General features: G+C 59.3%; 50 protein-coding genes, 2 tRNA genes and 2 rRNA genes (2 of these 54 running past the window's edge). 22 read left to right on the top strand and 32 right to left on the bottom strand.

Annotation, left to right across the window (positions count from 1 at the left end):
• Positions 1-543: the 3' portion of an SCO family protein gene (locus tag BLU46_RS15720; protein ID WP_003214837.1), read on the top strand. It extends 93 nt beyond the left edge of the window; the window shows 543 of its 636 coding nt (coding positions 94-636); its start codon lies off the left edge, out of view; its stop codon occupies positions 541-543.
• A 144-nt stretch (positions 544-687) separates the two neighbouring features.
• Here BLU46_RS15720 and BLU46_RS15715 read toward each other — a convergent pair whose 3' ends face one another.
• Genes BLU46_RS15715 through BLU46_RS15705 form a run of 3 tightly spaced genes read right to left on the bottom strand, consistent with a single transcriptional unit; the run spans position 688 to position 3,194 of the window.
• A complete protein-coding gene (locus BLU46_RS15715) occupies positions 688-1,461 on the bottom strand; it encodes a MetQ/NlpA family ABC transporter substrate-binding protein (protein ID WP_093203273.1) in 774 nt (257 codons plus the stop codon).
• 51 nt (positions 1,462-1,512) lie between these two features.
• Positions 1,513-2,187 (bottom strand): methionine ABC transporter permease, encoded by a 675-nt coding sequence (locus BLU46_RS15710; protein ID WP_063033708.1) that lies wholly within the window; start codon positions 2,185-2,187, stop codon positions 1,513-1,515.
• Positions 2,187-3,194 carry a methionine ABC transporter ATP-binding protein gene (locus tag BLU46_RS15705; RefSeq protein ID WP_063033707.1) on the bottom strand — a complete coding sequence of 336 codons (1,008 nt, stop codon included), beginning with the start codon at positions 3,192-3,194 and terminating at the stop codon, positions 2,187-2,189. The genes BLU46_RS15710 and BLU46_RS15705 overlap by 1 nt, the downstream gene beginning before the upstream one ends.
• A 268-nt stretch (positions 3,195-3,462) precedes the next feature.
• On the opposite strand from BLU46_RS15705, the gene katE reads away from it, so the two are divergent.
• Positions 3,463-5,604 (top strand): catalase HPII, encoded by a 2,142-nt coding sequence (katE, locus tag BLU46_RS15700; protein WP_093203268.1) that lies wholly within the window; start codon positions 3,463-3,465, stop codon positions 5,602-5,604.
• 112 nt (positions 5,605-5,716) lie between these two features.
• On the opposite strand, the gene BLU46_RS15695 is transcribed toward katE, so the two are convergent.
• Genes BLU46_RS15695 through zur form a run of 4 tightly spaced genes read right to left on the bottom strand, consistent with a single transcriptional unit; the run spans position 5,717 to position 8,522 of the window.
• The gene (locus tag BLU46_RS15695) at positions 5,717-6,436 is read right to left on the bottom strand and encodes a PA5502 family lipoprotein (protein ID WP_003214825.1); all 720 of its coding nucleotides are present in this window, start codon (positions 6,434-6,436) and stop codon (positions 5,717-5,719) included.
• Positions 6,437-6,473: 37 nt separating this feature from the next.
• Positions 6,474-7,262: a zinc ABC transporter permease subunit ZnuB gene (gene znuB, locus BLU46_RS15690; protein WP_017477973.1), complete on the bottom strand. Its 789-nt coding sequence runs from the start codon at positions 7,260-7,262 to the stop codon at positions 6,474-6,476.
• Positions 7,255-8,040, bottom strand: coding sequence for a zinc ABC transporter ATP-binding protein ZnuC (gene znuC / locus BLU46_RS15685; protein ID WP_017477974.1), 786 nt, complete (start codon positions 8,038-8,040; stop codon positions 7,255-7,257). Before znuC ends, znuB begins: the two co-directional genes overlap by 8 nt.
• Complete coding sequence (gene zur, locus BLU46_RS15680) at positions 8,040-8,522, bottom strand: zinc uptake transcriptional repressor Zur (RefSeq protein ID WP_026078035.1); 483 nt, start codon at positions 8,520-8,522, stop codon at positions 8,040-8,042. Before zur ends, znuC begins: the two co-directional genes overlap by 1 nt.
• 58 nt (positions 8,523-8,580) lie before the next feature.
• On the opposite strand from zur, the gene BLU46_RS15675 reads away from it, so the two are divergent.
• Positions 8,581-9,510: a zinc ABC transporter substrate-binding protein gene (locus BLU46_RS15675; RefSeq protein ID WP_008439631.1), complete on the top strand. Its 930-nt coding sequence runs from the start codon at positions 8,581-8,583 to the stop codon at positions 9,508-9,510.
• A 127-nt stretch (positions 9,511-9,637) separates the two neighbouring features.
• On the opposite strand, the gene BLU46_RS15670 is transcribed toward BLU46_RS15675, so the two are convergent.
• Complete coding sequence (locus BLU46_RS15670) at positions 9,638-10,591, bottom strand: homoserine kinase (RefSeq protein ID WP_093203263.1); 954 nt, start codon at positions 10,589-10,591, stop codon at positions 9,638-9,640.
• Positions 10,592-10,647: 56 nt separating this feature from the next.
• Positions 10,648-10,938, bottom strand: coding sequence for a DUF2782 domain-containing protein (locus BLU46_RS15665; protein WP_017477978.1), 291 nt, complete (start codon positions 10,936-10,938; stop codon positions 10,648-10,650).
• Between the two features lie 74 nt (positions 10,939-11,012).
• Here BLU46_RS15665 and polA point away from each other — a divergent pair, with 74 nt between their 5' ends.
• On the top strand, positions 11,013-13,805 hold the full coding sequence (gene polA / locus BLU46_RS15660; RefSeq protein WP_093203260.1) for a DNA polymerase I: 2,793 nt from the start codon (positions 11,013-11,015) through the stop codon (positions 13,803-13,805).
• 266 nt (positions 13,806-14,071) lie between these two features.
• On the opposite strand, the gene yihA is transcribed toward polA, so the two are convergent.
• Positions 14,072-14,713 carry a ribosome biogenesis GTP-binding protein YihA/YsxC gene (gene yihA, locus BLU46_RS15655; RefSeq protein ID WP_003214811.1) on the bottom strand — a complete coding sequence of 214 codons (642 nt, stop codon included), beginning with the start codon at positions 14,711-14,713 and terminating at the stop codon, positions 14,072-14,074.
• A gap of 192 nt (positions 14,714-14,905) precedes the next feature.
• Between yihA and BLU46_RS15650 the strand changes: the two genes are divergently transcribed.
• From BLU46_RS15650 to BLU46_RS15625, 6 genes are all read left to right on the top strand, one after another.
• Positions 14,906-15,208, top strand: a complete 303-nt coding sequence (locus BLU46_RS15650) for a c-type cytochrome (protein ID WP_063033701.1) — start codon at positions 14,906-14,908, stop codon at positions 15,206-15,208.
• Between the two features lie 33 nt (positions 15,209-15,241).
• Complete coding sequence (locus tag BLU46_RS15645; RefSeq protein ID WP_010168648.1) at positions 15,242-15,847, top strand: c-type cytochrome; 606 nt, start codon at positions 15,242-15,244, stop codon at positions 15,845-15,847.
• A 169-nt stretch (positions 15,848-16,016) separates the two neighbouring features.
• A complete protein-coding gene (locus tag BLU46_RS15640; RefSeq protein ID WP_063033700.1) occupies positions 16,017-16,655 on the top strand; it encodes a thiol:disulfide interchange protein DsbA/DsbL in 639 nt (212 codons plus the stop codon).
• Positions 16,656-16,665: 10 nt separating this feature from the next.
• Positions 16,666-17,544, top strand: coding sequence for an endonuclease/exonuclease/phosphatase family protein (locus BLU46_RS15635; protein ID WP_003214803.1), 879 nt, complete (start codon positions 16,666-16,668; stop codon positions 17,542-17,544).
• The gene (locus BLU46_RS15630; RefSeq protein ID WP_093203256.1) at positions 17,541-19,649 is read left to right on the top strand and encodes a diguanylate cyclase; all 2,109 of its coding nucleotides are present in this window, start codon (positions 17,541-17,543) and stop codon (positions 19,647-19,649) included. The genes BLU46_RS15635 and BLU46_RS15630 overlap by 4 nt, the downstream gene beginning before the upstream one ends.
• A 98-nt stretch (positions 19,650-19,747) precedes the next feature.
• Positions 19,748-20,524 (top strand): N-acetylmuramoyl-L-alanine amidase, encoded by a 777-nt coding sequence (locus BLU46_RS15625; protein WP_093203252.1) that lies wholly within the window; start codon positions 19,748-19,750, stop codon positions 20,522-20,524.
• Positions 20,525-20,540: 16 nt separating this feature from the next.
• Here the strand turns inward: BLU46_RS15625 and BLU46_RS15620 are convergent, their stop codons facing one another.
• Both BLU46_RS15620 and algB read right to left on the bottom strand, forming a co-directional pair.
• The gene (locus BLU46_RS15620; RefSeq protein WP_063033697.1) at positions 20,541-22,328 is read right to left on the bottom strand and encodes a KinB sensor domain-containing domain; all 1,788 of its coding nucleotides are present in this window, start codon (positions 22,326-22,328) and stop codon (positions 20,541-20,543) included.
• A gap of 10 nt (positions 22,329-22,338) precedes the next feature.
• The gene (gene algB / locus BLU46_RS15615) at positions 22,339-23,685 is read right to left on the bottom strand and encodes a sigma-54-dependent response regulator transcription factor AlgB (protein ID WP_003214793.1); all 1,347 of its coding nucleotides are present in this window, start codon (positions 23,683-23,685) and stop codon (positions 22,339-22,341) included.
• A gap of 392 nt (positions 23,686-24,077) precedes the next feature.
• On the opposite strand from algB, the gene BLU46_RS15610 reads away from it, so the two are divergent.
• The 5 genes from BLU46_RS15610 to BLU46_RS15590 all read left to right on the top strand — a co-directional run bounded on the left by BLU46_RS15610 (position 24,078) and on the right by BLU46_RS15590 (position 28,462).
• A complete protein-coding gene (locus BLU46_RS15610; RefSeq protein ID WP_063033696.1) occupies positions 24,078-24,362 on the top strand; it encodes a hypothetical protein in 285 nt (94 codons plus the stop codon).
• A 77-nt stretch (positions 24,363-24,439) separates the two neighbouring features.
• Entirely contained in the window at positions 24,440-24,604 is a 165-nt protein-coding gene (locus tag BLU46_RS15605) for a DUF1328 domain-containing protein (RefSeq protein WP_003170804.1), read from the top strand.
• A 2-nt stretch (positions 24,605-24,606) separates the two neighbouring features.
• Complete coding sequence (locus BLU46_RS15600) at positions 24,607-25,074, top strand: inhibitor of vertebrate lysozyme family protein (protein ID WP_063033695.1); 468 nt, start codon at positions 24,607-24,609, stop codon at positions 25,072-25,074.
• A gap of 726 nt (positions 25,075-25,800) precedes the next feature.
• Positions 25,801-27,132: a glutamate/aspartate:proton symporter GltP gene (gene gltP / locus BLU46_RS15595; protein WP_063033694.1), complete on the top strand. Its 1,332-nt coding sequence runs from the start codon at positions 25,801-25,803 to the stop codon at positions 27,130-27,132.
• Positions 27,133-27,232: 100 nt separating this feature from the next.
• A complete protein-coding gene (locus BLU46_RS15590) occupies positions 27,233-28,462 on the top strand; it encodes a nucleoside recognition domain-containing protein (protein WP_063033693.1) in 1,230 nt (409 codons plus the stop codon).
• A gap of 92 nt (positions 28,463-28,554) precedes the next feature.
• Here the strand turns inward: BLU46_RS15590 and BLU46_RS15585 are convergent, their stop codons facing one another.
• From BLU46_RS15585 to BLU46_RS15545, 9 genes are all read right to left on the bottom strand, one after another.
• Complete coding sequence (locus BLU46_RS15585; RefSeq protein WP_093203248.1) at positions 28,555-29,166, bottom strand: ABC-type transport auxiliary lipoprotein family protein; 612 nt, start codon at positions 29,164-29,166, stop codon at positions 28,555-28,557.
• Positions 29,163-30,101 (bottom strand): MlaD family protein, encoded by a 939-nt coding sequence (locus tag BLU46_RS15580; protein ID WP_063033691.1) that lies wholly within the window; start codon positions 30,099-30,101, stop codon positions 29,163-29,165. The genes BLU46_RS15585 and BLU46_RS15580 overlap by 4 nt, the downstream gene beginning before the upstream one ends.
• A gap of 1 nt (position 30,102) precedes the next feature.
• The gene (locus BLU46_RS15575; RefSeq protein ID WP_093203243.1) at positions 30,103-30,906 is read right to left on the bottom strand and encodes an ABC transporter ATP-binding protein; all 804 of its coding nucleotides are present in this window, start codon (positions 30,904-30,906) and stop codon (positions 30,103-30,105) included.
• The gene (locus tag BLU46_RS15570; RefSeq protein ID WP_063033690.1) at positions 30,903-32,051 is read right to left on the bottom strand and encodes an ABC transporter permease; all 1,149 of its coding nucleotides are present in this window, start codon (positions 32,049-32,051) and stop codon (positions 30,903-30,905) included. The genes BLU46_RS15575 and BLU46_RS15570 overlap by 4 nt, the downstream gene beginning before the upstream one ends.
• A gap of 55 nt (positions 32,052-32,106) precedes the next feature.
• Positions 32,107-33,150, bottom strand: a complete 1,044-nt coding sequence (locus tag BLU46_RS15565; protein WP_063033689.1) for a DUF5924 family protein — start codon at positions 33,148-33,150, stop codon at positions 32,107-32,109.
• 72 nt (positions 33,151-33,222) lie between these two features.
• Positions 33,223-34,605 (bottom strand): M16 family metallopeptidase, encoded by a 1,383-nt coding sequence (locus BLU46_RS15560; RefSeq protein WP_093203239.1) that lies wholly within the window; start codon positions 34,603-34,605, stop codon positions 33,223-33,225.
• A gap of 58 nt (positions 34,606-34,663) precedes the next feature.
• Positions 34,664-36,322 (bottom strand): Na/Pi cotransporter family protein, encoded by a 1,659-nt coding sequence (locus tag BLU46_RS15555; RefSeq protein ID WP_017477995.1) that lies wholly within the window; start codon positions 36,320-36,322, stop codon positions 34,664-34,666.
• Positions 36,323-36,536: 214 nt separating this feature from the next.
• The gene (locus BLU46_RS15550) at positions 36,537-37,304 is read right to left on the bottom strand and encodes a TerC family protein (RefSeq protein ID WP_003214768.1); all 768 of its coding nucleotides are present in this window, start codon (positions 37,302-37,304) and stop codon (positions 36,537-36,539) included.
• Positions 37,305-37,369: 65 nt separating this feature from the next.
• A complete protein-coding gene (locus BLU46_RS15545) occupies positions 37,370-38,677 on the bottom strand; it encodes a CitMHS family transporter (RefSeq protein ID WP_017477996.1) in 1,308 nt (435 codons plus the stop codon).
• A 272-nt stretch (positions 38,678-38,949) separates the two neighbouring features.
• Between BLU46_RS15545 and BLU46_RS15540 the strand changes: the two genes are divergently transcribed.
• Positions 38,950-39,351: a GFA family protein gene (locus BLU46_RS15540; protein WP_093203234.1), complete on the top strand. Its 402-nt coding sequence runs from the start codon at positions 38,950-38,952 to the stop codon at positions 39,349-39,351.
• On the opposite strand, the gene BLU46_RS15535 is transcribed toward BLU46_RS15540, so the two are convergent.
• The 11 genes from BLU46_RS15535 to BLU46_RS15485 form a co-directional block, all read right to left on the bottom strand.
• Positions 39,348-41,309, bottom strand: coding sequence for a DUF7844 domain-containing protein (locus BLU46_RS15535; RefSeq protein WP_063033686.1), 1,962 nt, complete (start codon positions 41,307-41,309; stop codon positions 39,348-39,350). The two genes, BLU46_RS15540 and BLU46_RS15535, sit on opposite strands and share 4 nt — an antisense overlap.
• A complete protein-coding gene (locus BLU46_RS15530) occupies positions 41,306-41,626 on the bottom strand; it encodes a DUF2388 domain-containing protein (RefSeq protein WP_003214760.1) in 321 nt (106 codons plus the stop codon). Before BLU46_RS15530 ends, BLU46_RS15535 begins: the two co-directional genes overlap by 4 nt.
• 26 nt (positions 41,627-41,652) lie before the next feature.
• Positions 41,653-41,961, bottom strand: a complete 309-nt coding sequence (locus BLU46_RS15525) for a DUF2388 domain-containing protein (protein WP_017477999.1) — start codon at positions 41,959-41,961, stop codon at positions 41,653-41,655.
• A 107-nt stretch (positions 41,962-42,068) separates the two neighbouring features.
• On the bottom strand, positions 42,069-42,389 hold the full coding sequence (locus BLU46_RS15520; protein WP_017478000.1) for a DUF2388 domain-containing protein: 321 nt from the start codon (positions 42,387-42,389) through the stop codon (positions 42,069-42,071).
• Positions 42,390-42,543: 154 nt separating this feature from the next.
• A complete protein-coding gene (locus BLU46_RS15515; RefSeq protein ID WP_093203230.1) occupies positions 42,544-42,738 on the bottom strand; it encodes a DUF1127 domain-containing protein in 195 nt (64 codons plus the stop codon).
• Between the two features lie 264 nt (positions 42,739-43,002).
• Complete coding sequence (locus BLU46_RS15510) at positions 43,003-43,218, bottom strand: DUF1127 domain-containing protein (RefSeq protein ID WP_003214752.1); 216 nt, start codon at positions 43,216-43,218, stop codon at positions 43,003-43,005.
• Between the two features lie 318 nt (positions 43,219-43,536).
• A complete protein-coding gene (locus BLU46_RS15505) occupies positions 43,537-45,030 on the bottom strand; it encodes an acetyl-CoA hydrolase/transferase family protein (RefSeq protein ID WP_093203226.1) in 1,494 nt (497 codons plus the stop codon).
• Positions 45,031-45,210: 180 nt separating this feature from the next.
• Positions 45,211-46,647, bottom strand: coding sequence for an NAD(P)(+) transhydrogenase (Re/Si-specific) subunit beta (locus BLU46_RS15500; protein WP_093203222.1), 1,437 nt, complete (start codon positions 46,645-46,647; stop codon positions 45,211-45,213).
• Entirely contained in the window at positions 46,647-46,967 is a 321-nt protein-coding gene (locus BLU46_RS15495; RefSeq protein ID WP_003187417.1) for an NAD(P) transhydrogenase subunit alpha, read from the bottom strand. Before BLU46_RS15495 ends, BLU46_RS15500 begins: the two co-directional genes overlap by 1 nt.
• 15 nt (positions 46,968-46,982) lie before the next feature.
• Complete coding sequence (locus tag BLU46_RS15490) at positions 46,983-48,104, bottom strand: Re/Si-specific NAD(P)(+) transhydrogenase subunit alpha (protein ID WP_093203218.1); 1,122 nt, start codon at positions 48,102-48,104, stop codon at positions 46,983-46,985.
• Between the two features lie 447 nt (positions 48,105-48,551).
• A complete protein-coding gene (locus BLU46_RS15485; RefSeq protein WP_172834539.1) occupies positions 48,552-49,451 on the bottom strand; it encodes a LysR family transcriptional regulator in 900 nt (299 codons plus the stop codon).
• A 157-nt stretch (positions 49,452-49,608) separates the two neighbouring features.
• Between BLU46_RS15485 and BLU46_RS15480 the strand changes: the two genes are divergently transcribed.
• The 6 genes from BLU46_RS15480 to BLU46_RS15450 form a co-directional block, all read left to right on the top strand.
• Entirely contained in the window at positions 49,609-50,790 is a 1,182-nt protein-coding gene (locus BLU46_RS15480; protein WP_010168706.1) for an acyl-CoA dehydrogenase, read from the top strand.
• Positions 50,791-50,803: 13 nt separating this feature from the next.
• Complete coding sequence (locus tag BLU46_RS15475) at positions 50,804-52,024, top strand: CaiB/BaiF CoA transferase family protein (protein ID WP_017478005.1); 1,221 nt, start codon at positions 50,804-50,806, stop codon at positions 52,022-52,024.
• A 640-nt stretch (positions 52,025-52,664) separates the two neighbouring features.
• Positions 52,665-54,201 (top strand): 16S ribosomal RNA (locus BLU46_RS15465).
• A gap of 82 nt (positions 54,202-54,283) precedes the next feature.
• A tRNA-Ile gene (locus tag BLU46_RS15460) sits at positions 54,284-54,360 on the top strand.
• A 30-nt stretch (positions 54,361-54,390) separates the two neighbouring features.
• Positions 54,391-54,466: transfer RNA gene (locus tag BLU46_RS15455), tRNA-Ala, on the top strand.
• 236 nt (positions 54,467-54,702) lie between these two features.
• Positions 54,703-57,153: ribosomal RNA gene (locus BLU46_RS15450) — 23S ribosomal RNA — on the top strand (it continues 443 nt past the right edge of the window).
• Together the 16S and 23S rRNA genes with 2 tRNA genes alongside form the textbook arrangement of a ribosomal RNA operon.

The following is a 57,153-nucleotide window of genomic DNA, read 5'->3' as shown; positions in this document are numbered from 1 at the left end:
CAGGGCGACCCGACTGCCTTGATCGATGCGGGCATCATCCTGCTGCCGCAAAGCCGCCAGTTGCCGCCGGTGACCATGACCAACCAGGACGGCCAGCCGGTGGTGGTCAACGAGCTGAAAGGCAAGTGGAGCGTGTTGTTCTTCGGCTACACCTTCTGCCCGGATATCTGCCCCACCACCCTCGCCCAACTGCGCCAGATCAAGAGCGAGCTGCCTAAAGACGTGGTGGATAAGTTGCAGGTGATCCTGGTCAGCGTTGACCCGAACCGCGATACGCCGGCGCAGCTCAAGCAGTACCTCGGCTACTTCGATCCACAGTTTGAAGGTCTGACCGGTGCTAACGTGGACGATGTGCAGAAAGTGTCCAATGCGGTAAGCATTCCATTTATTCCGGCGGACACCAGCAAGCCCAACTACACCGTCGACCATAGCGGCAATCTGGCGCTGATCGGTCCGGACGGCACCCAGCGCGGGTTTATCCGGGCGCCGTTAAACAACCAGAAGCTAGTGGCGCAGTTCCCGGGGTTATTGCAGCGTAAATAAGCCTGCCGACCATTTCCTGAGCGACACAAATCAAATGTGGGAGCAAGCCTGCTCCCACATTGGTTTAGATCGTTCCCACGCTCTGCGTGGGAATGCCGCACTGGACGCTCTGCGTCCGCTTTCGGTCGGGGTTTCGGCCTTGGATCAGAGCGCTGGCAGGATCGCGCCTTTGTACTTCTCGAGAATGAACGCTTTCACTTCCGGTGTGTGCAGGGCTGCTACCAGCTTTTTCACCGCATCCGAATCCTTGTTGTCTTCGCGGGTCACCAGAATGTTCACGTAAGGCGAGTCGTTGCCTTCGATCACCAGTGCGTCCTTGGAGGGGTCCAGCTTGGCTTCCAGGGCGTAGTTGGTGTTGATCAGCGCCAGGTCGACCTGGGTCAGCACGCGCGGCAGGGTGGCGGCTTCCAGTTCGCGGAATTTCAGGTCTTTCGGGTTGCCGGTGATGTCCTTGATGGTCGACAGGATGTTGGTCGGGTCCTTCAGGGTGATCAGGTTGTGCTTGGCCAGCAGCAACAGCGCGCGGCCGCCATTGGTGGCGTCGTTCGGGATCACGACGTTGGCGCCGCTTGGCAGGTCTTCCAGCTTTTTGTACTTGCTGGAGTAGGCGCCCAGAGGTTCCAGGTGCACAGCGCCGACGCTTACCAGGTGAGTGCCCTTGGCTTTGTTGAACTCATCCAGGTACGGCTGGTGCTGGAAGAAGTTGGCGTCCAGGCGTTTTTCGGCAACCTGTACGTTTGGCTGGACGTAGTCGGTGAAGACTTTGACCTGCAAATCCACGCCTTCTTTAGCCAGAACCGGCTTCACGAATTCGAGGATTTCAGCGTGGGGCACCGGGGATGCGGCCACGGTCAGGGTTTCGGCGGCGTGGGCGGAGAACGCGGCAACGGCGGCGAAAGCAACCAGTAGTTTTTTCATTCAACAAGCTCCTTGTTCGGGAATTGGCCGGCTTCGCGCCGGCAATAGCCGTTATTTTCGAGAAAAGTGCACCACCAGCTTGTCGCCGACGGTTTGCAGAATTTGTACCAGGATCAACAGCAGCACCACGGTGACCACCATCACGTCGGTCTGGAAGCGTTGATAACCGAAGCGGATCGCCAGGTCACCCAGGCCACCGGCACCCACCACACCAGCCATGGCCGTGTAGGAAACCAGTGTAATCGCCGTCACCGTAATCGCCGCGAAGATGCCGGGGCGGGCTTCGGGCAGCAAGGCGTTGGTGATGATCTGCCGGGTAGTGGCGCCCATGGCCTGGGTCGCTTCGATAATCCCGCGGTCCACTTCGCGCAACGCGGTTTCCACCAGGCGCGCAAAGAACGGCGTGGCCCCCACCACCAGCGGCGGAATCGCACCGGCAACACCCAGCGAGGTGCCGGTGATCAGCACCGTGAACGGGATCATCACGATCAGCAGAATAATGAACGGCAGCGAACGCAGGATGTTCACGATCAGCGACAGCATCGCGTACAGGCCTTTTTGTTCGAAGAGCTGGCGCGGGCTGCACAGGAACAGCAGTACCCCCAGCGGCAGGCCCAGCAGCACGGTGAACAGCAGCGAGCCGAACAGCATGGTCATGGTGTCGCCGGTGGCCAACAGGATTTCGGACCAGTCGATGTTCGAGAAAAAGCTCAAGAAGATTTCCATTAGCGCAGCACCTCCATGTGGACGTCTGCGGCGGTGAAGGCGGCGAACGCGGCCTCCATGTCACCACCGGTGACGGCGAGGGTCAGTTGCCCGTAGGGAATGTCTTTGATGCGGTCGATACGACCGGCAAGGATGCTGTAGTCCACACCCGTTTCACGGGCGACGGTACCCAGCAGCGGTGCGTAGGTCGCTTCGCCCTGGAACGTCAGGCGCACGATGCGGCCCGGCACGTGAGCGAAGTCATCACGCTGCTCGCCTTCGTCAACCTGCTCGGACTCTTGCACGAAGCGCTTGGTGGTCGGGTGTTTGGGGTGCAGGAACACGTCGGCGACGGTGCCTTGCTCGACGATCACGCCGGCGTCCATCACGGCCACGTGGTCGCAGACCCGGCGGATCACGTCCATTTCATGGGTGATCAGCACGATGGTCAGCTTCAGCTCACGGTTGATCTCGGCCAGCAGTTGCAGCACCGAGGCGGTGGTCTGCGGGTCGAGGGCGCTGGTGGCTTCGTCGCACAGCAGGATCTTTGGCTTGGTGGCCAGGGCGCGGGCGATGCCGACGCGCTGCTTCTGGCCGCCGGACAGCTGCGCCGGATACTTTTTGGCATGGTCGGACAGGCCAACTCGGGCCAGCAGTTCGGCCACACGCAGGTCGATTTCCTTGCGGGAAAGTTCGCCCGCGAGGGTCAGCGGCAACGCCACGTTGTCGGCGACGGTCTTGGAGGCCAGCAGGTTGAAGTGCTGGAAGATCATCCCGACCTGTTGCCGGAAACGGCGCAGGCCGTTGGCGTCGAGGGCGGTGACTTCTTCGTCATCGACCTTGATCTGGCCACCGCTGGGTTCTTCCAGGCGATTGATCAGGCGCAGCAAAGTACTTTTTCCCGCACCGGAATGGCCGATCAGACCAAACACCTGGCCATTTTCGACGCGCAGGTTGGTGGAATGCAGTGCGGGGATATCCTTACCGGCGACCCGGTAGGTTTTATGGACGTTATGAAACTCGATCACGTAGCGAACCTTGTGGGGCGCATTAAAAAGGGATCAGCGGTTAGCCGGGCGCGCATTTTAGCCTGTCCGTATAGCGTTTCTTAGCATTTATTTCTCATCCGACCAGCGATTTGGCAATAACGCGATCAAAGGTCATAAAAAAGGAACGGTACAAAACCGTGTCAGTCACTACATAAGCAACTCGAAATTCCCAGGTGCCGTGCCTGGGGTTTTGCTCAAGAAGAGCCGGGGATCGCTCTGGCCTACGCAAACGAGGAGTTTTTGTCTGATGAGCACTAAAAAGCCAGTCACCCCGCCCAAGAGCGAACTTGCGGGTACCGACACTCTGGACCGTGGTAACACCAACGCCAAGCTGCAAAGCCTGGAAACATTTCGCTCTGACGCTACCGGCCAGGCGCTGCGTACCAACCAGGGCGTGAAGGTTTCCGACAACCAGAACAGCTTGAAGGTCGGCTCCCGGGGTCCTTCGCTGCTGGAAGACTTCATCATGCGTGAAAAAATCACGCACTTTGACCATGAGCGCATCCCGGAACGCATCGTTCATGCCCGGGGTACCGGTGCCCATGGTTATTTCCAGGCCTATGAAAACCATTCGGCGCTGACCAAGGCCGGGTTCCTGCGTAACCCCGAACACAAAACCCCGGTATTTGCGCGTTTCTCCACGGTTCAGGGCCCTCGCGGCTCGGGTGATACCGTGCGTGACGTGCGTGGTTTTGCCGTAAAGTTCTTCACCGACGAAGGTAACTTCGACCTGGTGGGCAATAACATGCCGGTGTTTTTCATTCAGGACGCGATCAAGTTTCCTGACTTCGTGCATGCGGTAAAACCTGAGCCGCATAACGAGATTCCTACAGGCGGCTCGGCCCACGATACGTTCTGGGATTTTGTTTCGCTGCAGCCAGAGTCAGCGCATATGGTGATCTGGGCCATGTCTGACCGGGCGATTCCGAAAAGCCTGCGGACCATGCAGGGTTTTGGCGTGCATACCTTCCGTTTGGTGAATGCCGAGGGGAAATCCAACTTCGTCAAATTCCACTGGCGTCCTACCGTCGGCACCTGCTCCCTGGTGTGGGACGAAGCGCAGAAGCTGGCGGGCAAAGACACGGACTTCCACCGTCGTGACCTGTGGGAATCCATTGAAAGTGGCGATTACCCGGAATGGGAATTGGGCGTACAGATCATCGCCGAAGAAGACGAGCATAAGTTCGACTTCGATATTCTCGACCCGACCAAGTTGATCCCCGAAGAGCTGGTGCCTATCACGCCGCTGGGCAAGATGGTGCTCAACCGCAACCCGGACAACTACTTTGCCGAGACCGAGCAAGTGGCGTTCTGCCCGGGGCATATCGTGCCGGGTATCGATTTCTCCAATGACCCGCTGCTGCAAGGCCGCCTGTTTTCCTACACCGACACGCAGATCAGCCGACTCGGCGGCCCGAACTTTCACGAGTTGCCGATCAACCGTCCGGTCGCGCCGTTCCATAACGGCCAGCGTGATGCCATGCACCGCACCACCATCGACAAGGGTCGCGCGTCCTACGAGCCGAACTCCATTGATGGCGGCTGGCCGAAAGAAACTCCGCCTGCGGCGCAGGACGGTGGTTTTGAGACCTATCCGGAGCGAATCGACGCCCACAAGATCCGTGAGCGCAGCGAGTCGTTCGGTGATCACTTCTCCCAGGCGCGCTTGTTTTTCCGCAGCATGAGCAAGCACGAGCAAGAGCACATCATCGCGGCTTACAGCTTCGAGCTGGGCAAGGTGGAGCGTGAATTCATCCGGGCTCGGCAGGTGAACGAGATCCTCGCCAACATCGACCTCGAACTGGCCAAGCGCGTGGCGCAGAACCTGGGCTTGCCGGCACCGAAGAAAGGCACGGTGCCAGAGCGCAAGACGTCTCCGGAACGTTCGCCAGCGCTGAGCCAGGCCAATTTGCTGTCGGGTGATATCAAGACCCGCAAGGTCGCGATCCTGGCGGCGAACGGCGTTGATGGTGCGGCGATTGATGCGTTGAAGAAAGCGCTGGAAGCGGCCGGCGCACACGCGAAGCTGCTGGGGCCTACCTCGGCACCGGTGACGACGGCGGATGGCACGAGCTTGCCGGTGGATGCATCCATGGAAGGTTTGCCGTCAGTGGCGTTCGATGCGGTGTTTGTGCCGGGTGGTGCCAAGTCGGTTCAGGCACTGAGTGGCGACGGCGTTGCGTTGCATTACCTGCTGGAGGCGTACAAGCATCTGAAGGCGATTGCCTTGGCCGGAGAGGCAAAGCAGTTGCTGGATGTGCTGAAGCTTGAGGCAGATGCGGGGCTGATAGTGGGCGGCGATGCGAAGGCGTTGAAGGCGTTTTTTGCGGCGATTGCCCAGCATCGGGTCTGGGATCGGGAGCCGAAGGCTAAAGCTGTTCCGGCTTAAGCTATTGGTTGATTGTTAGACCGCTTTCGCGAGCAAGCCCGCTCCCACATTTGACCGCATTCCAAAGTTGGAACTCGGTTAAATGTGGGAGCGGGCTTGCTCGCGAATGGCGTTATTCAGTCTTACGCGGAATCAGTACAACCTGCGCCGGAACCTTCTTCAGGATCTGCCGGTGAATCTTCAGGTCATACCCCGAATCAATGCGCTTCACCCGTTTGGTCAGCAGCGTGGCCAGCCATGGATAATCTTCGGTGCGCGGTGCCTGGATGCTCACATCGCACTGGTAATTCACCACATCGGTGGCGATCTCATCCAGTTGATGGCGCAGCGCTTCAATATCGGTGAGGTTCAGCGCAACCGTGGTGCTTGGCGCTGCAGGGTCGATGACCTTGGCGGGCGGCTTGGCCTCAGCGGCTTTCAAGGCAGCCTCGGCTTTATCCAACTCGACTTTACGGGCGTGGGCAATCGCGCTGTTGACGCCACCGGTCAGCGCCGGCGCCTTGGGCATTAAAGCCCGTGCGCGGCTCAAGGCCGTGGCAGCTGCGTTGACGTCACCTTTTTGCAGGACGATCTGACTGCGCTGCAAGTAGGCTTCGGCCAGTTGGCGCTGATAAGGCTCCAGCGCCGGGTCGTTGGGCGACTGGGCCTGCAAGGCGGCCAGCTCGTCTTCGGCGGTGGCCAGTTCACTGCTGGCGAGGTTTTGCTCCAGCTGTGCGATGGCCGCAGCGCGCGCGTCCGGCGCCTGGGGGGCGGCGGGCGGGGTGCTTTGGCAGGCGCCCAGCAGCAAGGAAAATGCGGCAAGGAGCAGATAACGGGCGTTGAACAGCTTCATTCCTGCGACTCTCTAATTGCGCAAAAAGCGAGCAAGTCTACACCCCACGACGGGGCAGGACAAAACTCAGCAGAAACAGGGCGGCCGCCGTGACCACAATCGACGGGCCGGCCGGGGTGTCCTTGAACCAGGACAGCGCCAGGCCACCGCACACCGCAAGCATCCCCAACAGGCTGGCGCCGATCGCCATTTGCTCCGGCGAGCGGGCATGACGCTGTGCCGCTGCCGCCGGGATGATCAGCAGTGATGTGATCAACAATACGCCGACAATCTTCATCGCGACAGCAATCACCACGGCGATCAGCAGCATCAGGGTCATGCGCAGCGCGGCCACGGGCAAGCCTTCGACAGTGGCGAGTTCTTCGTGGACGGTGATCGCCAGCAGCGGGCGCCACAGCGTCACCAGCAGCACCAGCACCGCCGCGCTGCCGCCGAGGATCCACGCCAGGTCGGTGGGGCTGATCGCCAGCAGGTCGCCGAACAGGTAGGCCATCAGGTCGATACGCACTTCATGCATGAAACTCAGCACCACCAGGCCCAGGGACAAGGTACTTGGGGCCAGGATGCCCAGCAGCGTATCGGAAGCCAGCGGCTGGCGCTGTTGCAGGGTCACCAGCAGCACAGCCAGTAGCAGGCAGCCGACGGTGACGGCAATGGTCGGGCTCACATCCAGCAGAAAGCCCATGGCCACGCCCAGCAGCGCAGCGTGGGACAAGGTGTCGCCAAAATAGGCCATGCGCCGCCAGACCACGAACGAGCCCAGTGGACCCGCCACCAGCGCCAGAGCCAAGCCTGCCAGCAGGGCGTAGAGCAGAAAATCAGCCATGCTTGCAGCTATCTCCATGAACGTGGGTATGGGGTGTGGCGGGGTCAGAGACAACAGCGCCATGCAGGTCATGGGCATGGTCGTGATGGTGGTGATAAATCGCCAGGCTCTGGGCGTTCTTGCCGAACAGCTCGACGAAAGCCGGGTCGCCGCTGACCTGCTCCGGGTGGCCGGAGCAGCACACGTGGCGATTTAGGCACACCACCTGGTCGGTGGTGCTCATCACCAGGTGCAGGTCGTGGGAGACCATCAGCACGCCGCAGCCATGGCGGTCCCGCAGGCGGGTGATCAGGCTGTACAACTCGGCCTGGCCGGCCACGTCGACACCTTGCACGGGTTCATCGAGTACCAGCAGTTCCGGCTCGCGCAACAGGGCACGGGCCAGCAGCACACGCTGCATTTCGCCGCCGGAGATACTTTGCACCGGGCTGTCGATCACCTGTTCGGCGCCGACTTCCTTAAGGGCGGACTGCGCGCGGGCGCGGTCTACGCCTGGCACCAGGCGCAGGAAGCGCAGCACTGACAGGGGCAAGGTCGGGTCCACATGCAGCTTTTGCGGCATGTAGCCCACTCGCAGTTTAGGCTTGCGCCATACGCTGCCGCTGTCGGGCTTGAGCAGGCCGAGCACGGCGCGCACCAGCGTGGTCTTGCCGGCGCCGTTAGGACCGATCAGCGTGACGATCTGCCCCGGCTCGACGCTCAGCGCGATGTTATCCAGAACGTTTTGCCCGGCGAACGTGACCCCGACCTGTTCCAGGCGGATTAACGCAGTGCTCATCAAGCCCCCTGGCAGCCCGAGCACACACCGACCACTTCGACGGTTTGCCCTTCGACCTTGAAGCCGACGTCGCCGGCGCTCTTGATGATGCTGTCGCTGATGCTTTTTTGCTCAAGCTCGATGGCGGCGTGGCACTCGCGGCAAATCAGGAACTGGCCCTGGTGCGCGTGTTCCGGGTGGTTGCAGCCGACAAAGGCATTGAGCGAAGAGATGCGGTGCACCAGGCCGTTGTCCAGCAGGAAGTCCAGCGCGCGGTACACCGTGGGCGGCGCGGCGCGGCGGCCATCCTGCTCGCTGAGCACGCCGAGGATGTCGTAGGCACCCAGCGGCTTATGGCTTTGCCACACCAGCTCCAGCACCCGGCGACGCAGGGCGGTCAGGCGCAGGCCTTGGCGCGCGCACAAGGCGTCGGCCTCTGACAGCGCGGTGTGCACGCAGTGAGAGTGGTCGTGGGGACGGCTGGCAAGCGGTGTTTTAGGCATGAGCGGCGACAGATATTTGTGAGAGACGTTATTATGTTACCTGTTCCTGCCTCCTTGAGTGGTCATCGTGTCCAGACTTTTTCCCGTTTTTGTCGTATTTGTCACCAGTTTGCTGCTTGCCGGTGCCGCTCAGGCGGAGGTTCGGGTGCTGACCAGCATCAAACCGTTACAGCTGATTGCCGCCGCCGTGCAGGATGGCGTGGCGATTCCCGAGGTATTGCTGCCGCCGGGCGCCTCGCCCCATAACTATGCGTTGCGTCCTTCCGACGTACGGCGCGTGCAGTCGGTGGACCTGCTGTATTGGATCGGCCCGGACATGGAAAGCTTTCTGCCACGCGTATTGAAAGGTCGCAGCTTGCCGACGGTGGCCGTGCAGGACCTGCCAGGAATGAAATTGCGCCGGTTCGCCGAAGATAGCCACTCCCATGCTGAAGATGCCGACGAGCATGATCACGATCATCGCCCAGGCAGCCTGGATGCGCATTTATGGCTGTCGACGGTCAACGCCCGAGTGATCGCCAACCGTATGGCCGCGGACCTCAGCGCTGCTGATCCGGCTAACGCCGAGCGTTACCAGAGCAACGTGAAGGCCTTTGATGGCCGTATGGATGCGTTGGATGCGCGCTTGAAAGCACGTATGGCGGATGTCGCCGGCAAGCCTTACTTCGTATTCCATGAGGCGTTCGATTACTTCGAAGATGCCTACGGCCTCAAGCACACTGGTGTGTTCAGCGTTGCCGCAGAAGTGCAGCCGGGCGCCCAGCATGTGGCGGCGATGCGCACGCGGTTGCAGGAAGTGGGCAAGACTTGTGTGTTCAGCGAGCCGCCGCTGCGCCCTCGCCTGGCGGAAACGCTGGTGGCGGGTTTGCCGGTGAAGCTGGCCGAGCTGGATGCGTTGGGCGGTTACACGCCGGCCTCCGCCCAAGGGTATGAGCAGGTGCTGGAGAAGCTGGGGAATGACCTGGCTGGGTGCCTGGAGTCGCTCTGACAGACGCCGCATAATCACTGTGGGAGCGGGCTTGCTCGCGAATGGGAGTTTCAGTCACCAGATGCGCTGACTGATCCACCGCATTCGCGAGCAAGCCCGCTCCCACATTTTTGACCGTGTACGATCTTTAGAGGGCGAACGGCAGCGGGGTCTTGACCTGCTGGCGTTGCGCCAAGCGCACTTGAAACTCTCGCGGGTCGTGAATCAGCACGTCCTGCCCGGCGAACGATTCCGCCGCAATCAGGCGTGACAGCCAGAACCGCACACAGGCCACACGCAGCATGGTCGGCCACAGCTCTGCCTCCTTGGCGGTGAACGGTCGCAAGCCCGCATAAGCCCCCAATAATGCCCGTGCCCGCTGGCCGTCGATCACGCCGTCGGCGTCCGAGCACCAGTCATTCAGGGAGATCGCCACGTCGTACAGCATCGGCCCGGAGCAGGCGTTGTAGAAGTCGATCAGCCCGGTCAGGTGCGTACCTTCGAACATCGCGTTGTCGCGGAACAGGTCGGCGTGGATATTCGCCCGGGGCAGCGCAAGGATCTGCACCTTGTGCGCCTCGATCTCATCCAGCGCAGCTTGCAGCAGGCGTTGTTGTTCCGCGTCGAGGTGTGAAATCAGTTGCGCGCCTTCGCTGAGCATCCAGTCCAGCCCGCGATCGGTCTTGCGTTCCAGTACCTTGTCGCCTTGGGTGGCCAAGTGCAGGTGACCGAGCAATTCGCCCACTTGCACGCAATGCTGGGCGTTGGCTTCCTTGATGTGCTTGCCCGCCAGGCGCGGTTGCAACAGCGCCGGTTTGCCTGCCAACTCGCGCAAGGCCACGCCGTCGGTGGTACGCAGGGCGTAAGGCACTGGCAGGTCGGCGTCGTGGAGCACGTCCAGCAGTTCGATGAAGAACGGCATTTCCTGCACGGGGCCGCGCTCGACCAGGGTCAGGACAAACTCGCCCTGTTCCAGGCTGATAAAGAAATTGGTGTTTTCACTACCAGCGGCAATCCCCTGGAAATCAAGCAGGCGGCCGAGCCCGTAAGGGGCAAGAAAGGTTTCCAGCTCGGGCCGAGCCAGGGGGGTGAACACAGACATGGTTAAAACTGCCGTTACGGGCGCTGCGGGGAGCAGCGCCGATTAAAGTTAAGAAATCATTTCCATTCGAAGATCTTCCATGACGGGATCAGCATATCCGGCTGGTCAGAGCGGATGAAGTTCGCATCGGTTCCGTCCGCGCGCACCAGGAAGTAAGGCGGAAAGCCTTTCTGAGTCACCTTGATTGCGTACAGGAAGCCATTTTGGCGGTATTCCTGGATGGTCTTGTCGCCTTCCGTGCGAATGGTGACCTCCGGATCTGCCGAAGGCGCTCCGTCGGCTGCCATGGCGGCCAGCGGAAGGAATGCAATCAAGCCGGTCAACAACAAGCGATTTACTGTACGCATGATAACCTTGTCCCTTTGTCGTCATTGGTCCGGCTATTCTAGCGCCTGACCCGCCGAAAAGGTTGATCCTGCTCATGAGCCAAGCCCCCCTCGTCCTGGTGGACGGTTCTTCTTACCTGTACCGCGCCTTTCACGCGCTGCCGCCGCTCACCACTTCCAAAGGCCTGCCTACCGGCGCGGTCAAGGGCGTGCTGAACATGCTCAAAAGCCTGCGCAAACAGTACCCGAACAGTCCGTTCGCGGTGGTGTTCGACGCCAAGGGCGGGACATTTCGCGATGAGCTGTACGCCGAATACAAGGCCAACCGCGCGAGCATGCCCGATGACATGCGCGTGCAGATCGAGCCGCTGCACCAGAGCGTGATCGCCCTGGGCTTCCCGCTGCTGTGCGTCGAAGGCGTGGAAGCGGACGACGTGATCGGCACCCTGGCCCGCAGCAGCGCGGCCGCCGACCGGGCGGTGGTGATTTCCACCGGTGACAAGGACATGGCGCAGTTGGTGGACGGGCACATTACCTTGGTCAACACCATGACCGGTAGCGCCATGGACGTTGAGGGCGTGAAGGAGAAATTCGGTGTCGCTCCCGAGCAGATCATCGATTACCTGGCGTTGATGGGCGACTCGTCCGACAACATCCCGGGCGTTCCGGGCATTGGTCCGAAGACGGCTTCCGGCCTGTTGGTAGGCGTGAACGGCGGTTTGAAAGAGCTCTACGAGCAGCTCGATATCGTGCCGACCTTGCCGATTCGTGGTGCCAAGACGTTGGTCGCCAAACTGGAAGAGCATAAGGCGAGTGCGTTCCTGTCCTACGAGTTGGCGACGATCAAGATCGATGTGCCGCTGGATGTGGGCCTGGACGACTTGCACCTGATCGAGCCGGATCGCGAGAAGCTGCTGGAGCTGTACACGCTGCTGGAGTTCAAGAGCTGGATTGACGAGATTCAGCGCGATGCCAAGCGTGTTGAGCTGAGCGCCGCCCCATCGGCCGCAGTCGTGGACGAAGCGATTGAAACAGTCGCTCCGGTTTCTGTAGAGCCGGTGTACGAAACCATCCTCACCCAGGCTCAGTTTGATGTCTGGCTGAAGAAGCTCAACGACGCCAAGCTATTCGCCTTTGATACCGAAACCACCGGGATCGACGCTCAGAAAGCGCAATTGGTGGGTGTGTCGTTTGCCGTGCAGGCCCATGAAGCAGCCTACATTCCGCTGACCCACTCCTACATCGGTGCGCCGGAACAGCTGGATCGGGACACCGTGCTACTGGCCCTGAAGCCGTTGCTCGAAGACCCGGAAAAACTCAAGGTCGGCCAGCATGCGAAGTTCGACATGAACATCCTGGCCAATTGCGCCATCGGTGGCGACCCGGCACACGGCATCACCGTGCGCGGCATCGCCTTCGACACCATGCTTGAATCCTACGTGCTGAACTCCGTGGCGACTCGCCACGACATGGACAGCCTGGCGAAGAAGTACCTGGACTACGACACCGTCAGCTTCCAGGACATCGCCGGCAAAGGCGCCAAGCAGCTGACCTTTGACCAGATTCCCCTTGAGCAGGCGGGACCTTACGCAGCGGAAGACGCCGATGTGACCCTGCGCTTGCATCAGGAACTGCACAAGCAGCTCTCTGCGATTCCTACCTTGGCCAGCGTCGTGTCCGACATCGAGATGCCGCTGGTGCCGGTCTTGGCGCGCATTGAGCGTCAGGGCGCCTTGGTGGATGCTGCCCTGCTGGGTATCCAGAGCATTGAGCTGGGCAACAAGATGGTGGACCTGGAGCGCCAGGCGTATGAAATCGCCGGCGAGGAGTTCAACCTGGGCTCGCCCAAGCAGTTGGGCGCGATCCTCTACGAGAAGCTCGGGCTGCCGGTGTTGAAGAAGACCGGCAAGGGCCAGGCCTCGACGGCCGAGGAAGTCTTGGCCAAATTGGCTGAAGACGACTACCCGCTGCCAAAAGTGCTGATGCAGTACCGCAGCATGAGCAAGCTGAAAAGCACCTATACCGACCGTCTGCCCGAACAGATTAACCCGCGTACCGGGCGGGTTCACACGTCCTATCACCAGGCCGTCGCAGCTACCGGGCGGCTGTCCTCCAGCGATCCAAACCTGCAGAACATTCCGGTGCGTACTGCCGAAGGCCGGCGTATTCGCCAGGCGTTTGTCGCGCCCAAGGGCTACAAGCTGCTGGCGGCGGACTATTCCCAGATCGAGCTGCGCATCATGGCGCATTTGTCCAAGGACGCAGGGTTGCTGAATGCGTTCCGCGACGACCTCGACGTGCACACCGCCACGGCGGCTGAGGTGTTCAAGGTTGAGTTGGCTGAGGTCACATCCAATCAGCGTCGCAGCGCCAAGGCGATCAACTTTGGCCTGATCTACGGCATGGGCGCCCAGAAGCTCGGCAAGGACATTGGCGTCGACACCAAGACCGCCAAGGCTTACATCGATGTGTACTTCGCCCGCTACCCGGGGGTTCGCGAGTACATGGAGCGCACACGTGCCCAGGCGGCTGACCAGGGCTACGTGGAAACCTTGTTCGGGCGCCGCCTGTACCTGCCGGAGATCAACTCCAACAAGCCTCAGGAACGTGCCGGCGCCGAGCGTACGGCGATCAACGCGCCGATGCAGGGTACCGCGGCCGATATCATCAAGAAGGCCATGGTCAAGGTCGACAACTGGCTGACGGCCTCGGGCCTGGACGCCAAGGTCATCCTTCAGGTGCACGATGAATTGGTGCTGGAGGTGCGTGAAGACCTGGTAGCTGAAGTCAGCGCGAAGATTCGTGAACACATGAGCGATGCGGCGAAGCTGGATGTGCCACTGGTGGTGGACGTCGGCGTGGGCGACAACTGGGACGAGGCGCACTAAGCCTGGGGCTTGGGCCGCGGCATCATGCTGCGGCAGCGCTTTAGATCGGAAAACGCGGCGGGTTATTTCCAATAGTTTTTTGAACGTGCCGGAACTTAACCCGTGAACTGCTACTCAGAGTTACTGAATGGGTGGTGAAGCCCTTCAATGCTCCTATGTTGTGTTAAGTGTTGGCAGATATCTGGACCCCGCCCTAGCGGTCCGGAACTTGGACCCCGAACTTCCCCTCCCCATACGAAGTCCGGGGTTTTTTTTGCCCCGAGTTTTTACTCGGCGGCTTCCGAACCTTTGTCAGCCAGTTCCATCCAGCCTGCCAGTACCGTATAGGCGTCTTCCAGGCCCATGCGTTTTGGCGCCGAGAACAGCTGGATAGTCACCGCGTCGCCCCAACCCTTACGGATTTCTGCCTGCACTTTGAGCAGGGTGTTCTTGGCTGCGCCGTAGGTCAGCTTGTCGGCCTTGGTCAGCAGGACGTGCATCGGCATGCCGCTGGCGACGGCCCAATCGAGCATCAACAGGTCGAAGTCGGTCATTGGATGACGGATGTCCATCATCAGAATCAAACCCTTCAAACTCTCCCGGCCACCCAGATAGGCTTCCAGGTGACGCTGCCAGTGCAGCTTCAGCGGGATAGGTACTTTTGCATAACCGTAGCCCGGAAGGTCGACCAGACGCCGATCATCGTCTAGCTTGAAGAAGTTGAGGAGCTGTGTGCGCCCCGGGGTTTTCGAGGTGCGGGCCAGGCTGGCGTGGGTCAGGGTGTTCAGCGCGCTGGATTTGCCGGCGTTGGAACGGCCGGCGAATGCGACTTCGAAGCCTTCGTCATCGGGGCATTGGTCGACTTTGGCGGCGCTGAGCATGAAGGTGGACTGTTGGCACAGGCCGAGGATGGGATTCTTGAGTTGCATGAGTTTTCCGATGTGGGCGGTGCCGGGAATAGGTGCGGCAAGCGGTGTCGTTTCCGTTTCAGTAGCGCCAGTATATAATGCCGCAGATTTTGTGTGTGCTTTGTCCCAGCGAAGGATGAAGTTCACGGGAGCGATAGACCTTTATTGCGCATTAGAACGCAAAACGCTCTCAAACCCTGAAAAGGTCGATGTATGACCAAGTGGCTGCTAGCCGTCGGTGTCTTGATGCCACTTTACAGTGCTCAGGCTACACAGGAACCGGAGGCTGTGTACAACCGCGTTTGCGGGGCCTGCCATGCCGGACAGTTGCCCAACGCCCCTAGACGGGGTGACCAGGCAGCCTGGAAGCCAAGATTGGCTCAAGGTATGGACACGCTGGTGCAACACGTGACCCAGGGTTTCAAGGCGATGCCGCCGCGTGGTTTGTGCATGGACTGCAGTACCGAGGATTACCATGCCGTCATTCAGTTGATGGTGAGTAAACCCGGTCCATAACTCTTTAACCCTTAGCCGTAGTTGGATTAGCTGATGAACAAACTGATCGTGAGTCTGCTGTTGACCTTGGGCATCACCGGTGTTGCCCATGCCGCAGGCGACGCCACTGCCGGCCAGGCGAAAGCCGCCGTATGTGGTGCTTGCCATGGACCGGACGGTAATAGCCCGGCGCCAAACTTTCCAAAACTGGCCGGCCAGGGTGAGCGTTACCTGACCAAGCAGATGCACGACATCAAGGACGGCAAGCGTACGGTCCTGGAAATGACCGGCTTGTTGACCAACCTCAGCGATCAGGACCTGGCGGATATCGCGGCGTATTTTGCCAGCCAAAAGGGCAGCGTGGGGGCTGCTGATCCGAAATTGGTGGCCCACGGTGAAGAACTGTTCCGTGGCGGCAACCTGGAAAAAGGCATGCCTTCCTGCATCGGTTGCCACTCGCCTAACGGCGCGGGCCTCGCTGCTGCTGGCTTCCCGCACTTGAGCGGCCAACATGCCCAGTACATCGGCAAACAGCTGACGGACTTCCGCGAAGGCAATCGTACCAACGACGGCGATACCAAAATCATGCAGAGCATCGCCGGGAAACTCAGCAACAAGGACATCGAAGCCGTGTCCCAATACATCCAGGGCCTGCACTAATTGCCCCGGCTACGTTAACGCTCGATTAATCCGTCGATGCAAGCATAAAAAGGGTGGCTTAGGCTGCCCTTTTTTGTGGCCGGTGCCGTTACACTAACGAACTCATGCCCGCGTAGACCTGTCACAACAAAGGTCGCGTGAGGCGACTTTATTTGTCCAGGAGTAAAGCATGCGTAATCTGATCCTCAGCGCCGCTCTCGTCACTGCCAGCCTTTTCGGCATGACCGCACAAGCTGCCGATAATGTGCCGCTTGAAGCCGGTAAAACCTACGTTGAGCTGGCCAATCCTGTGCCGGTTTCCGTACCGGGCAAGATCGAAGTGGTGGAGCTGTTCTGGTATGGCTGCCCGCATTGCTACGCTTTTGAGCCAGTCATCAATCCGTGGGTCGACAAGCTGCCTCAGGACGTGAATTTCAAACGTATTCCTGCCCTCTTCGGCGGCCCATGGGACGCCCACGGCCAGCTGTTTATTACCCTGGACACCATGGGTGTAGAACACAAGGTTCACGCGGCTGTGTTCAATGCCATCCAGAAAGAAGGCAAGCGCCTGGTGAAGCCTGAAGACATGGCCGATTTCGTCGCCACCCAAGGCGTCGACAAAACCAAGTTCCTGGAGACATTCAACTCGTTCGCTGTGAAGGGCAAGATGGCCCAATACAAGGAACTGGCCCAGAAATACGGCGTGCAAGGCGTACCGACGCTGATCGTCAACGGCAAATACCGCTTTGACATCGGCAGTGCCGGCGGCGAAGAGCAAGCGCTGAACGTGGCCGATCAGTTGATCGCCAAAGAGCGCGCAGCCAAGTAAGGGGCCCGTCATGCGTCGCTGGGGTACTGAACGTGTCGTTGGCCTGCATGACCCTAAGGTCAACGAGCACCACCTTGAATCCACGGGCCTGCCGGCAGACAGTCGGCTGCGCCTGCTCAGTTTCAATATTCAGGTGGGCATCAGTACCGAGAAATACCGGCATTACCTGACCCGTGGCTGGCAGCACCTGCTGCCCCACAACGGGCGTGCCGGTAATCTGCAAAAGATCGGCGACCTGCTGGGCGACTTCGATCTGGTAGCCCTGCAGGAGGCCGACGGTGGCAGCCTGCGTTCGGGCTACATCAACCAGGTCGAGCACCTTGCCCAGCTCGGTGCTTTTCCCTACTGGTATCAACAACTCAATCGCAACCTCGGCAAACTCGGCCAGCACAGCAATGGTGTGCTCAGCCGCCTGAAACCGTGGGCGATCGAGGATCACCCGTTGCCCGGGCCAAAAGGCCGCGGGGCGATTCTCGTGCGGTTCGGCGAAGGGCCGGAAGCGTTGGTCGTGGTGATGATGCACCTCGCGTTGGGGGCACGAACCCGCACCCTGCAGTTGGCCTACATCCGCGAGCTGATTGGCAACTACAAACACCAGGTGCTGATGGGGGACATGAACACCCACGCCAGCGACCTGCTACAGAATTCCCCGTTGCGCGACCTTGGGTTGCTGGCGCCGCAAGTCGAAGCCACCTTTCCCAGTTGGCGTCCGCAACGTTGTCTTGATCACATCCTGCTCAGCCCGACCCTGACACTCGAAAGTGTGCAGGTACTGGCGCAGCCCATCTCCGATCACCTGCCCGTCGCGGTAGAGATTCGTCTGCCGGGTTCGCTCACGGCTGATGCATTGCCCGCGTTGAGCCCCGGCCCTCGCGGACCTCTTGCATGAGCGACGACGCCCAGCGTTGGAAAGAAAAATACCTTAAAAGCGTCGAGCAACAAGAAAAGCTCGAACGTCGCTGGGCCGCCCGCCTCGACCTGCTGCGCCGGGGGCTGGTACGCAGCACCCTGGCGGCAGAAGGGACCGACCGTGCGGTTGACCAATGCATGAAGGAAATGCGCGATGTGGTGCGCACCGACGACATGGACGCTGCCCTCGCTGCATTGCTGCCGCGTCTGGAAAAGGCCGTGCTGGATTCGGAGCAACGCCGCGAAACCCGGGTTGACCAGATCGGCAGCGCGTTGACGGCTCTGGTCACTCAGTTGCAGAAACTGCCCTTGCCGCGGGAAGTCAGTCGCCCGCTGAAGGCGTTCGCCAAGCAGCTGGACGGTCGGGTCGGCCAGGCGCGGGAGATCCCGCTGTTGCTGAGTGAGCTGAGCGGCCTCCAGGGGCAGGCGTTGAGTAACCTGGAGCCGGAGGGCGAAACCAACCGTTCGGGCCCGGGGCTGTTGCAGCGACTGTTTGGCGCCAAAGATGCCGCGGCCGAAGCCCCGGAGGTCGACTCACCCACGGCACCCCGCCCGACCGCTCCTGCGCCTGCTGCGCCAAAGCCCAAGCCGGTGGATGAGCCTGAAGCGCCGGCGCAGTCGGCGGAGCTAGCCCAGGCGCTGCGGGCATTTGCACCGCAGCCGAAGGCCCCGGCCCCTGTCGAGTCGCCTCCTGAGCCCGTACCGCAAGTAAAGGCTGCTGAAGCTGTCAGCGAAGCGGCGCCAGTTGCCCCCGCCGTCGTGGCTGCGGCGCCCGTCATCGAGGCGCCCGCTGCGATTATCGAAACGCCGGAGCCCGAACAACCGATCGAAACGGAGGTTGAGCTCGAGAGTGCCCTCGCCGCCATGGTCGAAGTGCCAGAGGTGCAGGTCCGTGAGCCGGAGCGGACAGAGATCGGCAGTCTCTCCCTGCCACCGGTCCTGGCCGACGAGTCGCAAGAGGCGCCCGAGCTGGCAGAGCTGAACCCCGACGAGCTGCAAGCGGATCAGACCTACGCCCTGCCCGACACCCCCGAGCCGTCTTACAGTTCGGTGGCCAAACACATCGAAGACACCCTGCTCGGCTTGCTGGAAGACCTGTCGCTGCCCGAGCGTTATCGGCCCCAGGCCGAAGCCATGCGCGAGCGCCTGACCCATGGATTGAACTGGTACGAACTGCTGCCGATTCTCGATGACCTGGCGGTGTTGATGCTGGCGATCACCGACAGCGGCCAGCACGAGTTTGAAGCCTACCTCAAGCAACTCAACGAGCGTCTCGAGGCGTTCCAGGGGCACCTGCAGGTCGCCAGTGACGGCCACGCGGACAGCCGCTCGGCTGCCAGGGAGCTGGATACCCAGATCCGCGAACAGGTGGATGGTTTGCAAACCAGCGTGCAGGACGCGGCGGACCTGGATAGCCTCAAGCACGTGCTGGAGAGCCATCTTGAGGGTCTGCTGGGTACCATGGACGAACACCAGCACCAGCGTGACCAGCGCGAGCAGGAAGTGGCTGCACGCCTCAAAAGCCTGGCCGAACGGGTCGCCAATATGGAACATGAGGCCCAGGGCTACCGTGAGCATCTCGAGGTTCAGCGCCAGAAAGCCCTGATCGACCCGCTCACCGGTTTACCCAACCGCGCGGCCTGGAGCGAACGCCTGGAGCAAGAGGTCAACGCCTGGCACCAGCGTGGGAATAACCTGTCACTGGCGATGCTGGACCTGGATCACTTCAAGCGTATCAACGACGGCTATGGTCATCTGGCCGGCGACAAGGTGCTGAAGATCATCGCCACGGTGCTCCGAAAACGCTTGCGCCCCAACGACTTCATTGCACGCTTTGGCGGTGAAGAGTTTGTGTTGCTGATGCCCAACTCCTCACTGTCCGATGCCTTGGCCGTAGGTGAAACCCTGCGCGCCGCCATCGAAGCCTGCCCGTTTCACTTCAAGGGCGAGCCGGTGACCATCACGGTATCCATGGGCATGGCGCAATTTCAGCCGGGTGAACGCAGTGACCTGACGCTCAAACGCGCTGACGAGGCGCTGTACCGTGCCAAGGCGGCGGGACGCAATCAGGTGCAGGCGGCCTGAAAATGTTCCATTTTGTTTAAAGCTTCGCATTTGGCCGCCTGGCAGCAAATGGTACGTTACACTGTTGCATTATCGTCTTAAGCGTATTGTCTGCTGCCATGAAACTTCTGTGTTCTGCCTTTCTGCTTCTCCTGCTCGCCGGTTGCGCGAGTGGCCCTCGCCTGGACACCAGCCATCCGTCGGTGAACCACGACAATCGTGTGCAATTCGTCGTCGTGCACTACACCTCGGCGTCCCTTGAGCGTTCCTTGGCGCTGTTGACCCATGGCCAGGTCAGCAGCCATTACCTGATCGGTGATGATGCCTCGGCCACCATCTATAAGCTCGTGGATGAGAGCCAGCGCGCCTGGCATGCCGGAGAAAGCGAATGGATGGGCCGTACCTGGCTCAACTCCAGTTCGATCGGGATCGAGATTGTGAACCCGGGTTATCGCGATTTGCCGACGGGCCGCGTCTGGTACCCGTACTCCGAGGCTCAGGTGCAGTCGCTGGTGGTGCTGCTCAAGGACATCAGCAAGCGTAACGGTATCGACCCGCGAAATATCATTGGCCATAGCGACATTGCCCCGCTACGCAAGCTGGACCCGGGGCCGTTATTCCCCTGGAAGCGCCTGGCGGATGAAGGGCTGGGCATGTGGCCGGACGCCAAGGCGGTTGCCCGTTACCAGGTGCAGTACGCGGCCGATCTGCCGAGCATTACCTGGTTCCAGGAAGAGTTGGCGAAGCTGGGTTATCCGACGCCGCAGACGGGTGAGTTGGATGTGGCGACACGGCATGTGTTGGCCGCGTTCCAGATGCATTTCCGCGCGTCGCTGTTTGATGGGACGCCGGATGCCGAGAGTGCCGCGATCTTGCGGGCGTTGAATCACCAATAACGGTTGGCGCGTGATCCTACAGGGGCAGCGCCATATAGAACTGAGTTCCCTGCCCCGGCCGTGAATAAACCCCCATGCGGCCACCGTGCAATTGCACGATCTCCTTGCACAGAGCCAGGCCCAGCCCGGCGCCGCCTTTCTTGCGGCCTACCTGCACAAACGGTTCGAAGATCCGCCCTTGCTGGCCGTAGGCAATGCCTTCACCGTTGTCCTCGACGCTGACAATCACCCGTTCGCCATGGCGGCGCGCCTGCAAGCGGATCTGCCCACCGTCGGCAGTGTGCCGAAGGGCATTGCCCAGCAAATTGTCGAGTACCCTCTCCAACTGCGCCCGATCGGCATGCAACCTCGGTAGCGGGGATTGCTCCTCAACCAGCAGTTCGATGTTCTGCGCATTCGCCTGTTCCGCGAAGCGGGCGCGAGCATGTTCGAGCAGGTCGCTGATGTCGCACGGGCCGAGGGTGAGTTTCTGCAAGCCATTCTGGTAGCGCGAGAAGTTGAGCAAGTCGTTGATCAACTGCATCAGGCGCTGCATTTCCTCGTTGACCGTATCCAGCAGGTCCGCTTCGCGGGATTCCGCGGGAAACTTCGCCCGTTCCCGGAACAAGCCGAATGCCATGTGCATGCCTGTGACAGGCGTACGTAACTCATGGGACGCGCGCAACACGAACTCACTGCGCACTCGTTCAAAGGCGCGCTGTTCGGTGACGTCATGCAGCACCATTACCGCGCCCAGAATGTGCCCCTGGGTATGGCTGACCGGTGTCAGGCTATACGTCAGCAGGCGCAGCTCACCCTCAACCTCCACTTCCAGATCTTCAGGTGCACGCTCCAGGTTGCCGCCGCGCAGTACCAGGTGCAGTTGTTCATCCAGTTCCGGCCGGCCCAGGGCTTCGCCAAGGCCTTGGCCCAGGCGATTCTCGTCCCAGCCCAGTTGGCGCTGTGCCACCGGGTTAAGGTGTTCCAGTCGACCCTGGCGGTCAATCATCAGCAGGCCGTCGTCGATGCTGTCGAGAACCGCCTGCAGGCGTTGCTGCCCGGCAAGCAGTTCATCGACATTGGTTGCCTGATGTTGGCGCAACGCCTCGGCCATGATGCCGAAGCGTCGGGTCAGCAGGTTCATCTCCGCCGCCGACGAAATGGGCAGTGTGACTTCGAAGTTGCCCTGGCCGATCTTGTCGGCGGCCTTGGCCAGCGCTTCGATCGGCCCGCCAAAGCGTCGGGCAATGCCATGGGCGGTGATGAAGCCGATGATCAGCACTGCCAGCCCGACCAGACCCAGCAGGCCGGCGATCAACAACGCGCGTTCGCGGGACTTGTGTTCGGTGTCGTTGATGTTATCCAGGGCTTTCTTATGCTCGGCGATCAGGCCGTTGCGCAAGATATTGAAGCGCTCGGTCAGCTCGTTGTTGTTGCGCAGCTGCGCTGGAGCATTTTCCTTTTTATCGAATGCCTCGAGAAAACTCAGGTAGTCGGATTTGGCCTGAGTAAAACCGCTGGTTGCCGCGTCCTTTTGTTCGTGTTCGATGCCTTGCTGCAGCAGGGCGAAATAGCGTTGCTTGGAGTCTTCCAGCGCAGCAGTGTTCGGCTGTTCGTTGAGCATGATCATCAACTGGTCGCCGAGGGTCTGCCGAAGCTTGAGGCCCAGGTCCAGGGTGATGAAGTTGCTGCGAATCAGCGATTCCTGGGTCTTGGCCATTTGCATGACACTCACCAGGCCCAGCAGCAATCCCAGCAGGGCAACGGTGATCAGCGCGGAGATGCTCAGGAACAGCCGAGTGCGCAGCTTCATCGCAAGCTTCATAGGCTACAGCTCACAGGTTGTATTGTTTGCGTTTGCGGTACAGCGTTGACGCATCAATGCCAAGGGTGCGGGCTGCCTGGTCCAGGGTGTCACTGGTGGCCAGCACGGCGCCGATATGCGCCTTTTCCAATTCATCCAGGCTCAACGCCGCACCGATGCGCGGGGCGTTGTTGGTTGGCTGTTCGGCCATGCCGAGGTGGCTGATCTCAACCTTTTCCTGCGGGCAGATGATGCTGGCTCGCTCCACCACGTTGCGCAGTTCGCGGATGTTCCCCGGCCAGCGGTAGTTGAGCAGCGCCTCACGGGCTTCATCGCTGAAGCCGCGAGCCGGCCGCGCATATTCCTTAACGAAGCGCGCCAGGAAGCGGTCGGCCAGGGTCAGGATGTCTTCGCTGCGCTCGCGCAGAGGTGGCAGGTGCAAGGTGATGACATTCAGGCGGTACAGCAGGTCTTCGCGGAAACGACCGTCACGAACCATGTCTTCCAGGTTCAGGTTGGTGGCGGCAAGAATTCGCACGTCAGCACGGCGAGTCACTGGGTCACCGACGCGCTCGTATTCCTTGTCCTGGATAAAACGCAGCAACTTGGGTTGCAAAGTAAGTGGAAAGTCGCCGATCTCGTCGAGAAACAGCGTGCCGCCATCTGCCTGGTTGACCCGGCCCAGGGTACTTTCACTGGCGCCCGTAAACGCACCACGGCTATGGCCGAACAGCTCGCTTTCCATCAGCTCCGCCGTCAGCGACGGGCAATTGATGGTGACGCAGGATTTTTTCGCCCGCTTGCTCCAGCCGTGGATCGCTCGAGCCAGCTCACCTTTACCGGTGCCGGACTCGCCGAGAATCAGGATGTTGGCATCAGTGCCCGCCACCTGGCGTGCGGTTTCCAGCACTACCATCATGGCCGGGCTGTGGGAGTCCAGACCGTCCTTGGGCTGGCGCACTGCGCCTTCCAAGGCTTCCAGGCGCGCCGAGAGCTGGCGTACTTCCAACTGTTTGGCCGTGGCCAAGCGCAATTGGTCGGGGCTGCAAGGTTTGACCAGGTAGTCGGCCGCGCCGGCCTGGATCGCATCCACGGCGGTGTCGACGGCCGAATGGGCAGTGACGATTACCACGCGCATCCACGGTGCCTGGATACGCATTTGCGCCAGTACATCGAGGCCGTTGTCTTCGCCAAGGCGCAGGTCCAGGAAGCACAGGTCAAACACCTGGCGTTGCAACAGGGCATCGGCCTGGGCGGCGCTGTTGGCGGTGGCTACGGTGTAGCCTTCATCTTCCAGGCAGTAACGGAAGGTGCGAAGGATCGCGGATTCGTCATCCACTAAAAGAATGCGGCCTTGAAGTTCCTTGGCTGATTCCATCTGTCCCGCGCTCCCACTAAGAATGAATGATGTTGTTTAGTCCCGGAATAATCGGGCAAGTTGCATGGTTTATTCTGATTGATTAAAGCCGTCATCGCGCAGCTATCTGCCTTCTTCTTAAAGAGACGCCGTTTTGAGGCGTTTTTATCCCCTTCTTGCCCATTCGGCAGTCGACCGCTGCCTTCCTATCCCTTGATCCGACCAGTGACCATCGTGCATTTCGCACGGCAAGGATAGGGGCATCGTGCAGGATGCTCGTGGTATCAAAGCGCTTTTGTTTTCAAGTTATTGATTTTATTGGTTTTTATTTTGTTAAAAAACTGGCACGCAGGCTGCAATACACCTCATACGAGTTTCATAAACGAATAATCAGAATGCGGGAGAGATACAGCATGACTCGCCAAAGCCTGACCCAACTGCGTGTATCGCCACTGCGTCTGCAACAGGGGCTGTTTGCCAGCCTGGCCCTGATGGTGACCCTGATTGGCGGTCAGCAATTGGCGCATTGGCAGAGTCAGCAGCAAGTAGCCGCGCATTTTGAACGCCCGATGATGACCCAGACCCATTTCCGCTCCGTTGGCAGCACCGCCGCCAACGTGACAACCCCGCAACTGACGGCGGTTGAACAGGATTCCACCCTCGGCGACCTGCCTTATCAGGAACGCTGGGTGTTCTAAGCAAGACACGGTCCTTTAATCGAGCGACCGCAGGCACCACCGCTGTTACCCCTAAAAGAAGCGTAAGGAGAATCACCATGTTGAGTTGGGCAATCACATTTCTGATCATCGCCATTGTGGCTGCAGTCCTGGGCTTCGGTGGTATCGCGGGCACCGCCACGGGTATCGCCAAGATTCTGTTTGTGGTCTTCCTGGTGATGTTTATCGCTTCCTTCTTCTTTGGTCGTCGTGGCCGAGGCTGAACATGTTCAATTCGTCTCTTAAAGTCCTGGCTGCCGCCCTGTTGTTGGGCGGCAGCGGCTTGGCGCTGGCTGCCAATGACGGCCAGACCCGGGCCAACGAACTGCTGAGTGCGAACCCGCAGTACCGCGAAACCTGGCAGAGCGTGGTCAAGAAGGAAGAGCGCTTGCCGGAATGGGTGTTGAACCTGTCGGGCAGCGCTGAACAAATGAATGCCGTTGAAGAGGATGGCGACAAGTACTTGGTAGGGCCGCTCTGCGAGACCGCAGACACGTGCCTGAACAAGCGCCTGATCGTCGCTTTCAGCTTCGATAAGGAAGATGCCTACGCCATGTTGGTGGAAGTTCCTGCGGGCCTGCCTGCGGACAAATCGCCAACACGGCACGCCGACTACCGTTTTCTTGGCAAGCCGAACGAAGGCATGCAGAAGCTGCTGATGGAACAGCTCAAGAAAGATCCGAATTGGTACTAGGTTCGGTCTGACGACGCTGTCGTCTACCGTATCGTCCATAGAAAGAAGCGCCATGCTTCTTTCTGTTTGCACCGCCCGACAAGGGCGGTGCATGACCAAGGGGCCGGGTTGCTCTGATCGATCGGATCGGCGTGACCTACGGGGACAGGGAGTGCCTGCGCAAGGGCCGAGTCAGGTGAAAAGCTGCGACGCAAGTTCCCAAGCCAATGGTTTGTGGAACTTGCGACGGGCTTGCGGCTCTTATGCCCGCTTCAGTCATGCCGCCCATAGCGGCCATTTTCCTTTTTGCGTCGCCCCAACCATTTCTTGGTGTTTCCGCGTGACCATCTATCGAGAAAGTTTGTCTTCTGCCAGACGAGTTTTTCGATGGTATGCGTAGGAAATTTCAGGGGTTTTCAACCGCGACCGTAGATTTTCAAAAAACCCTGCGCAAGCCTGAAATGGCAGGTTCGCGGCATTTATGCCTGCCGAAATGTCGTATTCGAACTGACCGTTCAGACAGAAAAACTCAAAAAAACTCATGCCGATTCGGCATGGGGTAGGCGTTTACGGCATTAGACGTCGCCTGCTTGCATCGGAATAGTTGCGCCTTTTTTCGCCTGCCAGTGAGCCATATCGGCCAACTGCGGTGACCTTCTACGGGGGCAGATGCACACACTTTTTCGCTCTCGAGCGTTCCAGCTGCTGGCGCATCTGCCTGAGTCCACTTGAAGTAAGGGTAATGACATGAAGAAGGCAAAGCTAAGCCTCGCCTGGCAGATCCTCATCGGTCTGGTGCTGGGGATTGCAATCGGTGCGGTGCTTAACCATTTCAGTGCTGAAAAGGCCTGGTGGATCAGCAACGTATTGCAGCCCGCTGGCGATATCTTTATCCGCCTGATCAAGATGATCGTTATCCCGATCGTGATTTCGTCGCTGATTGTCGGGATCGCCGGTGTTGGGGATGCGAAAAAGCTCGGTCGGATCGGCGTTAAAACCATCCTTTACTTCGAAGTGGTCACCACCATCGCCATTGTGGTCGGCCTGCTGTTGGCCAACCTGTTCCATCCGGGTACCGGCATCGACATGAGTACCCTGGGTACCGTCGACATTTCCAAATACACGGCCACCGCCGCCGAGGTCCAGCATGAGCATGCGTTCATCGAGACGATCCTCAACCTGATCCCGTCGAACATCTTCGCCGCCGTCGCCCGTGGCGACATGCTGCCGATCATCTTCTTCTCGGTATTGTTCGGCCTCGGCTTGTCGAGCCTCAAGCCTGAACTGCGCGAGCCCCTGGTGACCATGTTCCAGGGCGTGTCCGAGAGCATGTTCAAAGTCACCCACATGATCATGAAATATGCCCCGATCGGTGTATTTGCCCTGATCGCGGTGACCGTCGCCAACTTCGGGTTCGCTTCGCTGCTGCCGCTGGCCAAGCTGGTGATCCTGGTTTACGTCGCCATCCTGTTCTTCGCCTTTGTGGTGCTCGGCCTGATCGCCCGCCTGTTCGGCTTCTCGGTGATCAAGCTGATGCGCATCTTCAAGGATGAACTGGTGCTGGCCTACTCCACCGCCAGTTCCGAAACCGTACTGCCGCGTGTGATCGAGAAGATGGAAGCCTACGGCGCGCCGAAGGCGATCTGCAGCTTTGTGGTGCCGACCGGTTACTCGTTCAACCTCGACGGTTCGACCCTGTACCAGAGCATCGCTGCGATCTTTATCGCCCAGCTGTATGGCATCGACCTTTCGATTGGCCAGCAACTGATGCTGGTGCTGACCTTGATGGTCACCTCCAAAGGTATCGCCGGCGTACCGGGTGTGTCGTTCGTGGTATTGCTGGCGACCCTGGGCAGCGTGGGTATTCCGCTGGAAGGCCTGGCGTTCATCGCCGGTGTCGACCGCATCATGGACATGGCGCGTACCGCACTGAACGTGATCGGTAACGCCTTGGCCGTACTGGTCATTTCCCGCTGGGAAGGCATGTACGACGACGCCAAGGGCGAGCGCTACTGGAACTCCCTGCCGCACTGGCGCACCAAGCAAGTGATGCCGGCCGGCGAGACCACTCGCGGCTGATCGCCAGAGTTGGCTCCTACACAAACCCCGGAAAATTCCGGGGTTTGTCGTTTCTGCCAGCCCCGCTATCATTCGCCCCATCTTTCGGGGGATTCAACTGATGCTCAATGGCCTGTGGCTTGGCTTTTTTATCGTGGCGATGGTGTCCGCGCTGGCGCAATGGCTGATTGGCGGTAACGCCGGCATCTTTGCGGCGATGGTGGAAAGCATTTTCGCCATGGCCAAGCTGTCGGTCGAGGTGATGGTGTTGCTGTTCGGCACCCTGACCTTGTGGTTGGGCTTCCTGCGCATCGCCGAGAAAGCCGGGATCGTCGATTGGCTGGCCAGGGCCCTTGGCCCTCTGTTCCGGCGCCTGATGCCGGAAGTACCCGCCGGCCACCCGGCCATTGGCTTGATCACCCTCAACTTCGCCGCCAACGGCCTGGGCCTCGACAATGCCGCCACGCCCATCGGCCTCAAGGCCATGAAGGCGCTGCAAGAGCTCAACCCCATCCCCAACACCGCCAGTAATGCGCAAATTTTGTTCCTGGTGCTCAACGCGTCTTCCCTGACCCTCCTGCCGGTCACCATCTTCATGTACCGCGCCCAACAAGGTGCAGCGGACCCAACGCTGGTGTTCCTGCCGATCCTGCTGGCCACCAGCGCCTCGACCCTGGTGGGCCTGCTGTCGGTGGCGGTGATGCAACGCCTGCGGCTGTGGGACCCGGTGGTGCTTGCGTATCTGATTCCGGGTGCGCTGGTACTGGGTGGTTTCATGGCCTTGCTGGCGACGCTCTCAGCCACTGCGCTGGCGGGCCTGTCGTCGATCCTCGGCAATCTCACGCTGTTCGGGCTGATCATGCTGTTCCTGGTGATCGGCGCGCTGCGCAAGGTGAAGGTCTACGAGGCGTTTGTCGAAGGCGCCAAAGAAGGTTTCGACGTGGCCAAGAACCTGCTGCCGTACCTGGTGGCGATGCTCTGTGCCGTGGGTGTGTTGCGGGCGTCCGGCGCGCTGGATTTCGGCCTGGAAGGGATTCGCCATGTGGTGGCATGGACCGGCATGGACACGCGCTTTGTCGACGCGTTGCCGACGGCGATGGTCAAGCCGTTCTCCGGCAGCGCGGCGCGGGCGATGCTGATTGAGACGATGCAGACCCAGGGCGTGGACAGCTTCCCGGCGTTGGTGGCAGCGACGATTCAGGGCAGTACTGAGACCACGTTTTATGTGTTGGCGGTGTACTTTGGCTCGGTGGGGATCCAGCGGGCGCGGCATGCGGTGGGGTGTGCGTTGTTGGCGGAGTTTGCTGGCGTCGTGGCGGCGATTGCGGTGTGCTACTGGTTCTTCGGCTAAGGCTTAAATTGCTATCGCAGGCAAGCCAGCTCCCACATTTTGATTTGTGAATACCTTCAAATGTGGGAGCTGGCTTGCCTGCGATGAGGCCTTCAGCGTTTTGGTGCTGTATTGCCCTGGCCCACCACCCAATCTACCACCTGCTTGTTCAGTGCATCCCCAGCCTGACCAAACCCGGCCACCACCGCCGGCACTTTGGTATCCCCCACCGGCTGTCTCACCTCAAACCGCTTGCTGGCAATAATCCGCTGATCACTGCCGCGCACCAGTCGCGCATCCAGCCGTATCACTACCTCAACCGCACTGCCGCGATACTCACTCTGAAACGCCTGCAACTGCCCGCCCAGCTCAAAGTCCGCCTGCAGATTGGTCTCATCGGTACTGAGCAGCGTCACCCGTCCGTCCCGCTGGAACCCGTCCAGCAACCGGTTACGCAACAGCACCGGTGCCGGATCGCTCCAGCGGGAATTCGCGTAGCTGCTGATCAGGTCACCGTTAGGTACTACGGCAATCCGCGGGCTGTCGAGGAATTCGCTGGTCTGCGGCTTGGCCACTCGCAGCGACCAGGCCACAGGGCTGGCCTGCGCGGTGGTCTGCGCCGAGGGTAGCCGGTACACGTCCGAAGGGTCCGCCTTGGGTAAGATCGAACACGCACTGACCAATGCCAGGGCAACGGGGGCGATCACTTGGTAAGCACGCTTCATGGCGTGAACTCCTTGTTCTTGTCGCTGCCCAGCAGGTAACCGCTGGGGTTGGCTTCCAGGCGGCGGGAAATGGCGCGCAACGAGCCCAGGGTCTCCCGCAACTCGCGCACCGCAGGTGCCAGTTCGTTGAGACCCTGCATGCCACTGTTGAGGGAGTCCTTGTTGTTGGTCAGCAAGGTGTCGAGGGTGGCCGTGCTCTGTTGAAGGGACTGCATGGCCTTTTCAGCACTGCCGAACACCTGCTTGCCCTGATCATTGAGTAAACCGTTGGCGTTGCGCATCAGTGCGGTGGTTTGCTCCAGGGTGGCGCTGGCCTGTTTGCTCACCTGCATCAATTGCTGCATCACTACCTTGATGTCGCCGCGTTGGTCGGCAATCGCGCCGGTGGTCTGTTGCAGGTTGTCCAGGGTATTGCTGAGGCGCTCGACGTTCTCCCGGGAGAACATGTGGTTGGCGTTGTGCAGCAGCAAGTTGATGCTGGTCATCAGGTCATTGCTGTTGTTCAGCAGGCGAGCGATAGGTGACGGTGAGGCGATGATTTGCGGCAACTCGCCGTCCTTGCCCTTGAGTTCCGGGCTTTGGGGCGTGCCGCCGCTGAGCTGGATGATCGAGGTGCCGGTGATGCCGGTCAGGGCCAGCTTGGCCTGGGTGTCTTCCTTGATCGGTGTTTGCCCGGCCAGACGGATGCGTGCCAATACCCGGCGCGGGTCTTTCGGGTCGAGGCGCAGGCTGGTGACGTCGCCCACCTTGATCCCGCTGTACTGCACGGCGCTGCCTTGGGACAAACCACTGACCGCCTCGTTGAAGATCACTTCGTAATCCTGAAAGGCGCTGTCGACGCTGGATTTGGCCAGCCACAGGCCAAACAGCATGGCGCCGACCACGACGATCACGCTGAACAGACCGATCATCACATGATGGGCTCGGGTTTCCATGTCATACCTCGTTGAGCAGTTGAGCGGCATCCAATGCCGCGCGGCCCCGTGGGCCATGGAAGTATTCGTGAATCCAGGCGTCGTCGGTTTCCGAGACGACATCGATGGCATCTGCCACCAGTACCTTTTTCTGCGCCAGCACCGCCACGCGGTCGGTGATGGTGTACAGCGTGTCGAGGTCGTGGGTGACCAGGAAGACACTCAGGCCCAACGCATCGCGCAGGGTCAGGATCAGTTGATCGAAGGCGGCGGCGCCGATCGGATCGAGGCCGGCGGTGGGTTCGTCGAGAAACAGAATGTCCGGGTCAAGCGCCAGGGCACGCGCCAGGGCCGCACGCTTGATCATGCCGCCGGAGAGTGACGATGGATATTTGTCCGCGGCCGACAGCGGCAACCCGGCCAGCGCCAGCTTTACCGCCGCCAGGTGTTCAGCATCGGGGCGACTGAGGCCGGCATGTTCGATCAGCGGCAAGGCAACGTTCTCGGTGACCGTCAGCGAGGAAAACAGCGCGCCCTTCTGGAACAGCACGCCGAAACGCCGCTCCACCATCGACCGCTCATGCTCCGAGAGGCTCGGCAAGTTCTGCCCGAACACCCGCACTTGCCCTTCGCTGGGCTGACGCAGGCCAATGATGCTGCGCAGCAGCACCGACTTGCCGCTGCCGGAGCCTCCGACGACGGCGAGGATCTCGCCCTTGTACAAGTCCAGGTCGAGGTTCTCGTGCACGCTTTGCGAACCAAAGCGATTGCATAGCCCGCGGACTTCGATCACCGCCTCAGTGGGCGCACGGCGCAGACGACTCACCAGCCCATCTCCATGAAGAACAGTGCGGCGACCGCATCCAGTACGATCACCACGAAAATCGATTGCACCACGCTGGAGGTGGTGTGGGCACCGACGGATTCGGCGCTGCCGCTGACCTTGAAACCTTCGAGGCAGCCGATGGCGGCGATCAGGAATGCGAAGATCGGCGCCTTGATCATACCCACGATAAAGTGCTGCACACCGATGTCCGATTGCAGCAGTGAGAGGAACATCGCCGGTGAAATATCCAGGGCCACGGCGCACACCACACCACCACCGATAATCCCCGAGAGCATCGCGAGGAACGTCAGCATCGGCAGCGCCACCAGCAACGCCAGCACCCGGGGCAGCACCAGCAACTCCATCGGGTCGAGGCCCAGGGTGCGAATCGCGTCGATCTCTTCGTTGGCCTTCATCGAGCCGATTTGCGCGGTGAAGGCACTGGCGGTGCGGCCCGCCATCAGGATCGCGGTGAGCAATACGCCGAATTCCCGCAGGAAGGAGAACGCCACCAGGTCTACGGTAAAAATGCTCGCGCCAAAACTGGCCAGCACCGTGGCGCCGAGAAACGCCACCACCGCGCCCACCAGAAAGGTCAGCAAGGCCACGATGGGGGCCGCGTCGAGACCGGTCTGTTCGATATGCGCAACCATTGGCGTCACGCGCCAGCGCTTGGGCCGGAATACGCCACGGGCGAAGGTTTCGAGGATCAGGCCGATAAAGCCCAGCAGTTTCATGCCGTCTTGCCAGACGGTGTAGACCGCGCCGCCAATGCGCGCGAGCAACATGATGCCGGCGGCTTCTTCCGGTTCTTTGACCGGCACACAGAAGTCGTTCAGGGAGCGGTAGACGGTTTTCAGCAATGCGCGGTCGGCGGTCGAGAGGCTGCAGTCGGTCTGTTCGGCGGACTGTTCGATGCGCTCGGGGCCGAGCAATTCCACCAGCAGCGAGGCGCCGGCCGTGTCCAGGGCGCCGAGGCCGTTAAGGTCGATGCGTGCGCCCGCGTCGTACTGGCCGTCGAGCTTTTCCGACAGCTTCTTCAGGTTGGCATAGTGGGCAAGCGTCCAATCCCCTGTAATCCTCAGCAATGGAGGCTGGGTGGACGTGTCCAGATGGGCTGCACCGGCCGTTGTGCTACTGGTCATAAGCTCCGAGCTTGTTTGGCTATTCCAGAATTCCTACGTAATAGCACGATCCTGCCTACTTTGGCGCGTCTGGCGTTGTAGCGTCCTGACCGGGGTCAGTCACCTTGAAGCGCAACACACCGATCACTTGGCCATCTTCGGTCAGCACCCTTACCTGCCACCGTCCCACCGAGTCGGGGGGGAAGTTCTGCTTGTGGGTCCAGGCCCGATAGCCTTCCTTGCGCCCACCATGGATGTCCAGGGCGATGCGGTCGACTTCCTTGCCGTTGAACTTCCACACATGGTAGATCCGCTCATCCAGGCCGCGCGGCGCGTTGATCGCGGTGTAGGCATACAGCCCGCTGCTGCGCAGTTGGGCGGCGCTGACTTCTGTCAGGTCATCGCCGGGCGTGCGGTCCTGCAATTGGGTGCTGATGGCTACTTCGGTCATCCACAGGGTAGCGGGCGGCACCCACGTGCGCAGGAACCATCCCGCGCAACCAATCGCTGCGGTAACCCCCAACAGCATCGCCCAGCCCTTGATGCTGCGCAGCGGCAGGCTCACGGCCAGGCTCGGGATCGACAGCAGCATCGCCACGCCGAGGGCCAGTTTGTAACTCTCGGCGGTGGTCAGGTGGAGGATGATCGGCAGCGCGGTCAGCAGGGCCGCAAACAGGGTCAGGGTGTGCAGTGCAAGAAAGAGCGAGCGTTTGGGCGCCAGCCATTTGTAGTACAGCGGGTCGGTGATGGAGACCAGCGCCGCCGCGCCCAGCAGGCCGGTAAAAATCGACTGGCCGCTGTTCCAGGTGGTGGTGACAAAAAAGAACGGCAGAACAAAAAACAGGCTTTCCTGGTGGATCATCTGCGTGGCGTAGCGCAGCAGCGGTTCGGGGATTTCCCGTTTGAAGACTTTGCTGAACAGTTGGGTGAGGCTGTTTTCGAGCATCAGCCATAACCAGCTCACCAGCATAATGATCGCGATCCAGCTGGCCATGCCTTGCTGGCGATCCACCAGGATGAAGCTGCTCACACCCGAGATGAAGCCGCCGAGTGCAATCACCCCTGGGTAGCGCTTCATCAGCTCGAGGATGCGCTGGATGTAGTGGGTCAGGTTAGGCATTCGGCAGTTCACAGTTTTTGTAGGAAAAAATCCCAGACAGAATAACGTTTTAGCCGTTTTCTCGGGGCCTCATTACGCAATCCCTTTGCGATAACGCCACGCGCCCAGCAACACAATCGCAAGCAGCCCCAGTGCGCCGGCGGCGATCCAGTTGAGGGTGTCGTAGCTGAACAACGGTTTCTCGATGCGCCAGTAGCCGTTCTGCTTGAGCAGCTCGCGCATGGCCTGGTTGGCTTGCTCCAGGCTGACGGCCTTGATGCGCTTGGCCGGGTCGCTGAAACGCCCTTTGGCGTAGTCGCCCGAGGCACTCCAGTAATAGTCGGCCAACGCGCTATTACCTTGAACGGCCCAAGCCTGGCGGGCGATGGCGGCTTGTTGCAGGCGGGCGAAGGTGGCCGGGTCGAGGCCGTCCTTGAGCAACTGGGCCCTGAGGGTTTCCAGTACGTGCTCGGCTTCGGGCAGGTTGTCGCGTCCAAGGTCGGCGTTGAGGCTCATGAAGCCGACACCGCCCAGCACTTCGCGCTCGCTCCATGGGCCGTAGGACAAACCATGCTGCAGCCGCAGTTGGCGATACAGCGCCCAGTCCAGGTAGTCCTTGAGCAGGTCGAAGGTTTCATCGTACTGGTCGTCCAGTACCGGCTCGGGGAATAACCAGTGCAGTTTGGCGTTATCACCGACCCAGCCGTGGATCAGGTCGCGGCGAATGGCGGCGGCGTGTTGAATGTCCGGCAGTGGGCGATGTTCGCTGGGATCAACCGGATCAAGCGCGCCATAGGTGCGTTCGAGATAGGCCGGCAGCAGCTTGTCGAGGTCGCCGACGATGATCAGGGTCATGTTGTTGGGGGCGTACCAGGCCTTGCGCAGCTTTTCCAACTGGTCGCGAGTCAGGTGCTCGACTTCGGCCCGCTCGGCGCATTTGAGGCCCAGCTCGACGGCAAGCTGACTGCTGGCCTTGTGGCCGAGGTCCTGGCGGTCCAGCAGGCGTTGCAGGTGTGAGTAATGGCCGCCGTCTTCGCGCTCCACCACCTGTTTGGCGGCGTTGATGTTGGCGTCGGTCAGCTGGGTGCGGGTGATGATGGCCAGCAGCAGGTCGAGTACCTTGCGCTGGTTTTGCGCCGGGGCCTCGATGACGAAGGTGGTGTCGGCGTTGCTGGTGTAGGCGTTCCAGTCGCCGCCGAGGGCTTGCATGCGTTCTTCCAGCTCACCTTCACCGCCGCCGTCTATACCGCTGAACAGCAGGTGTTCCAGCAGGTGCGGCAGCTCTTTGTCTTCGCAACTGAAGTCATCCAGGCCCACACCCACCACCAGGCGAATGGCCACGTGGCCGCGTTCAGTGCCCGGTTTGAGCAGCAACTGCAGGCCGTTGGGCAGGGTGTAGCCCTCGACTTGCAGGCGGTCAAAGGCAAAGGTGTGTGCCGAGCCCATGAGCAGGCAGGCGAATAGCAGGCGACGCATAACAGGCTTCCTGGCGAGTGAGGTCCGTTGTTAACTGACTTCACTCGCCGTCGTACGTTCAGGGCGAATGGGTGATGTCGGCAATATCGTCCGCCGAGAGGGCGCCGGTGTCGGTGGTTTCCAGCACCACATAAGCGCTGCTGCAAAACAGCGAGTTCAGACGCTTCATGTCGGCAATCAGCTCCAGGTGCAGGGAACTGGTCTCCAGGCTCTGTACGATTTTACGTTGCAAGCGGCTCACGTGGGCGTGGGCCAGGCGACGCTCCTGGGCGCGGAAGCGACGTTTTTCCCGCAGCAGTTGCCGGGCGCTTTCCGGGTCGGCGCTGAGGAACACCGACAGGCCCAGGCGCAGGTTGGCAATCAGCTGGGTTTGCAGACCGGCCAGCTCTTCCAGGCCGACTTCGGAGAACGAGCGGCGCTGGGAGGTTTTTTGCTGCTGGACCTTGCGCAGCATGCGTTCGATCAGATCGCCGGCCAGTTTCAGGTTGATCGACAGCTCGATGATCTCGGCCCAGCGTCGGCTGTCTTGCTCGCTGAGGTCTTCCCGGGGCATTTGCGCAAGGTAGAGCTTGATCGCGCTGTAGAGCGCCTCGACATCGTCGCTCAGGCTGCGCATTTCCTGGGTGATGGCGGTTTGCTTGCCCCGCAGCACTTCCAGCATCGAGGTCAGCATGTTGTCGATCAGGTCCCCCAGGCGCAGGGTTTCGCGGGCGGCGTTGGCCAGTGCCAGGCTTGGGGTGGCGAGTGCTGCCAGGTCCAGGTGGCGCGGCTTCGCCAGACCGTTGACCTCCTCGCGTTCCGGTAACAGCCAGGCACATAGGCGGGACATCGGGCCGATGGTCGGCAGCAGAATCAGGCAGCGGATAACGTTATAGAGCAGGTGAAAGGTGATCACCATGCCTTGGGGGCTGTAGTCCAGAGTGTCCATCCAGCCGACCAGCGGGTCGAGTACCGGGATGATCAGCAACAAGCCGATCAGCTTGTAGAGCAGGCTGCCCAGGGCCACCTGGCGCCCGGCGGCGTTCTGCATGCTGGTGCTGAGGAAGGCCAGCACACCGCTGCCGATGTTGGCGCCGATCACCAGGCCGATGGCCACGTGCAGGCCGATCACGCCGGCACCGGCCAGGGTCGCGGTCAGCAGGACGGCGGCCAGGCTGGAGTAGGAAATCATCGCGAACAGCGCGCCGACCAGGGCGTCGAGCAAGATGTCGCCGGTCAGCGAGGCGAACAGGACTTTAACGCCCTGCGCGTGAGTAATCGGGCCCGCGGCTTCGACGATCAATTGCAACGCGAGGATGATCAGCCCGAGGCCGATCCCGACGCGGCCCATCTGCCCGGCGCGGGTCTGTTTGCGCGACAGGAAGAAAATCACCCCGAGGAAAATCAGCAGCGGTGACAGCCATGACAGGTCAAAGGTCAGTACCCGGGCCATCAACGCCGTACCGACGTCGGCACCGAGCATGGTCGCCAGGGCGGGCATCAGGCCCATCAGGCCCTGGCCGACAAACGAGGTCACCAGCATCGCCGTGGCGTTGCTGCTTTGCACCATGGCCGTCACCAGGATGCCGGCGATAAACGCCAGCCAGCGCTTGGACATGTTCTGCCCGATGACCTGGCGCAAGTTGGAGCCGTAGACCCGCAGGATGCCGGTACGGACGATGTGCGTGCCCCAGATCAGCAGGGTTACCGCAGAAAGCAGATTGAGCAGGGTCAGCATGCTGGGCCCCCTGTGTTGAGTCGCGCTCCAATCGGAGCCAGTGAATAGTGCCGCGTGCCTTTCTACGTCTTGTACTTAAGCTGTAGTTGGCGAATGGGCTCGGCGCCAGCATCGCATAGCTAAAGTCGGGATTGAAACAAAACTGTCATGAAATCAGCTTTTTGCAGATGAAAAAAAGGGGCTCGAGAGCCCCTTCTTCAGCAGCGGGTCAAGGTTATTGACCCGGAATGTCCTTGCGCAGTTTCACAGGGTCCTGCTGTTTCTTCTTTTTCGCGATGGCAGTGCGCATCTTGATGTTCACCGCTTCTACCGCCAGGGAGAACGCCATGGCGAAGTAAACGTAGCCTTTTGGTACGTGAACATCGAAGGCTTCGGCGATCAGCACGGTACCCACCACCAGCAGGAACGACAGCGCCAGCATCTTCAGCGACGGGTGTTTGTCGATGAAATCGCTGATGGTGCCAGCGGCCAGCATCATCACCAGTACGGCGACAATGATCGCGGCCACCATCACCGGTACGTGGGAAACCATACCAACGGCGGTAATCACCGAGTCCAGGGAGAACACGATGTCGATGATCGCGATCTGGATGATGGTGTAGATGAACTTGCCACCGGCACCTTTCGGCTCGTCGTGGGTTTCGTCTTCACCTTCCAGGGCGTGGTACATCTCCTGGGAACTTTTCCAGAGCAGGAACAGGCCACCGAAGAACAGGATCAGGTCGCGGCCGGAAATGCCCTGGCCGAACACCACGAACAGGTCGTCGGTGAGGCGCATCACCCAAGTGATCGACAGCAACAACAGAATCCGCGTGACCATTGCCAGGGCCAGGCCGAAGATCCGGGTACGTGCCTGCATGTGCTTGGGCATGCGGCTGACCAGGATCGAAATCATGATGATGTTATCGATGCCCAGGACGATCTCGAGGGCCGTCAGGGTGAAGAAAGCAATCCAGATTTCCGGATTGGTCAGCCATTCCATGTGTATTCCTTTGAGCGAGTGTTAGACCGCGCCAGCCTTAAGAGCCGGCGCAGTGAGTTGTACGATTATAGAGTGCTGAACAGCGGAAAAATCCCCATCAGCAAAGCGGCGACCATTATGCACAGGCACACCAGCACCGCCCACTTGAGGGTGAAGCGCTGGTGATCGCCAAACTCGATACCCGCCAGGGCCACCAACAGGTAGGTGGATGGAACCAGTGGGCTCAACAAGTGCACGGGTTGGCCAACGATCGAGGCACGGGCCATTTCCACGGCGGTGATGCCGTAGTGGCTGGCGGCTTCGGCCAGTACCGGCAGAACGCCGTAGTAGAAGGCATCGTTGGACATGAAGAAGGTAAACGGCATGCTCACCAGCGCGGTGATCACGGCCAGGTAAGGGCCCAGGGCATCAGGGATGACCGCCAGCAGGCTCTTGGACATGGCATCGACCATGCCGGTGCCGGACAGGATGCCGGTGAAGATACCGGCGGCGAAGATCAACCCGACTACCGCCAATACGCTGCCGGCGTGGGCGGCGACGCGGTCTTTCTGCTGCTGCAGGCACGGGTAGTTGACGATCATCGCGATACTGAAGGCCACCATGAACAGCACGGGCAGCGGCAGCAGGCCGGCGATCAGGGTGCACATCAGGGCCAGGGTCAAGGCGCCGTTGAACCAGATCAACTTTGGACGGCGGGCATCCGGGTACTGTGAAACGCTGATTTCGCTGTGGTCGATCTCGTCGCCGTGCAGGTGCAGTTCGCCGAGGCGCGCGCGTTCGCGTTTGCCGTACATGTAGGCAATTACCAGGATCGCAACCACACCCGCCAGCATTGCCGGGATCATCGGTACGAAAATATCCGACGGGTCTACATGCAGCGCGCTGGCCGCGCGGGCCGTCGGGCCGCCCCACGGGGTCATGTTCATCACGCCGCCGGCGAGGATGATCAGGCCGGCCATGATCCGCGGGCTCATGCCGATGCGCTTGTACAGCGGCAGCATGGCGGCCACGCAGATCATGTAGGTGGTGGCGCCGTCACCGTCCAGCGAGACCACCAGGGCCAGTACGGCGGTGCCGACCGAGACCTTCAGCGGGTCGCCCTTGACCAGTTTGAGGATCTTGCGCACAGCCGGGTCGAACAGGCCGGAGTCGATCATCAGGGCAAAGTAGAGAATGGCGAACATCAGCATCACGCCGGTCGGCGCGAGCTTGGTGATGCCTTCGAGCATCATCGGGCCGATCTTCGGCGCAAAGCCGCCGAACAGCGCGAACAGGATCGGTACGATGATCAGGGCAATCAGCGCAGACAGGCGCTTGGTCATGATCAGGAACATGAACGTGATGACCATGGCAAAGCCAAGGAAAGTCAGCATAGGAATACTCCAGGCGTAGCGCGGCTAGGGAATGGCGAACCGGTTGGGTCAGCGCAGAACGAACAGCACGAGGCGTACGGGTGGAGTCGGGGCAAAGAGGCGGGTACGAGCGGACATCGGGAATCACCATTGTTGTTGTTAACAACCGGTCTGTTGCCGGTAGTGGTGGGCGATCCTAGTCCCGGAAGCTTTCAGCCAGCTTTCGCTTAAGAAACGGGCTACGTTGAATGGACGACTGGTCCTGTATGAAATAAGGACGTGGGAGACAGAGCATGCATGAGCAACACCGAGGCGGCTGCCATTGCGGGCGGGTGCGTTATCAGTTCAGCGGGGCGTTGGTGGATATTGCCCACTGCCACTGTTCGATTTGCCGGCGGGTCAGCGGCGGCTTGGTGACAACCTGGATCACCCTGCCCCGTTCCGCGTTCGTCTGGGTGGCGGGAACGCCGGCGCAGTACGATTCTTCGTCGACGTGGGTGCGGTATTTCTGTTCTAACTGTGGGGCGCACTTGGCGCTGGTGACGCAGCTGAGTTCCGAGAGTATCGATGTGACCATCGCAACCCTGGATCACCCGGAGCTGGCCCCGGCAGATCGGCACATCTGGGTAGAGAGCCGATTGCCGTGGTTGCATCTGGATGAGCAACTACCGGAAGAAGACGGAGAAACGCTCTAGGGCAGTTCGAACCCGCCGGAGGCCTTGTGCAGTGCGCGCAAGTGCTCGCCTAGTTGCTTGAGGTTGGCTTCACATGCGGCAATCTCCGCCGCGCGGGCTGGTTCCAGCAGCGCCCTCACCTCTTTGTCCAGATCGCCGGTCAGCGACTGTAACTGCTTCTGGCGCGCGGCGCTTTCTGACTCCAGGCGTTTGGATTCTGTCGGCTGGGGCAAGCCGTAACCGCTGGTGCCCAGCAGCTCTGCCGGGCGACTGAGGAAGCCGCTGTTGGCGAGGATCTGCTGCAAGGTGGCGTTGGCCTTTTCCATGCCGCCGTTCTTCAGCTCCCGGGCGCCGAGGTAGCGCTGTTTGACTTCATCCTGGGCCAGCATGAGTTGCTTGCGGAAACTCGCCTGCTCCAACAGTAGCAAGGCCGCGCTGGTGCGCAGGTCGGCTTCGGCAAACCATGGGCGACGTTCCTCGGCGCTCAGGGACAACCAATCCTCCACTTCAGCCTGTTTGATCGGCAGGCGCTTTTTCAGGACCTCGAACATCGCCTGGTAACGCTCGCGGAAGGAGTCGAAGTGATAGCCCAGGCGCAGCGCGCGTTTTTTGTCATCCAGCACGCTGGTATCGGCCAGGCCCCGGCCCTTGAGGACTTCCAGCAGGCCATTGGGCGTGATGTTGTCCAGGCCGGTCAACTGCGGGTTGGCGCTGCCGCTGCGTAACAGTTTCAGGCTCTCCACTGCGCAGTTGTTGGAGATGAAGAAGTAGTTGCCGTCGTAGCTCCAGTGCATTTCGGCGGCGTGCTCGACGGTGTCGTTGATCTCCTGGCGCGTCAGTTTCAGGGGCACCGAGGCCAGGCCACGCAGTTCGGTCTTGGTGTACTCGTCGATGACCTGGGACAACGGCAGCACGAACAGCCGCGACGGGTACTTGCCGATCAGGCCGTCCCAGCTTGAAAGCTGTACGTCACCGACAAACGCGCGGTAGGACAGAACCAGGTGCTGATCCAGGTCCAGCCGGCAATCCGGGCCCCGTGGCCGGCCCGGGGCGCAGATCACCAGGCGCAGCATGCTGTGGCCCCAGCGGCTCACCAGGTTCTGGTTGGCCTCGGCCAGCAGGTAGTCGACTTCATAGACCCGCTCGGGGTCGACCTGGCCCAGTGGCGTCTTGGCGAAGTCGTTGCCGGCGTTGAGGAAGGCGTAGGTTTTCGCACAGGTGTCCTTGGCGGGCGGTGCCCAGCCAAAGTGTTCCTTGTAATAGCGGTACAGCGAAGGCCGACGGCAGGCGTAGCTCGGATCGAGGAGGAAGTACTCCATGTTGACCGCGACGAACTCCAGCGGGCTGGTGGTTTCGTAGATGTCCGGGCTGCGAGCCACCTGGTGGTTGTTCTGTTCACGTTCGCCGCGGCGCCCGACGTATTGCGGCCACCCTGCGAGGTCCAGCAGGCGCGGGTCATCACTGAGGGTAAAGCGACGGTCGTTCTGGCCCCGGCATTGATCGGGCAGGCCGATCAGGCCGGTGATGTTGTTCTGGCGGCTGCAACGCTGGATCAGCTTGCGGTCAGCGCTGGACCACAGGCGGGCACGGTCGTAGATGTGGGTCAGTTCATGCAGCACGGTGGCGAGCATTTCCCGGCGCACGGTGCCGTGGGGGCGATTGGTTTTTTGCGTCGCGGCGCTGCCGTCGGTGAGGCTTTCCAACAGGTTGCTGTTGAGGTCCAGTTCGGACACCAGCGAGGCCTGGCCGTAGGCGTTCTCGGGCATCTTATCGGTCCAGCCGACGTCGATGGTCCGGTCCAGTTGCTCAATGAAGCGTGGCGGCAACGCCAGCATCGCTTCATCCAGCAATGCCTGGCTGGCCTGCTGCTGGGCCGGGCTCAAGCCATCGGTCTTGAGCCGTAGTTGCAGAGCGGCCTGAGCCGCGCTGGCGCCCAGCAGCAAGGTGCCGGCCAGTAGCCAGGCGGCAATGCGCCTCACAGAGAGAGGATAGCTTCGGCGAGGACCTGGTCGCTGGCGTCGCGGGCTTCCGGCACGCGGGTCCGCAGGGTGTCGAAGGCGGCTTCCAGTTGAGCGCCGCGAATCTCACCATTGCTGGCGACGAAACTGGCGGCATCGTCATGGGCTTCGCGTACGACTTTGGAGTCCCGGATGGACGTGGTGGTGTCCGACGTGAAATCGATGGTACGGGCCGAAGCGCGGACGATGATGTTACTGGTGGCCTTCAGGGTTTGTGCCTGGGCAACACCGGCCAATAACAGCAGGCCAAGAGCGGCGGCGATCAGCGGGCTACGCATGGAATGACTCCGAAATACAAAGATGATTATTGGACGAGAATTGCTTGCGCCAGTTCAAGGTCACTGGCGTTAAGTTTTGGCTGGGTATGGCGCAGATAATCCAGCGCTGATTCCAGTCGGGCTCCCCGCCATTGGCCGTCAGTGGCAATGAAAGCGGCAGCGTCATCCTGGGCAGCCAGTATCAGTTTATGGTCGAACGGTGCGGAGGTCACTTTGCTGGTGGCGTACGCACTGACAACGAGGCTCTGGGTGGACAGGTCAAAGGCCAGAACCTGCGTGGACCAGCAGGCGCAAAATAGTACGGGAACGATCAACAGGCGGTATGAAAAAGCCATGGGACTCGACAACTGAAAACGAGCGCCAAGGCTAGCGTAATGCCCGTGCGAGAGCCAGCGCGGAGGGTTCAAGGAGCGCTTGGCGCTCCCCTCTTCCTCGCCTGCGGTCAGATGGCCAGGATCGCTTGGGCCAGTTGAGCGTCAGTCGCGGTGTTCAGTTGCGGGGCCTGTTGGCGGATCTGGGCCAGGGCGCTTTCCAGCTTCACGCCACGGATCGCGCCCTCGCTGGCGACGAAGCTGGCGGCGTCGTCTCGGGCAGCACGCACGACCTTGTTGTCACGCAAGGAGGATGTGGCGTCGGAAGTCGCATCTGAGGTGGCTTTCAGTGCGCCGACGATCGAGTCCGTGGTCACGATCAGGCTGGAGGCGTTGGCATTGGCAGCCAGGGCCAGCAGGGCTGCAGTGCTCAGCAGGCGAAGACGGGACATGGGGTGACTCCTGTAGATGAACGAATAAGGGTGGCACAAAGCCGCTAAGTGAGCAGCAGGACCATGGGCATCAGACGCCCGTTCTACAGGGTTCGCCACGTGGTAAATGGATATTAAGCCGCCGTTTATCTGTTCGGATAGCCACCCGAAGCGATTACTCACTCCAGAACGACTTGGACAGCTCAGATGCTCGGTCGCCGTGGCTGATGCCAGCGTCAGACAATTCCCGCGGATCCAACTGGGCCAGCAGCCTGCGCGTGCGGGAACGTTGCTCCCAGCGAGCAAGCGCCGCGGTCGTGCGCTTGAGTAGCCGTATCAACAGAGGGCGTTGCTGGATTTGGGTATTCATGGCGAGCGCCTTTTATGAGGTTCTGGAACACCATGTTGGGCTGGAAGGTAATACCAGTACAGATACACCGAGTCTTAATTGTACTGCTTAATTGTTATGTTTTTTAAACTGTACTTGTCCATATCAAAGCATACTGTTTTCACCCTCAAAAACCCCAGATCCCAGAAACGACAAAACCCGCCTCCGGTTACCCGGGGCGGGTTTTGTTTTCACAATTCAGAGTGCTGGCGGTGGACCCGGTGGGTCAGGGCCAGCGGACGCTAATTAGCGCCAGAACGGCTTGCTCAGCTCTTCGTAGCGTTGTGCTTCGCTGATACCGGCGTCAGCCAGCAGACGCGAATCCAGACGAGCCAGTTGATGGCGGCTGGAGATGCGGCGCTGCCACAACATCAGGTTGGCGAGAACGCGCAGAGGCAGGGAAGCCTGGGTGTTTACAGCTTTTTCTTCGAAGAACAGATCGGAACTGAGTGTACGTTCCATGATGACATCCTTCCGCTTGTGGCGGGATTAGGTAGTGGTTTAACTGATGCCAATGATCCTCCTCCGGCGCAATACTCTCTAGATACAGTTCACTTGTATTGTGAGGGGCCAGTTAACTGTTTATACAGGCTGTACTGTACGAAATTGGGGCAACTGTACCTATGAGCACTTTAATGGTGCGTTTTAGGTGATTTTTGAGGTATGGGTAGGATTTTTCGGTAGGAAATGACCGGTACAGCAGTACAGTTTTTTATAAAAATTGAATTTGGAAACCCGGACTGATGAAACTGTGCTTGCATCAGTCCGAATCTGTATCAATCACGCCTTCAGCATGTGCCCGGTTTCTTCCAGGTTGATGTGCCAACTCAGGGCTTCTCGCAGGATATGCGGGGTGTGACCGCCTAGTGCACAGGCTTGGGTGAAGTACGTGTTCAGGGCATCGCGGTAGGCCGGGTGCACGCAGTTGTCGATGATGACCCGAGCCCGCTCCCGCGGCGCAAGGCCCCGTAGGTCGGCCAGGCCGACTTCGGTCACCAGGATATCGACGTCATGCTCGGTATGGTCCACATGGCTGACCATTGGCACCACGCTGGAAATCGCGCCGGCCTTGGCAATCGACTTGGTAACAAAGATCGCCAGGTGCGCGTTGCGCGCAAAGTCGCCCGAGCCGCCGATCCCGTTCATCATCCGGGTGCCGCAGACGTGGGTGGAGTTGACGTTGCCGTAGATGTCGAACTCCAGCGCAGTGTTGATGCCGATGATGCCCAGGCGGCGCACCACTTCCGGGTGGTTGGAGATTTCCTGGGGTCGCAGCACGAGCTTCTCTTTATAGCGGTCCAGGTTGCCGAACACGTCGGCGTTGCGCCGTTCCGACAATGTGATCGAGCTGCCTGAGGCAAAGCTCAGCTTGCCGGCATCGATCAGGTCGAACGTGGAATCCTGGAGGACTTCCGAATACATCGTCAGGTCTTCGAACGGCGACTCGATCAAGCCACACATCACTGCGTTGGCAATGTTGCCGATGCCTGCCTGCAGCGGACCGAGCTTATTCGTCATGCGTCCGGCGTCGACCTCTTCTTTAAGGAAGTTGATCAGGTGATTGGCGATCGACTGGGTGTCGCTGTCGGGCGGCGTCACGGTGGAGGCCGAATCCGCCTGATTGGTGATGACGATCGCGACGATCTTCTCCGGCGGGATCGGGATTGCGGTACTGCCGATGCGGTCGTCCACGGCCACCAACGGAATCGGTGTGCGAGTCGGGCGATAGCTTGGGATATAGATGTCGTGCAGACCTTCCAGGTTCGGGTTGTGTGCCAGGTTGATCTCGACGATCACCTGCTTGGCGAAAATCGCGAAACTGGCGGAGTTGCCAACGGAAGTGGTCGGCACAATGTGGCCTTGCTCGGTGATCGCTACGGCTTCGATTACCGCAATGTCCGGCAGCTTGAGCTGATTGTTACGCAGTTGCTCGACGGTCTCCGACAAATGCTGGTCGATAAACATCACCTCGCCGGCATTGATCGCCTTGCGCAGGGTGCTATCTACCTGGAATGGCATGCGTCGCGACAGTACACCGGCTTCGGTCAGTTGCTTGTCCAGGTCGTTGCCCAGGCTGGCGCCGGTCATCAGGGTGATTTTCAGCGGTGATGTCTTGGCGCGTTCGGCCAAGGCGTGAGGCACGGCCTTGGCTTCACCGGCGCGGGTGAAGCCGCTCATGCCGACGGTCATGCCGTCCTGGATCAGTGCGGCAGCGTCAGCCGCGCTCATGACCTTGTTCAACAACGAAGGCAAGCGGATACGATCACGGTACATGGATTGTTATCTCGGGCTACGGAAGCAAGATGCGCAGTCTAGTGATTTCAAAAAGTTTCGTCCCGCTACCATGGTCGAATGCCAGGCAGCGATTTAGAGCCTTTTGTCGGTTTTCTATCAGCAATAAAAAACCCCAGCCTACTAAAGGCCAGGGTTTTGGGTATTGCGCTGGCGCAGTGTTTATTCGACGGCCTTGACCATGTCTTCGATGACCTTCTTGGCATCGCCGAAGACCATCATGGTCTTGTCCAGGTAGAACAGTTCGTTGTCCAGGCCGGCATAGCCGCTGGCCATCGAGCGCTTGTTGACGATGATGGTCTTGGCCTTGAACGCTTCGAGGATCGGCATGCCCGCAATGGGCGACTTTGGATCATTCTTGGCGGCCGGGTTGACCACATCGTTGGCGCCGAGCACCAGCACCACGTCGGCCTGGCCGAACTCGGAGTTGATGTCTTCCATCTCGAACACCTGGTCGTAAGGCACTTCTGCCTCGGCCAGCAGCACGTTCATGTGGCCAGGCATACGGCCGGCAACCGGGTGGATCGCGTACTTCACGGTCACGCCGCGGTGAGTCAGCTTCTCGGTCAGCTCTTTCAGCGCATGTTGCGCCCGGGCTACCGCGAGGCCGTAGCCCGGTACGATGATAACGGTGTCGGCGTTGGTCAGCAGGAAGGTCGCGTCGTCAGCCGAGCCGGACTTCACCGGGCGCGCTTCTTTCGAACCAGCCGGGCCGGCGGCGTCTGCCGTGTTGCCGAAACCGCCGAGCAGCACATTAAAGAAGGAGCGATTCATCGCCTTACACATGATGTACGACAGGATTGCGCCGCTTGAGCCCACCAGCGAGCCGGCGATGATCAGCATCGAGTTGTTCAGCGAGAAGCCGATACCCGCCGCCGCCCAGCCTGAGTAGCTGTTGAGCATCGAGACGACCACCGGCATATCGGCGCCGCCAATCGGGATGATGATCAACACGCCCAGCACGAATGCCAGGGCCAGCATCAATGCGAAAGCGCTGAGATTGCCGGTGAACATGAAGGCCAGGCCCAGGCCCAGCGTCAACAGACCCAGCACCAGATTCAGCTTGTGCTGACCGCCGAACTGTACCGGTGCTCCCTGGAACAGGCGGAACTTGTACTTGCCCGACAGCTTGCCGAAGGCGATGACCGAGCCGGAGAAGGTAATTGCACCGATGGCTGCACCGAGGAACAACTCCAGGCGGTTGCCGGCGGGGATCGACTCCCCCAGGTGTTTGACGATGCCCAAGGATTGCGGCTCGACTACGGCGGCAATCGCAATAAACACCGCAGCCAAGCCAATCATGCTGTGCATGAACGCTACCAGCTCCGGCATCTTGGTCATTTCCACGCGCTTGGCCATGATTGAGCCAGCGGTACCTCCGACCAGTAGGCCAACGATGACGTAGCCGATGCCGGCAGTCGCCAGCTCCGCGCCGAGCTTATAGATGAGGCCCACCGTGGTGAGGACTGCCAGCGCCATACCGAGCATGCCGAACAGGTTGCCGCGCCGCGAAGTGGTTGGGTGTGACAAGCCCTTGAGGGCTTGGATAAAGCAGATCGACGCGATCAGGTAGAGCGTCGTGACCAGATTCATGCTCATTACTTCGGCGCCTCTTCTTTTACTTTCGGGGCTTTCTTCTTGAACATCTCAAGCATCCTGCGGGTAACCAGGAAGCCACCGAACACGTTGACCGCCGCGAGGGCCACGGCCAGGGTACCCATGGTCTTGCCCAGCGGCGTCACGGTGAGTGCAGCTGCCAGCATGGCGCCGACGATCACGATCGCTGAAATCGCGTTTGTCACGGCCATCAGCGGGGTATGCAAGGCCGGGGTGACGTTCCAGACCACGTGATAACCGACATAAATTGCCAGCACGAAGATGATCAGGTTGTAGATACCGGGGGAGATAAGCTCTTCCATCGTCTGAATCCCTGCTTAGGCGTTTTTGCGGATGACTTGGCCGTCGCGGCACATCAGGCACGCGGCGACGATGTCGTCTTCGAGGTTGATTTCAAACTGCCCTTCCTTGGTGAAGACTAGCTTCAGGAAGTCCAGCAGGTTGCGCGCATACAGCGCCGAGGCGTCGGCTGCGACGGCGCCGGCCAGGTTGGTCGGGCCACAGATGGTCACGCCGTGTTCCACGACCACCTGGTCTGCCACGGTCAGCGGGCAGTTGCCGCCTTGGGCTGCAGCGAGGTCGATGACCACTGAGCCTGGCTTCATCTGTGCCACGGTCTCGGCGCTGAGCAAGGTCGGTGCCTTGCGGCCCGGGATCAATGCGGTAGTGATGACGATGTCGGCTTGCTTGGCACGCTCATGCACGGCCAGGGCCTGACGCTGCATCCAGCTTGTTGGCATCGGGCGCGCGTAGCCGCCGACACCGACGGCGCATTCACGTTCTTCATCGGTTTCGTACGGCACGTCAACGAACTTGGCGCCCAGGGATTCGATCTGTTCCTTTACGGCCGGACGCACGTCGGACGCTTCGATGACCGCGCCCAGACGTTTCGCGGTAGCGATCGCCTGCAGCCCCGCTACGCCTGCGCCGAGAATCAACACGCGGGCGGCTTTTACCGTACCGGCGGCGGTCATCAGCATTGGCATGAAGCGTGGGTAGTGATGGGCGGCGAGTAATACAGCCTTGTAGCCGGCAATGTTTGCCTGGGAAGACAACACATCCAGGCTCTGCGCGCGGGACGTGCGCGGCGCGGCTTCAAGGGCAAAGGCCGTGACGCCATGTTCGGCCAATCGGGTGATGGTTTCGTTGCTGAACGGATTGAGCATGCCCACCAGCACGGTGCCGCTTTTGATCAGCGTCAGTTCGCTTTCATTGGGGGCAACCACCTTGAGGATCAACTCGGCGCCGAATGCATCACTGGCGCTGCCAATGGTTGCGCCTGCCGCTTCATAGGCACTGTCGACGACACTGGCATTGATGCCCGCCCCGCTTTGCACAGTAACCTTATGGCCCTGGCCGATCAGCTTCTTGATGGTTTCCGGGGTGGCAGCCACCCGCGTTTCACCGGTCTGGGTTTCGAGAGGAACACCAATGTGCACGTCAAATCTCCTGCATGATCTTTTTGCTTTGATTTTGTAAAAAGGCCAGTGCACCGCAATGAGGTGCATCTGGGCGGCCGATCAGCACGATCCCGCTGAAATACAGCGGGGCGCGGCATTTTGCAGGCGAACTTTACGGCCTTCAAGAGATTATGACGGGTGACGAAAAATTAACTACAAGTCACCCTGTGACTGATTGTCGCAATTCTTGGGTATAAGCCTTTTGAATACATAGGGTTAAAGGGTTTCAGCTGAAATATGAGCGTTTTTCCATCGCCGATGTGAATGGTTGTGTATGGTTGTGACTTTATGGCTACAGGCCAATATGAGCATGGCTTTGAAGCTTTTTCAGGGGTCAAAGATGCGGTCTTCTAAATTGCGACATATATATACATATGTAGGTATTTTTTTAATCTGACTACAGAGTCAGTTAGTTGGTCTTTCCCTTTATATATCGGGGTTATAGCGTTTTGACTGATCGATCAGCCAGTCCCTGAATGCGTGAAGAGAAGCAGATTCGACTTTTCTCTCGGGAATCATCAAGTAGTAAGCCTTTGAACTGGCCAATACCTGAGGGCTGGCGACCACCAGGCGCCCTTCGCTCAATTCCCCCTGAATAAGGAACGGCGGGATCAGTGCGACGCCCATGTCGTGCATGGCTGCCTGGGACAACATGGAGAATAGCTCGTAACGCGGGCCTGTCATGTCGCGGGGTATGTCCAGCTGTTGCGCGTTGAACCATTGGCGCCAGGCATAGGGTCGGGTGGTTTGCTGCAGCAGGGGCAGTTCGGCGATTTCCTGCGCGGTGAAGTGCGTACGCTCACCCAGCAAGCGTGGGCTACACACCGGAAGCGGGTTTTCTCCCATCAGTTTGTGGGATTCGGTGCCGGACCAGTCGGCATCGCCAAAGTAGATCGCGGCGTCAAATTCGGTATCGGCGAACAGGAAAGGCCGTGTGCGGTTGGTGAGGTTGACGGTGACCTCCGGGTGTTGGTGCTGGAAGTCCTTGAGGCGCGGGATCAGCCACTGGGTGCCGAAGGTCGGCACCACCGCCAGTTCGATTACGTTGGTGCCCTGCTGGCCCATGACTGACAAAGTGTCGCGCTCGACCGCGTCCAGCTGCGTAGCCACCCGGCGGCTATACGAAAGGCCCGCCTCTGTCAGCTTTACGCCTCGGCGTGAGCGTCGAAACAGCTCGACACTTAAAAACTCCTCAAGGCTAGCGATTTGTCGGCAGATTGCGCCTTGGGTAATTGAAAGCTCCTGCGCCGCCTTGGTAAAGCTCTCGTGGCGGGCTGCTGCCTCAAAACTCACCAATGCTGTGGTACTGGGAATCTTTCTACGCATGTACCGTGGCCTCACAAGTAAATAGCTTATAAGCGGGTTTCTGATGTTTCGGAGTGAGAAATTAGCACAAGCCTATGCAAAAACCTCGTTTGCCCTCCTCGCTTGCCCGGCCTAGGCTCCATGCACGACTTTTGATTTACTTCGCGAGGACTCGCTCATGGGCGGTAAGGCAAGCTTCAACTGGATCGATCCACTATTGCTGGATTCACAGCTCACCGAAGAAGAGCGCATGGTGCGCGACAGTGCCGAGCAGTTCGCCCAGGACAAGCTGGCGCCGCGTGTGCTCGAAGCCTTCCGTCATGAAAAGACCGACCCTGCGATCTTCCGCGAAATGGGTGAGACCGGCTTGCTGGGGGCGATGATTCCAGAGCAGTACGGTGGCAGCGGCTTGAACTACGTCAGCTATGGCCTGATCGCACGTGAGGTCGAGCGCGTGGACTCCGGCTACCGTTCGATGATGAGTGTGCAGTCCTCGCTGGTGATGGTGCCTATCAATGAGTTCGGCACCGAAGCGCAAAAGCAGAAATACCTGCCGAAGCTAGCCTCTGGCGAATGGATTGGCTGCTTTGGTCTGACAGAACCTAACCATGGTTCCGACCCGGGCGCGATGATTACTCGTGCGCGTAAGGTGGATGGCGGCTACAGCCTCACCGGCAGCAAGATGTGGATCACTAATAGCCCGATTGCAGACGTGTTCGTGGTGTGGGGCAAGGACGATGCAGGCGACATCCGCGGCTTCGTCCTGGAAAAGGGTTGGAAAGGCCTGAGTGCTCCGGCGATCCACGGCAAGGTCGGATTGCGCGCTTCGATCACTGGTGAAATCGTCATGGATAACGTGTTTGTTCCTGAGGAGAACATTTTCCCGGATGTGCGTGGCCTGAAAGGACCGTTCACTTGCCTTAACTCGGCACGCTACGGGATCTCGTGGGGCGCGCTGGGTGCTGCGGAGTTCTGCTGGCATACCGCGCGTCAGTACACCCTTGATCGTCAACAGTTCGGGCGTCCCTTGGCGGCCACCCAACTGATCCAGAAGAAGCTTGCAGACATGCAGACTGAGATAACCCTCGCCTTGCAGGGTTGCCTGCGGTTGGGTCGCATGAAGGATGAAGGCACTGCGGCGGTGGAAATCACCTCGATCATGAAGCGCAACTCCTGTGGCAAGTCCCTCGACATTGCCCGGATGGCGCGTGACATGCTCGGTGGGAACGGCATCTCCGACGAATTCGGCATTGCCCGTCACCTGGTCAACCTTGAGGTGGTAAACACCTATGAGGGCACCCACGACGTGCATGCGCTGATCTTGGGGCGCGCGCAAACCGGTATTCAGGCGTTCTATTAATAGGAGAGCGACCATGGGCGCGCTATCGCACCTGCGGGTACTGGATTTGTCGCGAGTGCTGGCGGGCCCTTGGGCCGGGCAGATACTGGCGGACCTCGGCGCTGAAGTGATCAAGGTTGAGCGGCCCGGCAATGGCGACGACACCCGTGCCTGGGGGCCGCCCTTCCTTAAGGATGCCTATGGGGAGAACACCACTGAGGCGGCGTATTACCTATCGGCCAATCGTAACAAGGAGTCGGTGACGATCGACTTCACACGGCCGGAGGGTCAGAAGCTGGTGCGTGACTTGGCGGCGAAGTCCGACATTCTGATCGAGAACTTCAAGGTTGGGGGCTTGGCGGCCTACGGGCTGGACTATGAGTCGCTCAAGGAGATCAATCCGGAGTTGATCTACTGTTCTATTACCGGGTTTGGCCAGACTGGGCCCTATGCGACGAGGGCGGGCTACGACTTCATGATCCAGGGGCTTGGCGGGCTGATGAGTCTGACTGGCCGCCCTGAGGGTGAAGACGGCGCCGGGCCGGTCAAGGTGGGGGTAGCACTGACGGATATCCTTACGGGGCTCTATTCAACGGTTGCGATTCTGGCTGCCATGGCTCACCGGGATCATGACGGCGGTGGTCAGCATATCGATATGGCGCTGCTGGATGTGCAGGTGGCTTGTCTGGCTAATCAGGCAATGAACTACCTGACGACGGGAGTCTCTCCTAAGCGTTTGGGCAACGCTCATCCGAATATCGTGCCGTATCAGGACTTTCCTACGGCGGATGGCGACTTCATTCTTACTGTGGGTAACGACGGGCAGTTCCGCAAGTTTGCCGAGGTGGCTGGGCAGCCCCAGTGGGCAGATGATCCTCGGTTTGCCACTAATAAGCTGCGAGTGGCCAATAGAGCGACGCTGATTCCGTTAATTCGTCAGGCTACTGTGTTCAAGACCACTGCTGAATGGGTGGCTCAGCTGGAGCGGGTGGGTGTGCCTTGTGGGCCGATCAATGATTTGGCGCAGGTGTTTGCCGATCCTCAGGTTAAGGCGCGTGGGTTGGCGATGCAGTTGCCTCATGCGTTGGCAGGGATGGTGCCCCAGGTGGCCAGTCCTATGCGCTTGTCCAAGACGCCCGTTGAGTATCGTAGTGCGCCGCCCCTATTGGGTGAGCATACCCATCAGGTGCTGCAGCAAGTGCTGGGTTTGACGCCTGCGAGTGTATCGGCTCTAAAGGAGGCTGGAGTCATCTGAGGGCCCTCTTCTATATAGAGGGCTGTTTAGGCTCTCTATAGAGAAGAGAGTTGGTCGAATTTTAGTCAGAAGTGCCTATTTGATAGAAATCCTGAATTAAGGGTTGACGGCAGATTCTGGAAGTCTATAATTCGCCCCACTTCCGGCGCAGTCGAAACGGAAAACTCCTTGGTAAACAAAGAGTTATGTAGGTTTCGACAGCGAGCTGCTTCAGATCATCGAAGGCCAGAAGGAGTTGATAGGGACGTGTTGTTTAGCCCTATTAACGGTTCGATCTTCTCGGTCGAAAGCGGAGAAAAAGAGGTGTTGACAGCAGCGTGTAACGCTGTAGAATTCGCCTCCCGCTAACGAGAGATCGGAAGCGCAAGTGGTTGAAGTTACAAAGGAAACTTTGAAAACTTCTTAAAAAAACCGCTTGACAGCAACAGAGGCTGCTGTAGAATGCGCGCCTCGGTTGAGACGAAAGATCTTAACCAACCGCTCTTTAACAACTGAATCAAGCAATTCGTGTGGGTGCTTGTGGAGTCAGACTGATAGTCAACAAGATTATCAGCATCACAAGTTACTCCGCGAGAAATCAAAGATGTAACCAACGATTGCTGAGCCAAGTTTAGGGTTTCTTAAAAACCCAAAGATGTTTGAACTGAAGAGTTTGATCATGGCTCAGATTGAACGCTGGCGGCAGGCCTAACACATGCAAGTCGAGCGGTAGAGAGAAGCTTGCTTCTCTTGAGAGCGGCGGACGGGTGAGTAATGCCTAGGAATCTGCCTGGTAGTGGGGGATAACGTTCGGAAACGGACGCTAATACCGCATACGTCCTACGGGAGAAAGCAGGGGACCTTCGGGCCTTGCGCTATCAGATGAGCCTAGGTCGGATTAGCTAGTTGGTGGGGTAATGGCTCACCAAGGCGACGATCCGTAACTGGTCTGAGAGGATGATCAGTCACACTGGAACTGAGACACGGTCCAGACTCCTACGGGAGGCAGCAGTGGGGAATATTGGACAATGGGCGAAAGCCTGATCCAGCCATGCCGCGTGTGTGAAGAAGGTCTTCGGATTGTAAAGCACTTTAAGTTGGGAGGAAGGGCAGTAAATTAATACTTTGCTGTTTTGACGTTACCGACAGAATAAGCACCGGCTAACTCTGTGCCAGCAGCCGCGGTAATACAGAGGGTGCAAGCGTTAATCGGAATTACTGGGCGTAAAGCGCGCGTAGGTGGTTCGTTAAGTTGGATGTGAAATCCCCGGGCTCAACCTGGGAACTGCATTCAAAACTGACGAGCTAGAGTATGGTAGAGGGTGGTGGAATTTCCTGTGTAGCGGTGAAATGCGTAGATATAGGAAGGAACACCAGTGGCGAAGGCGACCACCTGGACTGATACTGACACTGAGGTGCGAAAGCGTGGGGAGCAAACAGGATTAGATACCCTGGTAGTCCACGCCGTAAACGATGTCAACTAGCCGTTGGGAGCCTTGAGCTCTTAGTGGCGCAGCTAACGCATTAAGTTGACCGCCTGGGGAGTACGGCCGCAAGGTTAAAACTCAAATGAATTGACGGGGGCCCGCACAAGCGGTGGAGCATGTGGTTTAATTCGAAGCAACGCGAAGAACCTTACCAGGCCTTGACATCCAATGAACTTTCTAGAGATAGATTGGTGCCTTCGGGAACATTGAGACAGGTGCTGCATGGCTGTCGTCAGCTCGTGTCGTGAGATGTTGGGTTAAGTCCCGTAACGAGCGCAACCCTTGTCCTTAGTTACCAGCACGTAATGGTGGGCACTCTAAGGAGACTGCCGGTGACAAACCGGAGGAAGGTGGGGATGACGTCAAGTCATCATGGCCCTTACGGCCTGGGCTACACACGTGCTACAATGGTCGGTACAGAGGGTTGCCAAGCCGCGAGGTGGAGCTAATCCCAGAAAACCGATCGTAGTCCGGATCGCAGTCTGCAACTCGACTGCGTGAAGTCGGAATCGCTAGTAATCGCGAATCAGAATGTCGCGGTGAATACGTTCCCGGGCCTTGTACACACCGCCCGTCACACCATGGGAGTGGGTTGCACCAGAAGTAGCTAGTCTAACCTTCGGGAGGACGGTTACCACGGTGTGATTCATGACTGGGGTGAAGTCGTAACAAGGTAGCCGTAGGGGAACCTGCGGCTGGATCACCTCCTTAATCGACGACATCAGCTGCTCCATAAGTTCCCACACGAATTGCTTGATTCATTGAAGAAGACGATAAGAAGCAGCCCGAAATTGGGTCTGTAGCTCAGTTGGTTAGAGCGCACCCCTGATAAGGGTGAGGTCGGCAGTTCGAATCTGCCCAGACCCACCAATTTTGTGTGGGAAACGCCTGTAGAAATACGGGGCCATAGCTCAGCTGGGAGAGCGCCTGCCTTGCACGCAGGAGGTCAACGGTTCGATCCCGTTTGGCTCCACCACTACTGCTTCTGAAAGTTTTGAAAGCTTAGAAATGAGCATTCCATCGTTGTGATGGTGAATGTTGATTTCTAGTCTTTGATTAGATCGTTCTTTAAAAATTTGGGTATGTGATAGAAAGATAGACTGAACGTTACTTTCACTGGTAACGGATCAGGCTAAGGTAAAATTTGTGAGTAATTGCGAATTTTCGGCGAATGTCGTCTTCACAGTATAACCAGATTGCTTGGGGTTATATGGTCAAGTGAAGAAGCGCATACGGTGGATGCCTTGGCAGTCAGAGGCGATGAAAGACGTGGTAGCCTGCGAAAAGCTTCGGGGAGTCGGCAAACAGACTTTGATCCGGAGATGTCTGAATGGGGGAACCCAGCCATCATAAGATGGTTACCTTACACTGAATACATAGGTGTATGGAGCGAACCAGGGGAACTGAAACATCTAAGTACCCTGAGGAAAAGAAATCAACCGAGATTCCCTTAGTAGTGGCGAGCGAACGGGGACTAGCCCTTAAGTGGCTTTGAGATTAGCGGAACGCTCTGGAAAGTGCGGCCATAGTGGGTGATAGCCCTGTACGCGAAAATCTCTTAGTCATGAAATCGAGTAGGACGGAGCACGAGAAACTTTGTCTGAATATGGGGGGACCATCCTCCAAGGCTAAATACTACTGACTGACCGATAGTGAACTAGTACCGTGAGGGAAAGGCGAAAAGAACCCCGGAGAGGGGAGTGAAATAGATCCTGAAACCGTATGCGTACAAGCAGTGGGAGCAGACTTTGTTCTGTGACTGCGTACCTTTTGTATAATGGGTCAGCGACTTATTTTCAGTGGCGAGCTTAACCGAATAGGGGAGGCGTAGCGAAAGCGAGTCTTAATAGGGCGTCTAGTCGCTGGGAATAGACCCGAAACCGGGCGATCTATCCATGGGCAGGTTGAAGGTTGGGTAACACTAACTGGAGGACCGAACCGACTACCGTTGAAAAGTTAGCGGATGACCTGTGGATCGGAGTGAAAGGCTAATCAAGCTCGGAGATAGCTGGTTCTCCTCGAAAGCTATTTAGGTAGCGCCTCATGTATCACTGTAGGGGGTAGAGCACTGTTTCGGCTAGGGGGTCATCCCGACTTACCAAACCGATGCAAACTCCGAATACCTACAAGTGCCGAGCATGGGAGACACACGGCGGGTGCTAACGTCCGTCGTGAAAAGGGAAACAACCCAGACCGTCAGCTAAGGTCCCAAAGTTATGGTTAAGTGGGAAACGATGTGGGAAGGCTTAGACAGCTAGGAGGTTGGCTTAGAAGCAGCCACCCTTTAAAGAAAGCGTAATAGCTCACTAGTCGAGTCGGCCTGCGCGGAAGATGTAACGGGGCTCAAACCATACACCGAAGCTACGGGTATCACCTTCGGGTGATGCGGTAGAGGAGCGTTCTGTAAGCCTGTGAAGGTGAGTTGAGAAGCTTGCTGGAGGTATCAGAAGTGCGAATGCTGACATGAGTAACGATAATGGGTGTGAAAAACACCCACGCCGAAAGACCAAGGTTTCCTGCGCAACGTTAATCGACGCAGGGTTAGTCGGTCCCTAAGGCGAGGCTGAAAAGCGTAGTCGATGGAAAACAGGTTAATATTCCTGTACTTCTGGTTATTGCGATGGAGGGACGGAGAAGGCTAGGCCAGCTTGGCGTTGGTTGTCCAAGTTTAAGGTGGTAGGCTGGAATCTTAGGTAAATCCGGGATTCTAAGGCCGAGAGCTGATGACGAGTTATCTTTTAGATGACGAAGTGGTTGATGCCATGCTTCCAAGAAAAGCTTCTAAGCTTCAGGTAACCAGGAACCGTACCCCAAACCGACACAGGTGGTTGGGTAGAGAATACCAAGGCGCTTGAGAGAACTCGGGTGAAGGAACTAGGCAAAATGGCACCGTAACTTCGGGAGAAGGTGCGCCGGTGAGGGTGAAGGACTTGCTCCGTAAGCTCATGCCGGTCGAAGATACCAGGCCGCTGCGACTGTTTATTAAAAACACAGCACTCTGCAAACACGAAAGTGGACGTATAGGGTGTGACGCCTGCCCGGTGCCGGAAGGTTAATTGATGGGGTTAGCTAACGCGAAGCTCTTGATCGAAGCCCCGGTAAACGGCGGCCGTAACTATAACGGTCCTAAGGTAGCGAAATTCCTTGTCGGGTAAGTTCCGACCTGCACGAATGGCGTAACGATGGCGGCGCTGTCTCCACCCGAGACTCAGTGAAATTGAAATCGCTGTGAAGATGCAGTGTATCCGCGGCTAGACGGAAAGACCCCGTGAACCTTTACTATAGCTTTGCACTGGACTTTGAATTTGCTTGTGTAGGATAGGTGGGAGGCTTTGAAGCGTGGACGCCAGTTCGCGTGGAGCCAACCTTGAAATACCACCCTGGCAACTTTGAGGTTCTAACTCAGGTCCGTTATCCGGATCGAGGACAGTGTATGGTGGGTAGTTTGACTGGGGCGGTCTCCTCCTAAAGAGTAACGGAGGAGTACGAAGGTGCGCTCAGACCGGTCGGAAATCGGTCGTAGAGTATAAAGGCAAAAGCGCGCTTGACTGCGAGACAGACACGTCGAGCAGGTACGAAAGTAGGTCTTAGTGATCCGGTGGTTCTGTATGGAAGGGCCATCGCTCAACGGATAAAAGGTACTCCGGGGATAACAGGCTGATA

The organism is Pseudomonas yamanorum (assembly GCF_900105735.1).
GTDB lineage: Bacteria > Pseudomonadota > Gammaproteobacteria > Pseudomonadales > Pseudomonadaceae > Aquipseudomonas > Aquipseudomonas yamanorum.
Note: the sequence above shows the minus strand (reverse complement) of the source record. Positions and strands in the feature narration are given on the sequence as shown.

Bases quoted from the DNA above. Each gene is read 5' to 3' on its own strand.
- BLU46_RS15715 (WP_093203273.1), bottom strand. From the start codon at position 1,461: ATGAAAAAACTACTGGTTGCTTTCGCCGCCGTTGCCGCGTTCTCCGCC.
- BLU46_RS15710 (WP_063033708.1), bottom strand. From the start codon at position 2,187: ATGGAAATCTTCTTGAGCTTTTTCTCGAACATCGACTGGTCCGAAATC.
- katE (WP_093203268.1), top strand. From the start codon at position 3,463: ATGAGCACTAAAAAGCCAGTCACCCCGCCCAAGAGCGAACTTGCGGGT.
- BLU46_RS15695 (WP_003214825.1), bottom strand. From the start codon at position 6,436: ATGAAGCTGTTCAACGCCCGTTATCTGCTCCTTGCCGCATTTTCCTTG.
- znuB (WP_017477973.1), bottom strand. From the start codon at position 7,262: ATGGCTGATTTTCTGCTCTACGCCCTGCTGGCAGGCTTGGCTCTGGCG.
- znuC (WP_017477974.1), bottom strand. From the start codon at position 8,040: ATGAGCACTGCGTTAATCCGCCTGGAACAGGTCGGGGTCACGTTCGCC.
- zur (WP_026078035.1), bottom strand. From the start codon at position 8,522: ATGCCTAAAACACCGCTTGCCAGCCGTCCCCACGACCACTCTCACTGC.
- BLU46_RS15670 (WP_093203263.1), bottom strand. From the start codon at position 10,591: ATGTCTGTGTTCACCCCCCTGGCTCGGCCCGAGCTGGAAACCTTTCTT.
- BLU46_RS15665 (WP_017477978.1), bottom strand. From the start codon at position 10,938: ATGCGTACAGTAAATCGCTTGTTGTTGACCGGCTTGATTGCATTCCTT.
- polA (WP_093203260.1), top strand. From the start codon at position 11,013: ATGAGCCAAGCCCCCCTCGTCCTGGTGGACGGTTCTTCTTACCTGTAC.
- yihA (WP_003214811.1), bottom strand. From the start codon at position 14,713: ATGCAACTCAAGAATCCCATCCTCGGCCTGTGCCAACAGTCCACCTTC.
- BLU46_RS15650 (WP_063033701.1), top strand. From the start codon at position 14,906: ATGACCAAGTGGCTGCTAGCCGTCGGTGTCTTGATGCCACTTTACAGT.
- BLU46_RS15645 (WP_010168648.1), top strand. From the start codon at position 15,242: ATGAACAAACTGATCGTGAGTCTGCTGTTGACCTTGGGCATCACCGGT.
- BLU46_RS15640 (WP_063033700.1), top strand. From the start codon at position 16,017: ATGCGTAATCTGATCCTCAGCGCCGCTCTCGTCACTGCCAGCCTTTTC.
- BLU46_RS15635 (WP_003214803.1), top strand. From the start codon at position 16,666: ATGCGTCGCTGGGGTACTGAACGTGTCGTTGGCCTGCATGACCCTAAG.
- BLU46_RS15630 (WP_093203256.1), top strand. From the start codon at position 17,541: ATGAGCGACGACGCCCAGCGTTGGAAAGAAAAATACCTTAAAAGCGTC.
- BLU46_RS15625 (WP_093203252.1), top strand. From the start codon at position 19,748: ATGAAACTTCTGTGTTCTGCCTTTCTGCTTCTCCTGCTCGCCGGTTGC.
- BLU46_RS15620 (WP_063033697.1), bottom strand. From the start codon at position 22,328: ATGAAGCTTGCGATGAAGCTGCGCACTCGGCTGTTCCTGAGCATCTCC.
- algB (WP_003214793.1), bottom strand. From the start codon at position 23,685: ATGGAATCAGCCAAGGAACTTCAAGGCCGCATTCTTTTAGTGGATGAC.
- BLU46_RS15610 (WP_063033696.1), top strand. From the start codon at position 24,078: ATGACTCGCCAAAGCCTGACCCAACTGCGTGTATCGCCACTGCGTCTG.
- BLU46_RS15605 (WP_003170804.1), top strand. From the start codon at position 24,440: ATGTTGAGTTGGGCAATCACATTTCTGATCATCGCCATTGTGGCTGCA.
- BLU46_RS15600 (WP_063033695.1), top strand. From the start codon at position 24,607: ATGTTCAATTCGTCTCTTAAAGTCCTGGCTGCCGCCCTGTTGTTGGGC.
- gltP (WP_063033694.1), top strand. From the start codon at position 25,801: ATGAAGAAGGCAAAGCTAAGCCTCGCCTGGCAGATCCTCATCGGTCTG.
- BLU46_RS15590 (WP_063033693.1), top strand. From the start codon at position 27,233: ATGCTCAATGGCCTGTGGCTTGGCTTTTTTATCGTGGCGATGGTGTCC.
- BLU46_RS15585 (WP_093203248.1), bottom strand. From the start codon at position 29,166: ATGAAGCGTGCTTACCAAGTGATCGCCCCCGTTGCCCTGGCATTGGTC.
- BLU46_RS15580 (WP_063033691.1), bottom strand. From the start codon at position 30,101: ATGGAAACCCGAGCCCATCATGTGATGATCGGTCTGTTCAGCGTGATC.
- BLU46_RS15570 (WP_063033690.1), bottom strand. From the start codon at position 32,051: ATGACCAGTAGCACAACGGCCGGTGCAGCCCATCTGGACACGTCCACC.
- BLU46_RS15565 (WP_063033689.1), bottom strand. From the start codon at position 33,150: ATGCCTAACCTGACCCACTACATCCAGCGCATCCTCGAGCTGATGAAG.
- BLU46_RS15560 (WP_093203239.1), bottom strand. From the start codon at position 34,605: ATGCGTCGCCTGCTATTCGCCTGCCTGCTCATGGGCTCGGCACACACC.
- BLU46_RS15555 (WP_017477995.1), bottom strand. From the start codon at position 36,322: ATGCTGACCCTGCTCAATCTGCTTTCTGCGGTAACCCTGCTGATCTGG.
- BLU46_RS15550 (WP_003214768.1), bottom strand. From the start codon at position 37,304: ATGGAATGGCTGACCAATCCGGAAATCTGGATTGCTTTCTTCACCCTG.
- BLU46_RS15545 (WP_017477996.1), bottom strand. From the start codon at position 38,677: ATGCTGACTTTCCTTGGCTTTGCCATGGTCATCACGTTCATGTTCCTG.
- BLU46_RS15540 (WP_093203234.1), top strand. From the start codon at position 38,950: ATGCATGAGCAACACCGAGGCGGCTGCCATTGCGGGCGGGTGCGTTAT.
- BLU46_RS15530 (WP_003214760.1), bottom strand. From the start codon at position 41,626: ATGCGTAGCCCGCTGATCGCCGCCGCTCTTGGCCTGCTGTTATTGGCC.
- BLU46_RS15525 (WP_017477999.1), bottom strand. From the start codon at position 41,961: ATGGCTTTTTCATACCGCCTGTTGATCGTTCCCGTACTATTTTGCGCC.
- BLU46_RS15520 (WP_017478000.1), bottom strand. From the start codon at position 42,389: ATGTCCCGTCTTCGCCTGCTGAGCACTGCAGCCCTGCTGGCCCTGGCT.
- BLU46_RS15515 (WP_093203230.1), bottom strand. From the start codon at position 42,738: ATGAATACCCAAATCCAGCAACGCCCTCTGTTGATACGGCTACTCAAG.
- BLU46_RS15510 (WP_003214752.1), bottom strand. From the start codon at position 43,218: ATGGAACGTACACTCAGTTCCGATCTGTTCTTCGAAGAAAAAGCTGTA.
- BLU46_RS15505 (WP_093203226.1), bottom strand. From the start codon at position 45,030: ATGTACCGTGATCGTATCCGCTTGCCTTCGTTGTTGAACAAGGTCATG.
- BLU46_RS15500 (WP_093203222.1), bottom strand. From the start codon at position 46,647: ATGAGCATGAATCTGGTCACGACGCTCTACCTGATCGCGTCGATCTGC.
- BLU46_RS15495 (WP_003187417.1), bottom strand. From the start codon at position 46,967: ATGGAAGAGCTTATCTCCCCCGGTATCTACAACCTGATCATCTTCGTG.
- BLU46_RS15485 (WP_172834539.1), bottom strand. From the start codon at position 49,451: ATGCGTAGAAAGATTCCCAGTACCACAGCATTGGTGAGTTTTGAGGCA.
- BLU46_RS15480 (WP_010168706.1), top strand. From the start codon at position 49,609: ATGGGCGGTAAGGCAAGCTTCAACTGGATCGATCCACTATTGCTGGAT.
- BLU46_RS15475 (WP_017478005.1), top strand. From the start codon at position 50,804: ATGGGCGCGCTATCGCACCTGCGGGTACTGGATTTGTCGCGAGTGCTG.